Annotated in this window: 52 protein-coding genes (2 of these 52 cut by a window edge); 36 read left to right on the forward strand and 16 right to left on the reverse strand. The window is 72.6% G+C overall.

Annotation, left to right across the window (positions count from 1 at the left end; genetic code table 11):
- A protein-coding gene (locus tag BG482_RS08715) for a GH59 galactosidase (protein WP_256096307.1) crosses the window boundary here: on the reverse strand, positions 1-2,686 show its 5' portion. Its footprint begins 236 nt before the window's first position; the window shows 2,686 of its 2,922 coding nt (coding positions 1-2,686); its start codon is at positions 2,684-2,686; its stop codon lies off the left edge, out of view.
- Positions 2,687-2,908: 222 nt separating this feature from the next.
- On the opposite strand from BG482_RS08715, the gene BG482_RS08720 reads away from it, so the two are divergent.
- Complete coding sequence (locus tag BG482_RS08720) at positions 2,909-3,223, forward strand: prevent-host-death family protein (protein WP_069768328.1); 315 nt, start codon at positions 2,909-2,911, stop codon at positions 3,221-3,223.
- A gap of 323 nt (positions 3,224-3,546) precedes the next feature.
- On the opposite strand, the gene BG482_RS08725 is transcribed toward BG482_RS08720, so the two are convergent.
- The gene (locus BG482_RS08725) at positions 3,547-4,497 is read right to left on the reverse strand and encodes an NADP-dependent oxidoreductase (protein ID WP_069768482.1); all 951 of its coding nucleotides are present in this window, start codon (positions 4,495-4,497) and stop codon (positions 3,547-3,549) included.
- Between the two features lie 127 nt (positions 4,498-4,624).
- Here BG482_RS08725 and BG482_RS08730 point away from each other — a divergent pair, with 127 nt between their 5' ends.
- Positions 4,625-5,497 carry a helix-turn-helix transcriptional regulator gene (locus tag BG482_RS08730; RefSeq protein ID WP_069768329.1) on the forward strand — a complete coding sequence of 291 codons (873 nt, stop codon included), beginning with the start codon at positions 4,625-4,627 and terminating at the stop codon, positions 5,495-5,497.
- 24 nt (positions 5,498-5,521) lie between these two features.
- Here the strand turns inward: BG482_RS08730 and BG482_RS08735 are convergent, their stop codons facing one another.
- Together BG482_RS08735 and BG482_RS08740 are read right to left on the reverse strand one after the other, a co-directional pair.
- Positions 5,522-6,721: a pyridoxal phosphate-dependent aminotransferase gene (locus BG482_RS08735; RefSeq protein ID WP_069768330.1), complete on the reverse strand. Its 1,200-nt coding sequence runs from the start codon at positions 6,719-6,721 to the stop codon at positions 5,522-5,524.
- 281 nt (positions 6,722-7,002) lie between these two features.
- The gene (locus tag BG482_RS08740) at positions 7,003-7,551 is read right to left on the reverse strand and encodes a DUF1062 domain-containing protein (protein WP_069768331.1); all 549 of its coding nucleotides are present in this window, start codon (positions 7,549-7,551) and stop codon (positions 7,003-7,005) included.
- Between the two features lie 371 nt (positions 7,552-7,922).
- Between BG482_RS08740 and BG482_RS43845 the strand changes: the two genes are divergently transcribed.
- The 18 genes from BG482_RS43845 to BG482_RS08830 all read left to right on the forward strand — a co-directional run bounded on the left by BG482_RS43845 (position 7,923) and on the right by BG482_RS08830 (position 27,560).
- Entirely contained in the window at positions 7,923-8,225 is a 303-nt protein-coding gene (locus tag BG482_RS43845) for a hypothetical protein (protein ID WP_069768332.1), read from the forward strand.
- Positions 8,226-8,641: 416 nt separating this feature from the next.
- On the forward strand, positions 8,642-9,181 hold the full coding sequence (locus BG482_RS08750) for a DUF2617 family protein (protein WP_069768333.1): 540 nt from the start codon (positions 8,642-8,644) through the stop codon (positions 9,179-9,181).
- Positions 9,182-9,262: 81 nt separating this feature from the next.
- Complete coding sequence (locus tag BG482_RS08755) at positions 9,263-10,897, forward strand: polyamine aminopropyltransferase (RefSeq protein ID WP_069768334.1); 1,635 nt, start codon at positions 9,263-9,265, stop codon at positions 10,895-10,897.
- Positions 10,898-11,051: 154 nt separating this feature from the next.
- On the forward strand, positions 11,052-12,113 hold the full coding sequence (locus BG482_RS08760; protein ID WP_069768335.1) for an SRPBCC domain-containing protein: 1,062 nt from the start codon (positions 11,052-11,054) through the stop codon (positions 12,111-12,113).
- Positions 12,114-12,325: 212 nt separating this feature from the next.
- Positions 12,326-13,132: an aldose epimerase gene (locus BG482_RS08765; RefSeq protein ID WP_069768336.1), complete on the forward strand. Its 807-nt coding sequence runs from the start codon at positions 12,326-12,328 to the stop codon at positions 13,130-13,132.
- A gap of 22 nt (positions 13,133-13,154) precedes the next feature.
- A complete protein-coding gene (pyrE, locus tag BG482_RS08770; protein WP_069768337.1) occupies positions 13,155-13,703 on the forward strand; it encodes an orotate phosphoribosyltransferase in 549 nt (182 codons plus the stop codon).
- 298 nt (positions 13,704-14,001) lie between these two features.
- Complete coding sequence (gene fbaA, locus BG482_RS08775) at positions 14,002-15,033, forward strand: class II fructose-bisphosphate aldolase (RefSeq protein WP_069768338.1); 1,032 nt, start codon at positions 14,002-14,004, stop codon at positions 15,031-15,033.
- 92 nt (positions 15,034-15,125) lie between these two features.
- Positions 15,126-16,631 (forward strand): MFS transporter, encoded by a 1,506-nt coding sequence (locus BG482_RS08780; RefSeq protein WP_069768339.1) that lies wholly within the window; start codon positions 15,126-15,128, stop codon positions 16,629-16,631.
- A gap of 194 nt (positions 16,632-16,825) precedes the next feature.
- Positions 16,826-17,239 (forward strand): DUF3151 domain-containing protein, encoded by a 414-nt coding sequence (locus BG482_RS08785; protein WP_069768340.1) that lies wholly within the window; start codon positions 16,826-16,828, stop codon positions 17,237-17,239.
- Positions 17,240-17,395: 156 nt separating this feature from the next.
- Positions 17,396-18,241 carry a tryptophan 2,3-dioxygenase family protein gene (locus BG482_RS08790; RefSeq protein WP_069768341.1) on the forward strand — a complete coding sequence of 282 codons (846 nt, stop codon included), beginning with the start codon at positions 17,396-17,398 and terminating at the stop codon, positions 18,239-18,241.
- Entirely contained in the window at positions 18,234-19,421 is a 1,188-nt protein-coding gene (kynU, locus tag BG482_RS08795) for a kynureninase (protein ID WP_069768342.1), read from the forward strand. The genes BG482_RS08790 and kynU overlap by 8 nt, the downstream gene beginning before the upstream one ends.
- 269 nt (positions 19,422-19,690) lie before the next feature.
- The gene (locus BG482_RS08800; RefSeq protein WP_069768343.1) at positions 19,691-20,599 is read left to right on the forward strand and encodes an alpha/beta hydrolase; all 909 of its coding nucleotides are present in this window, start codon (positions 19,691-19,693) and stop codon (positions 20,597-20,599) included.
- Between the two features lie 312 nt (positions 20,600-20,911).
- Positions 20,912-22,030 carry an alpha/beta hydrolase gene (locus BG482_RS08805; protein ID WP_256096308.1) on the forward strand — a complete coding sequence of 373 codons (1,119 nt, stop codon included), beginning with the start codon at positions 20,912-20,914 and terminating at the stop codon, positions 22,028-22,030.
- Entirely contained in the window at positions 22,023-23,264 is a 1,242-nt protein-coding gene (locus BG482_RS08810; protein ID WP_069768344.1) for an acyltransferase, read from the forward strand. Before BG482_RS08805 ends, BG482_RS08810 begins: the two co-directional genes overlap by 8 nt.
- On the forward strand, positions 23,257-24,741 hold the full coding sequence (locus BG482_RS08815) for a sensor histidine kinase (protein WP_079141690.1): 1,485 nt from the start codon (positions 23,257-23,259) through the stop codon (positions 24,739-24,741). Before BG482_RS08810 ends, BG482_RS08815 begins: the two co-directional genes overlap by 8 nt.
- Positions 24,738-25,415, forward strand: coding sequence for a response regulator transcription factor (locus BG482_RS08820; RefSeq protein ID WP_069768345.1), 678 nt, complete (start codon positions 24,738-24,740; stop codon positions 25,413-25,415). Before BG482_RS08815 ends, BG482_RS08820 begins: the two co-directional genes overlap by 4 nt.
- A gap of 112 nt (positions 25,416-25,527) precedes the next feature.
- Positions 25,528-26,898, forward strand: coding sequence for a histidine kinase (locus BG482_RS08825; RefSeq protein WP_176741331.1), 1,371 nt, complete (start codon positions 25,528-25,530; stop codon positions 26,896-26,898).
- Positions 26,895-27,560 (forward strand): response regulator transcription factor, encoded by a 666-nt coding sequence (locus tag BG482_RS08830; protein WP_069768347.1) that lies wholly within the window; start codon positions 26,895-26,897, stop codon positions 27,558-27,560. Before BG482_RS08825 ends, BG482_RS08830 begins: the two co-directional genes overlap by 4 nt.
- A 131-nt stretch (positions 27,561-27,691) precedes the next feature.
- Here the strand turns inward: BG482_RS08830 and BG482_RS08835 are convergent, their stop codons facing one another.
- Positions 27,692-28,213 carry a DinB family protein gene (locus BG482_RS08835; protein ID WP_370745764.1) on the reverse strand — a complete coding sequence of 174 codons (522 nt, stop codon included), beginning with the start codon at positions 28,211-28,213 and terminating at the stop codon, positions 27,692-27,694.
- Positions 28,214-28,388: 175 nt separating this feature from the next.
- On the opposite strand from BG482_RS08835, the gene BG482_RS08840 reads away from it, so the two are divergent.
- On the forward strand, positions 28,389-29,606 hold the full coding sequence (locus BG482_RS08840; RefSeq protein ID WP_069768349.1) for a cytochrome P450: 1,218 nt from the start codon (positions 28,389-28,391) through the stop codon (positions 29,604-29,606).
- 161 nt (positions 29,607-29,767) lie between these two features.
- On the opposite strand, the gene BG482_RS08845 is transcribed toward BG482_RS08840, so the two are convergent.
- Together BG482_RS08845 and BG482_RS08850 are read right to left on the reverse strand one after the other, a co-directional pair.
- Positions 29,768-31,339 (reverse strand): ABC transporter permease, encoded by a 1,572-nt coding sequence (locus BG482_RS08845; protein WP_069768350.1) that lies wholly within the window; start codon positions 31,337-31,339, stop codon positions 29,768-29,770.
- Positions 31,336-32,226, reverse strand: a complete 891-nt coding sequence (locus BG482_RS08850) for an ABC transporter ATP-binding protein (protein WP_069768351.1) — start codon at positions 32,224-32,226, stop codon at positions 31,336-31,338. The genes BG482_RS08845 and BG482_RS08850 overlap by 4 nt, the downstream gene beginning before the upstream one ends.
- A gap of 73 nt (positions 32,227-32,299) precedes the next feature.
- Here BG482_RS08850 and BG482_RS08855 point away from each other — a divergent pair, with 73 nt between their 5' ends.
- Complete coding sequence (locus BG482_RS08855) at positions 32,300-32,821, forward strand: GbsR/MarR family transcriptional regulator (protein ID WP_069768352.1); 522 nt, start codon at positions 32,300-32,302, stop codon at positions 32,819-32,821.
- Positions 32,822-32,843: 22 nt separating this feature from the next.
- Here the strand turns inward: BG482_RS08855 and BG482_RS08860 are convergent, their stop codons facing one another.
- Both BG482_RS08860 and BG482_RS08865 read right to left on the reverse strand, forming a co-directional pair.
- Positions 32,844-33,260 carry a DUF6086 family protein gene (locus BG482_RS08860; RefSeq protein ID WP_069768353.1) on the reverse strand — a complete coding sequence of 139 codons (417 nt, stop codon included), beginning with the start codon at positions 33,258-33,260 and terminating at the stop codon, positions 32,844-32,846.
- A gap of 79 nt (positions 33,261-33,339) precedes the next feature.
- Positions 33,340-34,446 (reverse strand): diacylglycerol kinase, encoded by a 1,107-nt coding sequence (locus tag BG482_RS08865; RefSeq protein WP_370745765.1) that lies wholly within the window; start codon positions 34,444-34,446, stop codon positions 33,340-33,342.
- Positions 34,447-34,652: 206 nt separating this feature from the next.
- On the opposite strand from BG482_RS08865, the gene BG482_RS08870 reads away from it, so the two are divergent.
- Entirely contained in the window at positions 34,653-35,936 is a 1,284-nt protein-coding gene (locus BG482_RS08870) for an adenylosuccinate synthase (protein WP_069768354.1), read from the forward strand.
- A gap of 296 nt (positions 35,937-36,232) precedes the next feature.
- Here the strand turns inward: BG482_RS08870 and BG482_RS08875 are convergent, their stop codons facing one another.
- On the reverse strand, positions 36,233-37,081 hold the full coding sequence (locus BG482_RS08875; protein ID WP_256096309.1) for an SDR family oxidoreductase: 849 nt from the start codon (positions 37,079-37,081) through the stop codon (positions 36,233-36,235).
- Positions 37,082-37,178: 97 nt separating this feature from the next.
- Between BG482_RS08875 and BG482_RS08880 the strand changes: the two genes are divergently transcribed.
- Positions 37,179-37,766: a TetR/AcrR family transcriptional regulator gene (locus BG482_RS08880; RefSeq protein WP_069768355.1), complete on the forward strand. Its 588-nt coding sequence runs from the start codon at positions 37,179-37,181 to the stop codon at positions 37,764-37,766.
- Between the two features lie 94 nt (positions 37,767-37,860).
- Positions 37,861-38,154 carry a DUF3303 family protein gene (locus BG482_RS08885; protein WP_069768356.1) on the forward strand — a complete coding sequence of 98 codons (294 nt, stop codon included), beginning with the start codon at positions 37,861-37,863 and terminating at the stop codon, positions 38,152-38,154.
- A 77-nt stretch (positions 38,155-38,231) separates the two neighbouring features.
- Here the strand turns inward: BG482_RS08885 and BG482_RS08890 are convergent, their stop codons facing one another.
- The 4 genes from BG482_RS08890 to BG482_RS08905 form a co-directional block, all read right to left on the reverse strand.
- Positions 38,232-38,882 (reverse strand): hypothetical protein, encoded by a 651-nt coding sequence (locus BG482_RS08890; RefSeq protein ID WP_069768357.1) that lies wholly within the window; start codon positions 38,880-38,882, stop codon positions 38,232-38,234.
- An 87-nt stretch (positions 38,883-38,969) separates the two neighbouring features.
- Positions 38,970-41,477, reverse strand: a complete 2,508-nt coding sequence (locus BG482_RS08895) for a dolichyl-phosphate beta-glucosyltransferase (RefSeq protein ID WP_079141691.1) — start codon at positions 41,475-41,477, stop codon at positions 38,970-38,972.
- The gene (locus BG482_RS08900) at positions 41,474-42,175 is read right to left on the reverse strand and encodes a GntR family transcriptional regulator (RefSeq protein ID WP_069768358.1); all 702 of its coding nucleotides are present in this window, start codon (positions 42,173-42,175) and stop codon (positions 41,474-41,476) included. The genes BG482_RS08895 and BG482_RS08900 overlap by 4 nt, the downstream gene beginning before the upstream one ends.
- Before the next feature lie 202 nt (positions 42,176-42,377).
- Positions 42,378-43,733 (reverse strand): aspartate aminotransferase family protein, encoded by a 1,356-nt coding sequence (locus tag BG482_RS08905; RefSeq protein ID WP_069768359.1) that lies wholly within the window; start codon positions 43,731-43,733, stop codon positions 42,378-42,380.
- A 185-nt stretch (positions 43,734-43,918) separates the two neighbouring features.
- On the opposite strand from BG482_RS08905, the gene BG482_RS08910 reads away from it, so the two are divergent.
- The 3 genes from BG482_RS08910 to BG482_RS08920 all read left to right on the forward strand — a co-directional run bounded on the left by BG482_RS08910 (position 43,919) and on the right by BG482_RS08920 (position 47,078).
- Entirely contained in the window at positions 43,919-44,572 is a 654-nt protein-coding gene (locus BG482_RS08910; protein ID WP_256096310.1) for a type 1 glutamine amidotransferase family protein, read from the forward strand.
- Positions 44,569-45,027 carry a MarR family winged helix-turn-helix transcriptional regulator gene (locus BG482_RS08915; RefSeq protein WP_069768361.1) on the forward strand — a complete coding sequence of 153 codons (459 nt, stop codon included), beginning with the start codon at positions 44,569-44,571 and terminating at the stop codon, positions 45,025-45,027. Before BG482_RS08910 ends, BG482_RS08915 begins: the two co-directional genes overlap by 4 nt.
- 92 nt (positions 45,028-45,119) lie before the next feature.
- On the forward strand, positions 45,120-47,078 hold the full coding sequence (locus BG482_RS08920; protein WP_069768362.1) for a serine/threonine-protein kinase: 1,959 nt from the start codon (positions 45,120-45,122) through the stop codon (positions 47,076-47,078).
- A 48-nt stretch (positions 47,079-47,126) separates the two neighbouring features.
- Here BG482_RS08920 and BG482_RS08925 read toward each other — a convergent pair whose 3' ends face one another.
- Positions 47,127-47,861 (reverse strand): SLATT domain-containing protein, encoded by a 735-nt coding sequence (locus BG482_RS08925; protein ID WP_069768487.1) that lies wholly within the window; start codon positions 47,859-47,861, stop codon positions 47,127-47,129.
- Positions 47,862-48,197: 336 nt separating this feature from the next.
- Between BG482_RS08925 and BG482_RS08930 the strand changes: the two genes are divergently transcribed.
- From BG482_RS08930 to BG482_RS08960, 7 genes are all read left to right on the forward strand, one after another.
- The gene (locus BG482_RS08930; protein ID WP_079141692.1) at positions 48,198-48,542 is read left to right on the forward strand and encodes a YbaB/EbfC family nucleoid-associated protein; all 345 of its coding nucleotides are present in this window, start codon (positions 48,198-48,200) and stop codon (positions 48,540-48,542) included.
- A gap of 90 nt (positions 48,543-48,632) precedes the next feature.
- Positions 48,633-49,232 (forward strand): recombination mediator RecR, encoded by a 600-nt coding sequence (gene recR, locus BG482_RS08935; protein ID WP_069768364.1) that lies wholly within the window; start codon positions 48,633-48,635, stop codon positions 49,230-49,232.
- Entirely contained in the window at positions 49,225-49,890 is a 666-nt protein-coding gene (locus BG482_RS08940; RefSeq protein ID WP_069768365.1) for a DUF5063 domain-containing protein, read from the forward strand. The genes recR and BG482_RS08940 overlap by 8 nt, the downstream gene beginning before the upstream one ends.
- Positions 49,891-50,193: 303 nt before the next feature.
- Complete coding sequence (locus BG482_RS08945) at positions 50,194-51,471, forward strand: aspartate kinase (protein WP_069768366.1); 1,278 nt, start codon at positions 50,194-50,196, stop codon at positions 51,469-51,471.
- A complete protein-coding gene (locus BG482_RS08950) occupies positions 51,471-52,529 on the forward strand; it encodes an aspartate-semialdehyde dehydrogenase (protein ID WP_079141707.1) in 1,059 nt (352 codons plus the stop codon). Before BG482_RS08945 ends, BG482_RS08950 begins: the two co-directional genes overlap by 1 nt.
- A gap of 352 nt (positions 52,530-52,881) precedes the next feature.
- Positions 52,882-53,592: a SigE family RNA polymerase sigma factor gene (locus BG482_RS08955; protein WP_079141693.1), complete on the forward strand. Its 711-nt coding sequence runs from the start codon at positions 52,882-52,884 to the stop codon at positions 53,590-53,592.
- Between the two features lie 128 nt (positions 53,593-53,720).
- Complete coding sequence (locus BG482_RS08960; protein ID WP_069768367.1) at positions 53,721-54,749, forward strand: hypothetical protein; 1,029 nt, start codon at positions 53,721-53,723, stop codon at positions 54,747-54,749.
- On the opposite strand, the gene BG482_RS08965 is transcribed toward BG482_RS08960, so the two are convergent.
- Positions 54,719-55,576, reverse strand: coding sequence for an SURF1 family protein (locus BG482_RS08965; protein WP_069768368.1), 858 nt, complete (start codon positions 55,574-55,576; stop codon positions 54,719-54,721). The genes BG482_RS08960 and BG482_RS08965 overlap by 31 nt on opposite strands.
- Positions 55,577-55,723: 147 nt before the next feature.
- On the opposite strand from BG482_RS08965, the gene BG482_RS08970 reads away from it, so the two are divergent.
- Positions 55,724-56,963 carry the 5' portion of a prolyl oligopeptidase family serine peptidase gene (locus BG482_RS08970; protein WP_069768369.1) on the forward strand. 578 nt of this gene lie beyond the right edge of the window, so only the first 1,240 of its 1,818 coding nucleotides appear in the window; its start codon is at positions 55,724-55,726; the stop codon falls past the right edge of the window.

The raw sequence follows: 56,963 nt of genomic DNA on the forward strand, positions 1-56,963 counted from the left end.
GAACGCGTCGAGCACGATCTTCCCGGACGTGAGGACGAATTTCGCCGTGTGGGGGGAGTCCCGCAGACCGCAGACCGCGGAGCGCGTACGTCGCCAGGCGCTTGTCGGTGGCGGCGGTCTTCGCGTCCTCGGCGATCAGCCTGCCGTCGACGTACACGTCGAACACGGCGCTGCCGTCGTTGCCGCCGATGACGTCGATGCCCGTACCGGAGAACGGGACGGTGACCGACGAGCCGGGGCGGGTGCTCGTCGACGTCGACCGGTACCAGTCCATCGCGTCGCCGAGCGCGGCCTTCCTGCTCCAGGCGCCGTCGTAGACGACCGAGCCGTCCATGTTGTCGATCTGCGCGCCGGCGTACGGGGTGTACCCGCTGAGCTTTTCGATCTTCAGGTTGTCGAAGGCCGTCCGGTGGAAGTCGGTGCCGAGTTTGACCCGGCCCTCGGTCTCCGGAGTGGGGTCGTCGTACGTGTGGACGGCCCGTCCGTCGACGAGGGCCGTGACCTTTGCGCCCTTCGCCTCGACGGCGAGGCGGTAGGCGCCGGCCGGCGCGACCGTGCCCGTTGCGAGCGCCGTGCCGTACTCGTAGAAGGTCCAGACGCCGTTCGGGCCGATGCGCAGGCTGTAGGCGGCGTCGCCGATGCCCATGCCCTTCTGCTGGCGCACGCCCAGGACGGCGAGTCCGCCGGCGGGGTCGGGGAAGGACACGTCGACCGTGGCCCGGTAGTTCTCCCAGCGGAAGTCGCCGACCGTCGTACTCGGCGTGTTCGGGTTCCAGGCGCCGGTGTCCTTCATGGACTGGTCCATGTACTGGTACAGCACGTTGTCGCCGCTCGCGTCCTTGCCGACCTCCCAGGCGCCCGTCTGGTCGACCATGTAGCGAGGCTGGTTGCCGCGCGACGCCAGGTAGGACCGGGACTCCTTGCGGGAGCCGTTGCGCGTGCCGACCGTGACCCGGCCCTCCTCCCGGTAGCCGAAGTCGTCGGCGTAGAGCACGCCGTCACGGGTGTCGTGCCTCTTGCCGGCCGCGTCGGTGTCCAGCACCGTGCGGTCCCCGGACGCGGGCAGCCGCTGCCCGGTCTCGCGGTCGTGGCTCTTGTCGAGCGTCGTGAGGGTCGTGATGGACCTCGGCGCGACCGTGTACGTGTAGTAGCCGTCGGCGTCCGGCCGGATCCGGTCCACGAGGTGCTTGAAGTTCGCGTCGTAGGCCTGGCCCGCGTCCGCGGCCCGGGTCTCCCAGGCCTCCATGGCCGGATCGGAGCCGAGGCGCATGTGCTCGGCCTTGATCCGGTACGTCCTGGTGCGGTCGCTGTCGTTGACGACGACCGTGGAGAAGTCCTTCTTTCCGGGGTCCGCCAGCGTCATGTAACTCGGCGCCCCGTTGGAGCCGTCGACGTTCTCGGTGCCGCTCACCCCGCTGTAACTGGCCTCCGGCACGGTACGCCAGATGCCCGCGGTGTTCGTGTCGTTCTCCCAGCCGGTCGTCGCGAACTGGGTGAACTGCTGCATCACGTAGAGGGCCGCGTCGTAGTGGAGATAGCCCGACCAGGGATCGCGCGCGCTGACGAGTTCCTTGTGGCTGTACTGCGCGCCTTCGTAGAAGGACCCGATCGCCGGCTGGAAGATGTAGTGCGTCCTCTTGGAGTTCGCGTAACTCTTGACGAGACGGTTGGCGAGGTCGAGGGCGCTCTGCACGCCCCCGATGCCGGTGCTCGCCCCGTTGGGGCCCTCGGTGTTGCCGACGCGGTAGTCGGTGTAGCCGAACGAGGCGGTTCCTTCGCTGTACCAGACCTCTTTGTCGGCGTCGTACTTGTTCCTGCCCGTCGCCAGCTTGGTGTAGGGCTGGTAGGTGGGGCTGTCGGCGGCGCCCTCGCGCCGGTCCTCGGTGGTGTAGTGGTAGCCCACCGCGTCGACGATTCCGAAGAGTTGCTCGTCGGTGAGCATCGACGGCCCGATGTTCAGGGTGTTGTTCTCGTCAGAGGCGATGATCCTGAGGCCGTGGTAGGCCTCCGCGGCCTTCTTCTGCCGCCCGGCCGGGATTCCGTAGCGCGGGTTCGCGAAGTCGGTGTCGTCGACGACCGCGTTCTTGAACCACTTGATGAAGGAGATGTCGGGAGTACGCGTCTCGTTGTTGTCCGGATCGACGTAGTCGACCATGTATCCGTACTTCTCGTACGCGTCGAGAATCGTTTCCTTGTACCACCGGTACATCTCGTCCTCGCCGGTGCCTTTGTTCCACTCCTGCTGGACCCATTGGGGCATGGCCCAGCGCAGGACCGAGACCTTGAGCGCCGGGTCGACCGTCTTGGCGTCGGCGGCCAGCTGGAACCCGGGGGAGCGGGAGACGTCGGCGAGCTCGTCCGCCGTGCGCATGGTCGCCGGATCCGCTCCGGTCGACGTGTTCGTGTCGGTGCCCATCTCGATCTTGACATGGTTGATCAGCGGGTGCCGCCCGCCGAACAGGACCTTGATCAGCTGCCAGTACCGGCCGGGGTGCTCCGCCTTGTAGTCCATCAGCAGGTTGCTCGTGCTGTTGCAGCTGAGCAGGCCGAGGCCCTTGTAGGTCAGGCCGTTCACGTTGTCGGCGTGAACGTCGTCTCCGTCGACGACGACGTTCACGGGATCGTCCGCGGCGTAGGCGGCGGGTGCGCTGACCACTCCTGCCGCCAGTGCCACGGTGGTCGCCATGGCAAGCGAGATCCGTACGAGTCTTCGCTGTGCGCGCATTCCGCCTCGACTCCCTCTGGACGCCAAGCAGTTCGACATGACGGCAGGTGTCCGTGATGCCGGTGGGGAACGTAGGTGGTAACCGCTTTCTACGTCAATCCCCTTGCGGAGGAAGGGAGATGGGGCGGGCCCGGGCGTGCGGCACGTGGGCGCAGGATCGGCGGAGCGAGCTGCTTGGCCCGCATGTCCTCGCGGAAGGCGGCGAAGTGGCTGTCGGGGAGCGCCGGCACCTCGGCGATCTTGCTCGCGCCGCCCGAGGTCTTCCCGTGGGTGCGCCACCTGGAGGCCGAGGAAGTCCGGGAATTCACTGTCGAGCTTCTGGAAGCGCTGTCCGACGCCGCTGAACCGGGTGCCAGGGAGGCTGTGCACCGAGCGATCGTCTCGTGGCGGGCCACCGCCCGCATCGACGCTGCCCCTGAGCCTGACCCTGACCGGCTCAGGGAAGCGCTCCGTCCGCTCGGCGGCGTCGACCTCGGCCCGGCCGAGGCGCAGGAGTGAGCCCGAAGAAAGCGATCGGGTCGGCCTCCCTCCGCTGAGCGGCTGGAACGTCATCCACGGGACGACGCAGGCCGCGACCGCCTGGGAGGAGCTCTGCCGGGTGGCGTCGCCGAACGCCCATCGGTGCCTGGAGGCCCTATGTCAGGAACTGCTTCGCCGAACGTACGGCCGTGACCAGGTCCGGGGTGATGTGACCCAGGCGACGCCGTATTCACACACGTGCCTGCTTGCCGAGGGATTCCACGCTCCGTTGATCGGCCAACCGGCCGACACCGAGGCCCCGACGCTGCTCGACGCCCTGTGCGACTGCGACCGGCGTGGCCTCAGCCGGAGACGGCGACCACATGCTTGCCCATGACACCGCCCCGCTCGAAGGCTCGGTGCGCCGAAGCGATGTCCGCGAGCGGATACACGCCCTCCACCACGGGCCGCAGCGCGCCGGAGGAGACGTGGTCGGCCAGCGCGCGCAGCACGTCGGGTTCGGGGTTGGCACTGAAGGTGCGGATGCGGCGGGCGCCGTGCACGCTGGACGCCGCGATCGCGGCGATGGCGGCGCCCGACAGCGCGACGGTGACCATTCGGCCGCCCTTGGTCAGCCGGCTCCGGAAGCAGTTCAGCTCGGAGCCGACCGTGTCGATGACGACGTCGTACGATCCGGTCTGCTCCGGGGCGGTGTCGACATAGTCGATGACCTTGTCCGCGCCCAGCTGCTCAAGGGCCTTGGCATGACGGTGACGGGCCAGCGCGGTGACGTGGCCGCCCATCGCGTACGCCAGTTGTACGGCGGCCGTGCCGACCCCGCCCGCCGCGCCGCGCACCAGGACCCGTTCGCCCTTCTCCAGCCGCACGGAGTCCCGCAGTGCGATCAGCGCCGTAGCGCCCCCGACGACCAGGGAGGCCGCGTCCACCGACGAGATGCCCCCCGGGGCGGGGGAGATGCGGCCGGCGGGGACCACGACGTACTCGGCCGCCCCGGCCGTCGCGTGCTTCTCACGGGGATGCACCATGCCCCACACCCGGTCCCCGGCCCGGTGGTCCTGTACTTCGGCACCGGTCTCGACGACGACACCGGCGAAGTCCAGCCCCACACCGATGGGGAACCTGCGTCCCGACACCATGCGCAACCCACCGGCGCGGACGATCACATCGTGTCCGTTCACGCTGGACGCCTCGACGGACACCAGCACCTCACCCGGGCCGGGAGCGGGCCTCTCGACGTCGTTGACGCGCAGGACGTCCGGTGCACCGAAGCTGGTGATCTGAGCGGCCTTCATGGGGTGTTCCATGGGGTGTTCCTTCCGCGGCGGACTGTCGGGGAACTGATCCTGGGACCTGTTCGCGACATCTCGGTAGGTCTGCCGGACCCACCCTCGCGGGCAACGCCCGGGTCATACTGCTGCGATGGCAGACGATCCCCGACATGAACTGGCCGACTTCCTGCGGACCCGCCGGACCCGCCTGCTCCCACAGGACGTCGGCCTGGAACCAGGTCCGCGCCGGCGCATAGCCGGACTACGACGCGAGGAACTGGCCCTGCTGGCCGGGGTGAGCACGGACTACTACCAGCGCATGGAGCAGGGGCGCGACGTGCGGCCCTCCGAACAGGTCCTCGACGCCATAGCCCGTGCGCTGAACTTCTCCGCCGAGGAGTCCCGGCACCTGCACAGTCTCGCCGCCGCCGCGCGCACTCCCGCCCGGCCGCCGCGACGGTACGAGCCGGAGGAAGTCCCGGCCGGCACGCTGCGGATGATGCGCGGGATGACTACGCCCGCGATGGTCGTCGGCCGCTTCCTCGACGTACTGGCATGGAACGCGCCGGCAGGGCTTCTGCTGGGCGAGTTCACCGAACTACCCCAGGCCGAGCGGAATTTGCTCGGTCTGCTGCTGCATCCGGAGGCCGACCAGGTGTGCCCGGAACGGGTGGCCACCGTCGCCGAACTGACCGCGATGCTGCGTACCCAGATCGCCGCCGATCCGGGCCACCGGCGCGGCGTCGAACTCGTCGGGGAACTCGCCGTCCGCAGTGACGAGTTCGCGACGCTGTGGGCCCGCCACGACGTCGAGGAAACCACGCGCGGCCGGATGCGGGTCAACCACCCGCTGGTCGGGGAGCTGAACCTGGACTGGGACGCCTACCCGATGCCCGGTGCCCCCGGCCCGGTGCTCATCGCCTGCACCACCGAGGAAGGCGGCCCTGACGCCGAACGGCTCCAACTGCTCCCGGGCCTGCTCACCGCACCCCGCCCGGCATCGGAGGCCGCCCGGCAGCGCTGACGCGCGCTTTCCGTTCGAGTGCCGTCAGTGTGCGAATGCCTTGCGGAGTCGTTCCGCCGCGTCCGCCAGTACCTCGGCGCGTTTGCAGAACGCGAACCGGACGTATGGCGCGCCGGCCTCCTTGTGGTCGTAGAAGACGGCGTTGGGGATGGCGACGACGCCCGCCCGCTCAGGCAGGGCGCGGCAGAAGGCGAGGCCGTCGCTCTCGCCGAGGGGCCGGATGTCGGCGGTGACGAAGTAGGTGCCGGTCGGCCGGAAGACGGTGAAGCCGGCGTCGGTGAGGCCCGCGCTGAGCAGGTCCCGCTTGGCGCGCAGGTCGTCGCGGAAGGCCGTGAAATAGGCGTCGGGCAGGCGCAGGGCCTCGGCGACCGCGTACTGGAAGGGCCCGGAGGCGACGTACGTCAGGAATTGCTTGGCGGAACGCACCGCGCTCACCAGTCCCGCGGTTCCGGTGATCCAGCCGACCTTCCAGCCGGTGAAGGAGAACGTCTTGCCGGCCGAGCCGATCGTGACCGTGCGCTCGCGCATCCCGGGCAGCGTGGCCAGCGGCACGTGCTCGGCGTCGTCGAAGACCAGGTGCTCGTACACCTCGTCGGTCACCACCAGCAGGTCCCGCTCCACCGCCAGCTCGGCGATCGCCGTCAGCTCCTCGCGGGTGAGGACCGTGCCGGTCGGGTTGTGCGGGGTGTTGATCAGCAGCAGCCGGGTGCGGTCCGTGACCGCGTCGCGCAGCTCGTCCAGGTCGAGGCGGAAACGGGCCCGCTCGGGGTCCGGGCGCAGGGTCACCGGCACGCGCGCGGCGCCGGCCATGGCGATGCAGGCGGCGTAGGAGTCGTAGTACGGCTCCAGGGCGATCACCTCGTCGCCGGGCTCCAGCAGGGCGAGGAGCGTGGCGGCGATGGCCTCCGTCGCGCCCGCGGTGACCAGGACCTCCGTGTCCGGGTCGAAGGCCAGGCCGTAGCGGCGGCGCTGGTGGTCGACGATCGCCGCGCGCAGCTCGGGGACGCCCGGACCCGGCGGGTACTGGTTGCCGCGTCCGTCCCGCAGCGCCCGCACGGCCGCCTCGCGGATCTCCTCGGGGCCGTCCGTGTCGGGGAACCCCTGGCCCAGATTGATCGCGCCGGTCGCCGTCGCGAGGGCGGACATCTCGGCGAAGATCGTCGTCCCGAACTCGGCGAGGCGGCGGTTGAGGAAGGGGCGCTCGGTGGAGGTCATGGGCGTCATCCTGCGCCGAAGCCCGGCGGTTCCTCAACCTCACCGGTCCGGCCGGGACGCCGTGTTCCGCCGGGTCCCGTCCGGCACGACCGGCCGGACGGGCCCCGGCGTCCGAGCAGGACTCAGCGCCTGGGGAAGGGCTCAGAGCCCGGGGAAGGGCTCAGCGCCGGGGAAGGGCTCCGGCGCACCGAAGTCTCCGTGCGCACCGAAGGTCTCGGCGCGTACCGAAGAGCTCAGTGCTTGACGAAGAGCTCAGTGCTTGACGACGGGCCCAGTGCTCGACCACGGGCTCAGCGCTTGAGCGTGAAGGTGAAGTCGTCGGAGAGCCTGCCGCTCAACCGGACCGCCGACACGAGACGACCCTCCGCGGTCAGCCTCTCGGCCTCGGCCCGTGACAGAGCGCAGCCCTCGGCGATCAGCCGCACCGGCCGGACCGGTATCCGCGCCGCGAAGCAGACCGAGACCTCGATCGCCTCGCGGTCCAGATCCCCCGGTCCGCCGGTGTCGAGACGCCAGGCGCCGTCCCAGTCGAGGGCGATGCGGTTACGGCGTCGCACGACCGGATCCCGGAGCAACTCGGCGGCGAGAACGGGGTCGTTGTCGTGGAGCCGGTCCAGCAGCTCGGGCCGTACGGAGCGCACGTTCGTCCGCTCCAGGACCGTGAGCTTCGCGGTGTCCCCGCACACCGTGCAGAGCACGAGGAGCCAGGCGTCGATGAGCTTGTGGTGGGCGTTGACGCGGAACTTGCCGTCCGCCCGGAAGCGTTCGGACGCGCAGGCATGGCAACGGCGGAGGACGAGCGGGAGGCAGGTGGGCATGACCACCCAGTTTTCGAGCACAGAAGCACACCGGTTTCAGTGAGAAGTCCGCAGCAAGAAGCAGCGCGGCGCACAGATGCGACGCGCGACGAATCAGCTCTCGGGAGGTCTCACACGGTGTACAACGGCACGTCCTTGCCCCGACGACTTCGGCCGGCAGCACGGTAGCGACGCGCAGCGACGCCGCTCCACTGGTTTTCCCGTCCGCCCACCACCCCTGACCTGCCCCTCTGTGCAGGTCAGGGGCTTTTTATGGAGGGAACCCTCTGAAGTTCCTCAACTCTGCTTTCGGCGGTGAGGCAGGCGGGCATCCCCCGTTCACGTGGCGCTCAGGCACCGCGCGAGGCGCCCACGGGGGGTTGCTTCGGGGGACTCGGAAGGAGGGTGACGCCATGGTCTTCGGCATCATCCTGGCGGTGATCGCGATCGTGCTCGTGGCGGCTCTGCTCGCCAACGCCCGTACGGGCGGCGCCGCGAAGTCGCGCCGCGGCGGCCGCTCGCGTGGCGCGTCCGGCGGCGGGGCCGCGGCCGGCGGCTGGTGGGCCGGCGGGGGAGACGGCGGCTCCGGCGGGGGCCACCACGGGGGGCATCACGGAGGCCACTCCTGCGGCGGAGGCCACTCCTGCGGAGGCGGGTCCTCCTGCGGGGGCGGTTCCTCCTGCGGAGGAGGCGGCGGATGCGGCGGAGGCAGCTGACACGGGGCAGCTGAGCTCCCCGCGGGGGAAGCCGCATCCGGACCGCGGGGCCCGCCACCGACCACGGGCCCCGCGGTCGCCCCGCGCCGAGGACGGCCGAGGCGTGTACCCGGGTCCGGGCCTTTCATGTGGGGCGTGTGGGCGCACGACGCATCGCTCGGCGCACGCCATAGTTGAACAATTGAGCTGTGTAGCCCCCCGAGGGATGGAAACCCGGCGAAGTTGGGTAAAAACGCTGTGGCGGCTCCACAGTTCATGATTCCCTCTAAACCACGACGCAGCCCCTCGGACCCTCTTCGGACGTCCCGAGCAAACGACACTCCCAGACCGGGCTGACCCGGGGCCGTCTCCCGGTGTCGTCCTGGGTGCGCCGGACCCACCTCCTCATCTTTTTTGCTTCTCCGCGGAGCCGACCCATGCTCACGACCCTGAACACCTCCTACACCGACACGCGCGCGGCCGATCTCGCCTGGGCCCTGGGGCGAGAGCCGCTGCCCGCCCTCGCCACCCTCGACCTCGAACTGTCCGCAGCCAAGCTGCAGTTGAGATTGCTCGGCGCCTCGCACCAGGTGCTGCTGGAGGAGGCGCAGGGCTGTTGCTCGGAGACGGTGGCCTGCATCGCCGGCAGCAGCACGCCCCTCCCGCTCGGCGTCGCCAAGCGGGTGGGCGACTGGGAGTACGAGTTCGCGGCGCGCGTCGAGGTGCTCTCGCCGGGCCAGTTCGCGGGCCGCGCGCAGGAACTCCTGGCCCTCGTCTCCGAACACCCGCACGGCCTGGCCGGCGTTTTCCCGGGCAGTCCGCACGCCTTCACCGCGCTGCTCGCCCAACGGCAGGAGGGCCAGGTGCACTGGCGCACCTGGCACGCCTACCCGCAGGACGGCCAGTTGGTGGCGACACGCACCAGAGTCGGCATCCGGGCACGCTCGGGTGACCCAGTGCCGTTGACGGCGACCTAAACGCACAGAGCCGCAAACAGTCCCGAATTCCACACGTGTGGGTGACGAAGGGTGCCCGCACCGTAACGTAACGTCGCAGTCGTGATCGAAGCGCACGCACCAGCCCCACCCGGCGCCCCGCCGTCCTGGCGGGGCCCCGCGCGGCTCCCCGTCCGGCCGGACACCGGGCGGTTCCTGGTCCTCGCGTGCGTCTTCGTCTGCGCCGCCTGCGGTCTCGTCTACGAACTCGAACTCGTCGCGCTCGCCTCCTACCTGATGGGCGATTCCGTCACCCAGGCCTCCGTCGTGCTGTCCGTCATGGTCTTCGCGATGGGCATCGGCTCGCTCGCCGCCAAACGGCTGCGCCGGTTCGCCGCGGCCGGCTTCGGCGCGCTCGAGGCGACGCTCGCGCTGGTCGGCGGCTGCAGCGCCATGGCCCTGTACGCGGTGTTCGCCTGGACGGGGGCCTGGGGCGGCCTGTGGGCCAACGGCCCCCGTGTCCTGCTCGTCGCGTTCTCCCTCGCCATCGGCCTGCTCATCGGCGCCGAGGTGCCCCTGCTCATGGAGCTCATCCAGCGCATCCGTCGCCAGGACGCGGGCGGTGCGGTGGCCGACCTGTTCGCCGCGGACTACGTGGGCGCGCTGGTGGGCGGGCTCGCCTTTCCGTTCCTGTTGCTGCCGTTCCTGGGCCAGTTGACGAGCTCGCTGCTGACCGGCGCCGTCAACGTCGTGGCGGGGGCCGCCCTGGTGCTCGGGCTGTTCCGCCGCGACCTCACCTGCCGGGCCCGCTGCCTCCTGCTCGTCGCCAACGTCACCGTCCTCGGCGTCCTCGCCACCGCCGCCGTCCTCGTCGACGACTTCGAACGGGCGTCGCAGCAGGCGGTCTACGGCGACGACGTACGGGTGGCGGTGCGGACCGGCGTCCAGGAGATCGTTCTCACGGGCGGCGCCGGCGGCCGGCCCCTCGACCTCTATCTCGACGGCCGTCTGCGCGTCGGCGGCCGCGAGGAGCGGCGCTATCACGAGGCGCTGGTGCACCCCGCGATGAACGGCCCCCACGCGCGCGTGCTGATCCTCGGCGGCGGCGACGGCCTGGCCGCCCGTGAGGCCCTCGCCCATCCCGGCGTCCGCCGCGTCGACGTCGTCGACCTCGACCCCGGCCTGGTCCGGCTGGCCCGCACCGACCCGGCGCTGTCCGGCCTCAACGGCCACGCCTACCGCGACCCGCGCGTCCACGTCACCGCCGCGGACGCCTTCCAGTGGCTGCGCGAGGCGTCCGCGGCGACGTACGACGTGGTCGTGGCGGACCTGCCCGACCCGGGCATCACGGCCAGCACCAAGCTGTACTCCCAGGAGTTCTTCGGTCTCGCCCGGCGCGCCCTGACCCCCGGCGGCCGCCTCGTGGTGCACGCGGGCCCGGTCGCGACCCGGCCGCGCGTGTTCTGGACGGTGGAGGCCACCCTGCGCGCGGCCGGCCTGCGCACCGCTCCCTACCGGGTGGACGGCCGGGCCACCGGCTTCACCGCGGGCCCCGACCGCACCACCGACGTCACCCGCGCGCCCCGCGACTGGGGCTTCGTCCTGGCCGCCGCCGCCCGCCCACCGCTGCTCCTCGACCCGCACGCCCGCCCCCTGCGCACCCTGACCCAGGCGGCTCTGACGGCGGACGCGCGGGCGGCGGAGGTCACGCGGGTGACGGGAGAACGGGCCTCCACGCTGGTGCATCCCCGCTACTGACGTGCCGCGACCCGCCGCCCCCGCCCCGTACGGCACGGGGGCGAGGAGACCCGGGCGGGCGGCGGGCGCGTGCCTACCACCGGCCGGAGCGCGGCGCGGCCGAATCCGGTTTCACCGGGTGCTTTCCCGTACATGCTGGGTAGGCTCCGCACTCATGGAGCATGAGGTGTTCGTTCCGGTTCCGGCCGAGCGGCTGACGGCGGCCCTCGCCGATCCCGCGCAGGTGGCCCGGGCGGTCCCCGGCCTTCAGCAGGACGCCGGCACCGAGCCCGTGGCGGGGCGGCTGAAGGTGCGCGTCGGCGGCCACACCATCACCTATCGGGGCGCCGTACGCGTCTCGGCGCGCGAGGACGGCGGCTACGCCGTGGAAGGCGACGCGACCGAGGTCCGGGGCGGCGGTTCCGTGAAACTCGCTCTCACGCTGCGGCTGCGCGACGCCGACGGCGGGGCGACGCTCCGCTTCGAGGGGACGGCCTCCGCGGACGGCCGGGTCACGGAGCTTGCGCCGGAGGCGGTCGACTCGGCGGTCGCCCGCCTGCTGAACCGCTTCGCGGGCAACCTGGGCGCGGGGACGGCGCAGACGGCGCAGACGGCCGAGGACGTGCCGAGCGCCGGGACCACGGCAGCCGACGCCGAAGGCGGGGCCGGGGCGGCGGGCCGCGGCGAGACGGACGAGGCCGTCGCCGACACCCGTGACGCCGATGACGCCGATGACGCCGATGACGCCGATCACGCCGATCACGCCGATGACGCCGGCGACGCGGGCGGCCTGGAGGCGCAGAAGAGTTCCGACGCCCACGACGCCCTCGACGCTGCGGACGACCTGGTCGAACAGGACGGCCCGGACGACGCGGAGAGCACGGACGACTCGGGCGTTCTGGACGAGGCCGGTGCCCTCGACGACGCCGGCGACCTGGACGACGTCGACGAACCCGCCGCTCATGAGGGCGTCTTCGAGGCGGAGGTGCCCCCGTCGGAGCTGGACGGCCTCGCCGGTCCCGGAGAGCCGCCCGCCGAGGCCGCGCACGCGCGCCGCACGATGATCGGCCGCAGTGCGGAGGAGGTGGACCACGCTCCGCCGCGCGGACGCTACGCACCGGTCCCGGCCCCGCAGACCGTCCTGCCGAACAGCACGCTGCGCTGGGCGGCTCCGGCGGCCGCGCTGGTGGTCGCGTCGGTGATCGTGGTCGGCCGCGCCCTGCGCCGGCGAGGCTGACGGCCGGCAGCCGACGGCGACCGGCCGGCGGCCTCCCGCCAACCTTGGCCTCCCGCCCGACCCCGGCCTCCGCCGACGCCCCCCCCCGCCTCCGCCGACGCCCCCCGGCCTCCGCCGATCCCGGCCTCCGCCGCCCCCGGTCCGGCTTCCCGCCGACGCTCCCCGCCCCCCTGCTCCGCGGTGCCTCCGTCCCGCCCCAGTAGGGTCGTCCCGTGAGTGACGAAGACATCACGCTGACCGCGGGTGACGCGGAGGTGACCGTGCAGCCGGGCAACGGCGGCCGGGTCGGTGGGCTGCGGGTCGGCGGGCTCGAACTGCTGCGCCAGGGCGAGCGGTTCGGCTGCTTCCCGATGGTCCCCTGGTGCGGCCGGATCCGCGACGGACGCTTCCGGGACGGCGCGACCGTGCGCCAGATGCCGCTCAACGCCGCCCCGAACGCCATCCACGGGACCGCCCGCGACGGCGCCTGGAAGGTCGCGCGGCACACGGCGGACGAGGTGGTGCTGACGTACGCGCTGGTGGAGCCCTGGCCCTACCCGGGCCTGGTCACCCAGGTGATCACGCTGGCCCAGGACGAGCTGCGGATCGCGATGTCCGTGGAGGCCCACGACTCGTCGTTCCCGGCGCAGATCGGCTGGCACCCGTGGTTCAACCGGACCCTCGCCGGGCGGGACGGCCGCGACGGCCAGGACGTGCTGGTCTCCTTCGAGCCGGCCTGGCAGGAGGAGCGCGGCGACGACCACCTGCCGACCGGCAACCGCGTCGCCCCGAAGCCCGGCCCCTGGGACGACTGCTTCGGCATGCCCGGCGGCATCGACGTCACCCTCACCTGGCCCGGGCAGCTGGAGCTGAAGGTGACCAGCCGCGAGGAGTGGGTCGTCGTCTACGACGAGCAGGAGGCGGCCGTGTGCGTGGAGCCGCAGACCGGGCCGCCGGACGGGCTGAACACGCTTCCGCGCCTGGTCACCCCGCTGGAGCCGCTGGAGGCGGCGACCACCTGGTCGTGGACCCGCCTCTGAGCGCCGCCTCTAAGCTGAGGGCATGACGGACACTCGCGGCGCGCTGCTGCAGCAGATCAAGGACAAGGCCGTGGTGCACGGCAAGGTGACCCTGTCGTCGGGTCTGGAGGCGGACTACTACGTCGACCTCCGCCGCGTCACCCTCGACGGGGAGGCCGCCCCGCTCGTCGGCCAGGTGCTGCTCGACCTGACCGCCGAGCTGGAGTTCGACGCCGTCGGCGGCCTCACGATGGGCGCCGACCCCGTCGCCGGCGCCATGCTGCACGCGGCCGCCGCGCGCGGGCGCAGGCTGGACGCGTTCGTCGTGCGCAAGGCCGCGAAGGCGCACGGGCTGCAGCGACGGGTGGAGGGCCCGGAGATCAAGGGCCGCCGGGTCCTCGTCGTGGAGGACACCTCGACCACCGGCGGATCGCCGCTCACCGCCGTGGAGGCGGTGCGCGAGGCGGGCGCGGAGGTGGTGGCCGTGGCGACCATCGTGGACCGGGCCACCGGCGCCGACCAGAAGATCCGCGAGGGCGCGGGGGTGCCCTACCTGTTCGCCTTCTCCAAGGACGAGCTGGGTCTGGACTGACCGGCCCGTACACCGGCCTGTTCACCCGCCCGTCCACCGGCCTGTTCACCCGCGCGTCCACCGGCCCGTCCACCGGCCCGTCCACCGGCCTGTTCACCCGCGCGTCCACCGGCCCGTCCACCGGCCCGTCCACCGGCCGGTCCTCGCCTCGCCTGGCCGGCTCCGACCAGTACGCGGACCAGGCATGGACCATTCGCGCATCTCTGGAAAGATGGCCCCGACGACGACGTCGAACCCAAGGTCTAGGTCAGGGCCGTAGCACGCATATCGTCAACCCGCACAATCAAGGAGCGGACAGATGCCCATCGCAACCCCCGAGGTCTACAACGAGATGCTCGACCGGGCGAAGGCAGGCAAGTTCGCCTACCCGGCCATCAACGTCACCTCGACGCAGACCCTGCACGCGGCGCTGCGCGGCTTCGCCGAGGCGGAGAGCGACGGCATCATCCAGATCTCCACGGGTGGCGCCGAGTTCCTGGGCGGCCAGTACAGCAAGGACATGGTGACGGGTTCGGTCGCCCTCGCCGAGTTCGCGCACATCGTCGCCGAGAAGTACCCGGTGACCGTCGCGCTGCACACGGACCACTGCCCGAAGGACAAGCTGGACGGGTACGTGCGTCCGCTGCTCGCGGTCTCCGAGGAGCGCGTGAAGGCGGGCCGCAACCCGCTGTTCCAGTCGCACATGTGGGACGGCTCCGCCGAGACCCTCGCCGACAACCTCGCCATCGCGCAGGAGCTGCTCGCCCGCGCCGCCGCCGCGAAGATCATCCTCGAGGTGGAGATCACCCCGACCGGCGGCGAGGAGGACGGCGTCTCGCACGAGATCAACGACTCCCTGTACACGACGGTCGACGACGCGGTGCGCACCGTCGAGGCGCTCGGTCTCGGCGAGAAGGGCCGCTACCTGCTGGCCGCGTCCTTCGGCAACGTCCACGGCGTGTACAAGCCGGGCAACGTGGTGCTCCGCCCCGACCTGCTCAAGGAGCTGAACGAGGGCGTCGCCGCGAAGTACGGCAAGCCGGCCGGCTCGCAGCCGTTCGACTTCGTCTTCCACGGCGGCTCCGGATCCACCGCGGAGGAGATCGCGACCGCGCTGGACAACGGCGTCGTCAAGATGAACCTCGACACGGACACGCAGTACGCCTTCACGCGGCCCGTCGCCGACCACATGTTCCGGAACTACGACGGTGTCCTGAAGGTCGACGGCGAGGTCGGCTCCAAGAAGACGTACGACCCGCGGACCTGGGGCAAGCTGGCCGAGGCGGGCATGGCCGCGCGCGTCGTCGAGGCCACGCAGCACCTGCGTTCGGCGGGCCAGAAGATCAAGTAGGCCGTGCGGGGGCTGTCGGCCCCCAGAGGTATTACGGGTATGAGCGAGCCCGGCGCCTGTCTACGGCGCCGGGCTCGCTGTATACCTGGGGCATGCCCGATGTCCGGCTGGCCTCGTCCCGCGGCAAGTGGATCCTGTTCACCACCGTGCTCGGCTCCAGCATGGCCCTGCTGGACTCGACCGTCGTCAATGTGGCGCTCCCGCGCATCGGCCGCGACCTGGACGCCGACCTCGCCGTCCTGCAGTGGACGGTCAACGCGTACCTGCTGACGCTGGCCGGGCTGATCCTGCTCGGCGGCTCCCTGGGCGACCACTACGGGCGGCGGAAGGTGTTCGTGGTCGGGGTGGTGTGGTTCGCCGTCGCCTCGCTGCTGTGCGGGCTCGCTCCGAACGCCGCCATGCTGGTCGCCGCCCGTGCCCTGCAGGGCGTCGGCGGCGCGCTCCTCACACCGGGCTCGCTGGCGCTCATCCAGGCCTCCTTCCACTCCGAGGACCGGGCGCGCGCGGTGGGCCTGTGGTCCGGGTTCGGCGGCATCGGGGCGGCCGTGGGGCCGTTCCTGGGCGGCTGGCTGGTGGACGGTCCGGGCTGGCGGTGGGTGTTCTGGCTGAACGTGCCGCTGGCGCTGGTGTGCGTGCCGGTGGCGCTGCGGCACGTGCCCGAGTCCTCCCGGGCCGGGATCGTCGGCAGCGGGGGCGCGCCCGGGAAGAGCCGCGCCGGCGGTGGCTTCGATGCGCTGGGCGCGTTTCTGGGCGCGCTGGCGCTCGCCCTCGTCACGTACGCCCTGATCGAGGCCGCGAGCGGGTCCCCGGGGGTGGTGGCGGGGGCGGCGGTCGCGGGTGTGGCGACCGGGGCGGCCTTCGTGGCGGTGGAGCGGCGCCGCCCGGACCCGATGCTGCCGCTCGACATCTTCGCGTCCCGCCAGTTCACGGCCGTCAACCTGGTCACCCTGTGTGTGTACGCGGCCTTCGGCGGCTTCTTCTTCCTGTGCGCGGTCCAGCTCCAGGTCGTGGTCGGCTGGTCCGCCCTCGGCGCGGGCACCGCGCTGCTGCCGACGACCGTCCTGATGCTGCTGCTGTCCGCCCGCTCCGGCGAACTGGCCCAGCGGATCGGGCCGCGGATCCCGCTCACCGTCGGCCCGCTGCTGTGCGCCGCCGGGATGCTGCTCATGCTGCGGGTGGGGCCGGGCGCGTCCTACGCCGCTGACGTCCTGCCCGGCGTCCTGGTGCTGGGCGTCGGCATGGTCGCGCTGGTCGCCCCGCTCACCGCGACCGTCCTGGCCTCGGTGGACGTGACCCGGGCGGGCATCGCCAGCGGCGTCAACAACGCGGCGGCGCGGGCGGCGGGGCTGGTCGCGGTGGCCGCGCTGCCCCTGCTCACCGGCATGGGCCCGGAGGCCTACCGCTCGGCTTCGGCCTTCGACGACGCCTTCCGCAAGGCGATGGTGCTGTGCGCGGGGGTGCTGGCGCTGGGGGCGGTGATCGCCTTCACGACGGTGCGCCGGCCGCCCCCGGACTGCCGCCGGCCCGAGTGCCGAACCCACGGCAGCGTGCTGGCCCCTCCCCTGGAGGGCGAACGGGCGAGCAAACGTCTGACGTAGGCCCGGCGGGCCCGGAGCCGGACCCTGGCCCTGGCCCTGGCCCTGGCCTCGTTCCCGCCCCGTAAGGGCCCCGGCCGGGGCTGCCGGGGGCGCGCCGACGCCCCGTTCGGGAAACAGGGCGTCGGGCGGACGGCCCGTGGCGGGTTTCGTGGGTGGCCGGCGACGGTGGGCGGCGGATGGAGCAGACTGGAGGCATGTCCCTTCACGAAAACCTCCTCGGGGGCCCGCCCCCGACCCACCTCCCCGACGACCCCGAGCCGCGCGAGCTCCTCGCGAGCGGCACGGCGCCCGCCGACGTCGCCGCGAAGTACCCGACGTCCTCGCTGGCCTGGGCCCGGCTCGCCGACGACGCGTTCGAGCGGGGCAGCGTGGTGGAGTCGTACGCGTACGCCCGTACGGGGTACCACCGCGGTCTGGACAGCCTGCGTCGCAGCGGCTGGAAGGGGCACGGCCCGGTGCCCTGGGAGCACGAGCCCAACCGCGGCTTCCTGCGCGCCCTGCACGCCCTGGCCCGCGCCGCGCAGGCGATCGGCGAGCAGGAGGAGTACGAGCGCTGCTCGCAGTTCCTGAAGGACTCCTCCCCGACGGCGGCACAGACCCTGAGCTAGCCCGCAGGCGGTGCGTGTGGTCCGTCCGGTCCCGGTGTGACCGGACGGACCTTGCGTTTTCGGGCCGGTATTGCGCAGGATGCCGGTGGGGACCGGGGCGTCCTGTCGAAAACGGCAGGGGCGGACCGCTACCCGGAGCAACAACAGGAGACAGCGATGTCCCAGCAGGCTCAGCCCGACGAGGCTTCGGAGCCCGAGACCCCGCATCTCGACTTCGCCGGCACGACGCCGTACGAGGACTACGTCAAGGCGGACGTGCTCACCCACCTGCAGCACACCCTCTCCGACGATCCCGGAGAGATGGTGTTCCTGGTCACGACCCAGGTGATGGAGCTGTGGTTCACGGTCATCGTGCACGAGTGGGAGACCGCCGCGCGGGCGTTGCGCGAGGACCGGGTGCCGGTGGCGATCGACGCGCTCAAGCGTTCCGTCCGTGAGCTGGACGCGCTGAACGCGTCCTGGAAGCCGCTCGGCCAGCTCACCCCCGCGCAGTTCAACTCGTACCGTTCCGCGCTCGGCGAGGGCTCCGGCTTCCAGTCGGCGATGTACCGGCGCATGGAGTTCCTGCTCGGCGACAAGTCGGCGTCGATGCTGGTCCCGCACCGCGGCGCGCCCCGGGTGCACGCCGAGCTGGAGAAGGCGCTGCACGAGCCGAGCCTGTACGACGAGGTGCTGAGGCTGCTGGCCCGCCGTGGCCACGCCATCCCCTCCGCCGTCCTGGAACGGGACCTGGCCCGGCGCTACGAGCCCTCGGCGGAGGTCGAGGCGGTGTGGACGGCCGTGTACGCGGGCGACGAGTCCGACGAGGTGGCGCGCCTCGGCGAGGCGCTGACGGACGTCGCCGAGCTGGTGTGGCGCTGGCGCAACGACCACCTGGTCGCCACCCGTCGCGCGATGGGCGCGAAGGCGGGCACGGGCGGCTCGGCCGGGGTGGCCTGGCTGGAGAAGCGCGCGCAGAAGAACGTCTTCCCGGAGCTGTGGACGGCGAGGTCCCATGTCTGACCTCGCCCGCATCGCGCAGCAGCACGACGCCGAGGATCCGCTCGCCGGCCGGCGCGCCCTGTTCGTCCTCGACGACGGTGTCTACCTCGACGGCAACTCGCTGGGCGCGCTCCCGCGCTCCGTCCCCGGCCGCGTCGAGGACGTCGTGCGCCGCCAGTGGGGTGCGCTGAAGATCCGTTCCTGGGACGAGAGCGGCTGGTGGACGGCGCCCGAGCGGATCGGCGACCGGATCGCGCCGCTGGTGGGCGCGGCGGCCGGGCAGATCGTGGTCGGCGACTCGACGAGCGTCAACGTCCTCAAGGCGCTGGTGGGCGCGGTGCGCCTGGTGGACGACGCCCGCGACGAGATCGTCGTCGACGCGACGACGTTCCCCACGGACGGCTATATCGCCGAGTCCGCGGCCCGCCTGACCGGCCGAACGCTGCGCCCGGTGCGGCCGGCCGAGGTGCCGGCGGCGCTGTCCGAGCGCACGGCGGCCGTCCTGCTCAACCACGTCGACTACCGGACCGGCCGGCTGCACGACCTGCCGTCGCTGACCGCCGCCGTGCACGCGGCCGGCGCGATCGCCGTCTGGGACCTGTGCCACAGCGCGGGCGCGCTGCCGGTGGGCCTCGACGAGCACGGGGTGGACCTCGCGGTCGGCTGCACCTACAAATATCTGAACGGCGGCCCGGGTTCACCGGCGTACCTGTATGTGCGCAGCGGGCTGCAGGACCGATTCGACTCCCCGCTGCCCGGCTGGAACTCGCACGCCGAGCCCTTCGGCATGCGGGAGGCCTACGAGCCTGCGGCAGGCGCCCTGCGCGGCCGGGTCGGCACCCCGGACATCCTGTCGATGCTCGCCCTGGAGGCGGCGCTGGAGGTCTGGGACGGGGTGTCGATCGACGCGGTGCGGACGAAGTCGCTGGCCCTGACGGACTTCTTCCTGGAGTGCGTGCGGGCGTACGTCCCCGAGGGGCGTGTCGAGTCGCTGACGCCGGTGCGTCACGAGGAGCGGGGCAGCCAGGTGGCGCTGCGCTGCTCGCCCGACGCCGGCGACGTCATGAAGCGGCTGATCGGGCGCGGGGTCGTCGGTGACTTCCGCCGCCCGGACGTCCTGCGGTTCGGCTTCACCCCGCTGTACGTCGGGTTCGCCGACGCGGAGCGGGCGGCGCGGGTGCTGGCGGAGGAACTGCGCTGATCCGGCAGGCGAGTTGATTGAACCGGCCGACTCTCCTGGGCGTACTTGGGGGTACGTCCAGGAGAGCGCGATCCCGTGCCGGGCGGTCCGGCCGGGGTGACGCGACAGCAGAACCGTTTACCTCTCACCGTGCGTGACATCCCCGTGTCCGCGCACGTCACGGGCCTGATACCGTCCCGGCCAACGGCCGAATCTCCCCTGGTCCGCCAAATCCTCCCCCAGAGCCGCAAGCCTGGGAGGTACCCCCATCGCCGCTGAGAGGTTGGAGCATGCCGGACGACGTTGTCGCAGCCCGGGCCGTCGCCGAGGAGGAGTCGGCGTTCGCGCATCCGCCCGTCGACCCCGATGTCACCCTGGCGTACGGCGACCACCCCGACCAGGTGATCGACTTCTACGTCCCGCGCGTGGAGGCGGGCCCGGGCGGCTCCGTTCCGCTCGTCGTCGTGCTGCACGGCGGGGCCTGGCGGGCGCCGTACGACCGGCGGCACATCACGCCGTTCGCGGACTTCCTGGCCCGGCGGGGGTTCGCGGTGGCCAACGTGGAGTACCGGCGCGGCTCCGGCGGCCCGGTTGCGGACGCGGACGCCGCCCCGGACCCGGAAGGGGCGTCCCCGATCGCGGGCCGCTGGCCCGACACCTTCGACGACGTCGCCGCGGCCCTCGACGCGCTGCCGGACCTGGCCCGAGAGGCCGTGCCGCAGGCGGACTCGCGCCGCACGGTGCTCACCGGTCACTCGGCGGGCGGCCACCTCGCGCTGTGGGCGGCGGCCCGGCACGTCCTGCCCGCCGACGCGCCCTGGCGCACCGCCCGCCCCGTGCCGCTGCGGGGTGTCGTGGCGCTCGCCCCGATCGCCGACTTCGCAGTCGCCGGGAAACTGGACGTGTGCGGCGGCGCGTCCCGCCAACTCCTCGGCGGCGACGACCGGTTCGAGGAACGCCGGCCGTACGCCGACCCCGCGCTGCTGCTGCCGACCGGCATCGCCACGACCCTGGTCCAGGGCCGCGCCGACCTCGTCGTCCCGGAGGCGGTCGCGGAGGCGTACGCGGACGCGGCGGCGAAGGCTGGTGAGGTCGTGGGCGTGACTCTTCTGGAGGACGTCGGCCACTTCCCGCTCATCGATCCGGCGGTGGACGCGTGCGCGGTGGTGGCGGAGGAGATCGCACAACTGGCGTGGTGAGGAAGCAGATCGGTCCCCTCGGCGCGGCCGGGTCGCGGCGGCTTCCCGTCGGTCGGACGCGGTTCTCCCGTCCGGGTGGACGCGGATCTCCCGGGCGGACGGACGCGGATCTCGCGGGCGGTGTGATGCGCGTCAGGGGGCTCGAGCCCGCCCCGGATCCGGGCCCCGGTATCCCGTAGGTGTCGTACCCGTAGTACTTGAGAGCTACAGCGCAGAACAGCTCCCCGGCGGGACGCGGACGACGCGCTCCGATCCGTAACTTCCAAGCCAGACGGGCCCGATGGCCGGGCGGACTGGTGGGGGAGGGGCGGGATGGCGCAGTTTCGAATGCGCGGGCGGCGGCACGTCGGAGACCTGCATGACCGGCTGAACCGGCAGGACGGGCTGAACCTGCAGGACAGGGAAGACCGGCACGACGGGGGAGACCGGCACGACGGGGGAGTCCGGCAGGAGCGGTGGGAGGGCGGGGCCGGGGTGCGGCGTCGGCTGCGCACCCTGCTCGCTCTCCTCGTCACCGCCGCCGTGGTCGTCCCCCTCACCGCGGCCGCGGCCCGGCCGCGCATACCGGCCCCGGCGCCCGCAGCCCTCGCCCCTTTGACGGCGGCGACGCTCGAGCAGGCGTACGCCGCGAACCGGGCCGACGCCGCTCTGGCGTCCCGGATGGCCGCCGCGCACGGGGACCGCCACCGCGCGTCCGCCGTCCGTGCCCTCGCCGCGTCCTCCCGCCGCCTGCTTTCCTTCGACGGCCGCGGTTCCGGCCGGGCGGTCGAGGTGCTCGGCGACCTGGCGCACGCCGATCGCGTCGCCGTCCTCGTACCGGGCTCCGACACCTCGCTGGACACCTACGAGCGCTTCCATGCCGGAGCGGCCGCGCTGCGGCAGCGGCTCGCCCGGCAACCCGGCGCCGGCTCGCGTACGGCGGTGGTGGCCTGGCTCGGCTACTCCACGCCGGGCACGGTCAGTACGACGGCCATCACGCCGACCCGTGCCGAGGAAGCGGCCCCCGATCTGCGGGACTTCCTGCGCGAGTTGCGCACGGTGACCGGCGCGCGCGCCCGCGTCGCCCTTCTGTGCCACTCCTACGGCACGGTCGTGTGCGCGCGGGCGGCCTCCCGGGTGGACGCGAGCGACCTCGTCCTCCTCGGCAGTCCGGGCACGGGCGTGGCGTCGGCGGCGGACCTGCACACCCGCGCGCGGGTCTGGGCGGCTCGTGGCGACGACGACTGGGTGGCGGACGTCCCCCACGTCAGCGCCGGCCTGTTCGGCACGACGGTCGGTTTCGGCGTCGACCCGATGTCCCCGGCGTTCGGCGCCCGGGTCTTCGCGGCGGGCTCCGGCGGGCACAGCGACTACTTCCGGCCCGGCTCGGTCGCACTGGCCAACATCGCCCGGATCGTCCTCGGCGAGACCTCGGAGGTCCCCGGTGCCTGAGTCACGGGAGAACCGGCGCGGGCGGCAGCACCGGCCGACTGTTCTGCTCCGGCTGCGGGAGGCGGCGGCCCGGGTCGACGCGGCCACGCCGCCGCGGCGCGACCGGGCCGTGGACGCGCTGCGCGCCCTGGCCATCCTCGGTGTCGTGCTCGGCCACTGGCTGGTGACGGCGCTGGTCGCCGACGGCGGCGCCCTGCGCGCCGCGAGCCCGTTGGGGTCCATGTCCTGGCTGGCGCCCGTGTCGTGGATGTTCCAGACGCTGGCGGTGTTCTTCATGGTCGGCGGCCACGTGGCGACCAAGAGCCTCGCGTCGGTGCGGGCGCGGGGCGGGACCTACGGCACGTGGCTGAGCGCCAGGATGTCTCGGCTCTTCGTCCCCGTGGCGGCGGTGCTGACGGTGTGGGCGGTGGCGGCGGCCGGACTGCTGCTGGGCGGCGCGTCCTTCGTCACCGTGCACACGGTGGTCAAACTGGCGCTGTCCCCCCTGTGGTTCCTGCTGGTGTTCGCCGTGCTGACGGCGGCGACCCCGTGGCTGGTCCGGCTCAACCCCGTGTGGCCGCTGGCCGTCGTCCTGCATGTGGACCTGGTGCGCTTCGGCCTGGGCGGTCCGTCCTGGCTGGGCTGGGTGAACCTGGCGGCCGGCTGGCTGGTGCCGTACACGGTGGGCGCGGCGTGGACCCGGGGGGAGCTGGAAAGCCCCCGCGCGGGGTGGACGCTGCTCCTCGGCGGGGCGGCGGTGACGGCGGCACTCGTCGGGTGGGCCGGTTACCCGGCGTCGATGGTGGGCGTGCCCGGCGCGGCGGTGTCCAACCTCGACCCGCCGACGCTGGCGGCCGTCGCCTTCGGCCTGGCCCAGTGCGGCCTGGCCCTGCTGCTGCGCGAGCGTCTGCGCAGGGCCATGAGGCGTCCGCCGCTCTGGGCGGCGGTGGCCGCGCTCAACCTCTCCGCGATGACGGTCTTCCTCTGGCACCAGACGGCCATGATGGCGACCACCGCGACCGGCCTCTTCGCGGGCCGCCTGCCCGGCCTGCACACGCTTCCCGACGGTCTCGACTGGGTGGCCTGGCGGCTGTTGTGGGTGCCGGTCTTCGCCGCGGTGCTCGGGGTGTGCTGGGCGGCGTTCCACTCCTACGAACGGGGGCCGCGCCAGAGGGGCGGCCGTGCGTCGCGGGTGGTCCGCGTCCACCGCGGACGCACCGGTCCAGCGGACGTGAAGGCGGCCCGCAATGCCTAGGGTTGAGGCCGTGAACGGCGAGGAGAGCAGCAGGCCGCCCGAGCGCGCCGCCCGTGCCCGCGCGGGCGGGCTCCGGCTTCACCGGCTGCGCTGGCTGCGGCTGCCGGGATACGTGGTGGTGTGCTGGGCCGGCCTCGGCATCGCGCTGGCCGCCGACGAACAGCTGGGCCGCTACGCCCTGGGCGCGGAACTGGCGGTGCTGGTCGGCTTCGCGCAGGGCGCGGCCGTCGTTCTCGCCCTGTGGCGGCCGATGCCGGCGTGGGCGCTGTCCCTGGCCGGGGCCGTCGTCGCGGCACTGACCGCCCGGCCGGTTCTGGAGGGCCACCCGCTGCCGGGGCCGTCCTGGCCGTGGACCAGCGCCGAAGTCCTGGCCCAGTCCCTCGTGCTGCTGTTGCTGGCGCTCCGGGTCCGTCCCCGGGTGTCCTTCTCGGCGCTGGGGGCCACCGCGCTGATGACATGGCTGGTGCAGGGCCTCATCGGCGGAGCCAACTACACCCCCACCGGTTTGACGGCGGTCGTGGTGTTCGGCGCGGTCGTCCTCGTCGGCACCGCCCTCCGCGGTCTCGGCGAGGCCCGCACCCAGCTCGTCGAGCAGGAGACGATCACCGCCGAGGAACGGGCCCGCCGCACCGTCCTGGAGGAACGCAACCGGATCGCACGAGAGCTGCACGACGTGGTCGCCCACCACATGTCGGTGATCTCCATCCAGGCTCAGGTCGCCCCCCACCTGGTGAAGGATCCGTCCGAGGAGCTGAAGGAGAACCTCGCCGGCATCCGGCAGAACGCCCTGGAGGCCTTGGGCGAGCTGCGCCGTGTGCTCGGGGTGCTGCGTTCGGAGAACCCGGAGGACCCCTACGGTCTGGGCGCGGCCGGAGCCGGAGCCGCCCCGGACACCCCCCAGCCCACGCTCGACCGGCTGGACGCCCTGCTGGAGAACACCCGCGCGGCCGGCCTCGACGTGACCGCCGTCATCAAGGGCGACGCGCCGGCCTACCCGCCGGGCGTGCAGCTGTCGGCGTACCGGATCGTCCAGGAGGCGCTGAGCAACGCCCTGCGGCACGCGCCGGGTTCCCAGGTGCGGGTGATGCTCGGCCACCACGCCCGGGGTCTGTACCTGGAGATCGCCAATTCCCGTCCGCGGCACCCGGTGCGGCCTTCTCCCGGAGCGGGGCACGGTCTGCTCGGCATGCGCGAGCGGGCGACCATGCTGGGCGGCCACGTCAGCGCGTATCCGACCCTGCACGGCGGTTTCGCGGTGTCGGCGTTCCTGCCGAGGGACGGTGTGGCGTGCGACCGCGACGACTCGGAGGGCCCCGGCGCCCCGGAGGGCCTCGAACTCGCCTTCCCGGACGATCCGCACGGCGGCCCCCACGACCCGCACGGCGGCCCCCATGGGCCGTCCGGCGACCCGCACGAGCCGCTTGCCGACCCGGGTGACCGGGAGCAGCGGCCCTCGACGCGAGAAGGAAAACGATGACGACCGGCGGCACCATCCGCGTACTGATCGCCGACGACCAGCAGATGGTCCGGCAGGGCTTCACCGTGCTGTTGAACGCGCACCCGGGTATCGAGGTGATCGGGCAGGCGGTGGACGGCTTCGACGCCGTGGCGAAGGTCGCCGAACTGGCCCCCGACGTGGTGCTGATGGACATCCGGATGCCCGACCTCGGGGGCATCGACGCCACACACCGCATCACCCTCGACCACCCTCACATCAAGGTGCTGGTGCTCACCACCTTCGACCTCGACGAGTACGTGTACGAGGCGCTGCGGGCCGGTGCGTCCGGCTTCCTGCTCAAGGACGCCTCGGCGGACCAGCTGGCCGAGGCGGTCCGGGTGGTGGCCGCCGGGGACGCCCTGCTGGCCCCGGGCATCACCCGCAAGCTGATCGCCGAGTTCTCCCGTCTGGACGGCAAGCCCAGGGCTCCGCTGAAGGAGCGGGTCGGTGCTCTCACCGAACGCGAGACGGAGGTGCTCGCCCTCATCGCGCAGGGCCTGTCCAACGCGGAGATCGCGAACCACCTCGTCGTCGCCGAGCAGACCGTGAAGACGCATGTGGGTCGCATCCTGGTGAAACTGGGCCTGCGGGACCGCACCCAGGCCGCGGTGTTCGCCTACGAGTCGGGGCTGGTGAGACCGGCGGGATACTGAGCGGCGGCGGGCCGGCGGCTCTCTGTGGGACCCGTAGTACTTGAGGGGGATCCACAGGAACCCCTCTCACTGGTGACGACCGCTACCCCCGGCTGCGCATACCGTTTTGAACGTGACCGAGACTACGCAGACGCACCCTGTGCACCCGGACGGACCGGACGGGCCGGACGACTCCTACGAGCCCCTCCGGCCGCGCAGCCCGGAGTTCCGGGCGGCCGCGGAAGCCCTGCGCGGCCTGCGACAGGACCTGTTCCACGACGCCTTCGCCTACCGCCCGCTGCCCCGCAAGGAGCCCGCGGGACGCCTCCTGCGCAGGCTGAAGGGCCGCAAGCGGGAGTACGCGGCCTGGTCCCGGCAGGCGATGGTCGGGGCGGCCGGCGCCCTGGCGATGCTGATCGCCTGGGTCGACGACCAGGGGGGCGGCGTGGGGCTCCTGACCGGCCTGCTCGCTCTGATCCCGGTGCTGCTCACGCTGGTGCGGCCGGTGGGCGCGTTCTGGCTGTCGCTCGCGGCGACCACGATCACCGCGGTCGTCGGCACCACGTACAGCGAGTGGCCCTGGCTGCCGAGCAGCTTCGTCACCCACCTGATCGTCCTGACGGTGGTCGCGATACGGACCCGCCCGCGCACGGCGGCGTGGATGTGGTTGCTGACGGCGGCGTACGGCTTCGTCGCCGAGACCGTGTTCAGTTGGGACCACGACTACACGAACACCGCCCCGATGCTGGTCTTCTCCGCGATCCTCCTCCTCGCCGTCACGGTCTGGCACATCCGCCGGCAGGCGGAGGAGGAGGTCACGGCCCAGCAGACGGTGACCGCGCACGAGCGTTCGCGGCGCACCCTGCTGGAGGAGCGGACCACGATCGCGCGCGAGCTGCACGACGTGGTCGCGCACCACATGTCGGTGGTCGCGATCCAGGCGGAGGCCGCCCCCTACCGGGTGGAGAACCCTCCGCCCGAGCTGGAGAAGGCCTTCGTCACGATCCGGGAGAACGCGGTGGCGGCCCTCACGGAGCTTCGCCGGGTCCTGGGCGTGGTCCGCGCCGAGGACTACGAGGTCCCCGACGCCCCGCAGCCCACGCTCGCCGAACTGGACGGGCTCCTCGCCAATGTGCGGGAGACGGGCCTGGACGTGGAGAAGACGGTCACGGGAGCCGTGCGCGAGCTGCCCCAGGGCGTGGAGCTGTCGGCGTACCGGATCGTCCAGGAGGCGCTGAGCAACACCCTGCGCCATGCGCCCGGTGCGAGCGCCCGCGTGGAGATCGGCTATGTGCTGGGTGGTCTGGGGCTGCGGATAGTCAACGGCGCCCCGCCGAACCCGACGCTGATCAAGCCCTCGCCGGGGGCCGGTCACGGCGTCACGGGGATGCGGGAGCGGGTCACGATGCTGAACGGTGGGATGACGGCGGAGCCGACGCCGGACGGCGGTTACGAGGTGACGGTGTTCCTGCCGGTGCCCGCCCCGAGCGAGAGTGGAACATGACGATCCGAGTACTGGTCGCCGACGACCAGATGATGGTGCGCGAGGGCTTCTCGGTCCTGCTGAACGCGATGCCTGGCATCGAGGTGGTGGGCGAGGCGGTCAACGGCCGGGAGGCGGTGGACCGCGTCCGTGAGCTGTCTCCCGACGTGGTCCTGATGGACATCCGCATGCCGGAGCTGAACGGCATCGAGGCGACGAGGGAGATCGTGGCGGCGGACGGATCGGCGAAGGTCCTGGTCCTGACCACCTTCGATCTGGACGAGTACGTCTACCAGGCGCTTCGCGCGGGAGCCTCGGGCTTCCTGCTGAAGGACGCGTCGGCTCGCCAACTGGCCGACGGGGTGAGGGTGGTGGCTTCGGGGGAGGCGTTGCTGGCCCCGTCCGTCACCAGGCGGCTGATCACGGAGTTCTCGAAGCTCTCCGAGGCGCCGCGGCTGTCGGCGACGGCCCAGGCGGCGTACGGAGACCTCACCGAACGGGAGACGGAGGTGCTGGTCCTGATCGCGCAGGGGCTGTCCAACGCGGAGATAGCCGAGCGGCTGGTGGTGGCGGAGTCGACCATCAAGACGCATGTGAGCAGGATCCTGGTGAAACTGGGCCTGCGTGACCGCACCCAGGCCGCGGTGTTCGCGTACGAGGCGCGGCTCGTGACGCCGGGCTAGGGCCGGCACGCCACGGCTCGCGGCCGCCGTGCCACCGACGTCCGTGCGCACGACGCTCGCTGGGCGCGTCGTGGCCGGGTGAGGTCCGCGGGCGGCTCGGACACCGAGGAGCGTGACGCCGGACCGGGACGTCAGGTCAGGACCAGCCAGCGGCGGCCGTCGATCAGCTCGCGTGCCGCGTCGAGGTGGCCGGCGTGACACGCGGTCTCGGTGATGACATGCAGCAGGACGCCGCGCAGGGTGTGCAGATGCGGTTCCCCGAACAGGTCGTGGGGCCACCAGGCCGGAGCGGCGTCGGCCGGGGTGGAGGTGATGACGGAATCGGCGAGTTCCGCCTCCCGCCGGTACAGGTCGAGCACGTCGACGGCCGGCACGTCAGGGGCCACCTTCCAGGCTTCGTCGCCGCTCGTCAGGCCGCTGATGACCTCCTCGTCCCCGGCGACGACGGCGCGGAACCAGAAGCGCTCCACATCCAGAGCGAGGTGCTGGACCATGCCCAGGCAGTGCCATCCGGACGGCAGGACGGGCCGTCGCAGATCCTTCGGGTCGAGCCCGTCGAGGATGCCGAGAACGTGGCGCCGCTGTCCGTGCAGAACCCGGAGAAGCTCCCCGACCTCGCTGTCCGACGTTGTTCCGTTCGAATTATCGGTCACGGCCACCCAGGATGCCCGAATCCTCGCGGCCACGCAGGGAGTCACCCGATGTCCGTGAACATGCGGCCGACCGACGGCCGGTGGAACCGTGAGGCGGCCGGCCACCGGAGGTACGCGGGCCGGTGCCGAGCAGTACCCCCTGGTCAGCAGGCCGTCCAGCGGTTAGCGTCCGCTCATGGCAGCAGTCGACGACCTCTCCTTCGATCCCTGGGACCCGGCATTCGTGTCGGACCCGTATCCGGCGTACGCCGAGCTGCGGGAGCGGGGGCGGGTGATCTACTTCGAGCCGACCCGCCAGTGGCTGGTGCCGCGACATGCGGACGTCTCGGCGCTGCTGCGGGACCGGCGGCTGGGGCGGACATATCAACACCGCTTCACGCACGAGGACTTCGGGCGGACGGAGCCGCCGCCCGAGCAGGAGCCGTTCCACACGCTCAACGATCACGGGATGCTCGATCTGGAGCCGCCGGACCACACACGGATCCGCCGGCTCGTGTCCAAGGCGTTCACCCCGCGCACGGTGGAGCGGCTGAAGCCGTACGTCCGGCGGCTGGCCGGAGAGCTGGTGGACCGGCTGGTGCGGGAGGGCGGGGGCGATCTGCTGCACGACGTCGCCGAGCCGCTGCCCGTCGCCGTGATCGCGGAGATGCTCGGGATCCCGGAGGCGGACCGGGCGCCGCTCAGGCCCTGGTCGGCGGACATCTGCGGGATGTACGAGCTGAACCCGTCGGAACAGACCGCGGCGAAGGCCGTGCGGGCCTCCGTCGAGTTCTCCGACTACCTGCGGGAGCTGATCGCCGAGCGGCGCAAGGAGCCGGGGGAGGACCTGATGTCGGGCCTGATCGCCGCGCACGACGAGGGCGACCGGCTGACCGAGCAGGAGCTGATCTCGACGGCCGTGCTGCTGCTGAACGCCGGTCACGAGGCGACCGTCAACGCCACGGTCAACGGCTGGTGGACGCTCTTCCGGCACCCGGAGCAGCTGGCGGCGCTGCGGGCGGACCACTCGCTCGTCCCCTCCGCGGTCGAGGAGCTGATGCGGTACGACACCCCGCTGCAGCTCTTCGAGCGGTGGGTGCTCGACGACATCGAGATCGACGGGACCGTCGTGCCCCGGGGGGCCGAGATCGCGATGCTCTTCGGCTCGGCGAACCACGATCCCGCCGTCTTCGCCGAGCCGGACCGGCTCGACCTCGCCCGCGCCGACAACCCGCACATCTCGTTCAGCGCGGGCATCCACTACTGCATCGGCGCGCCTCTGGCCCGGATCGAGCTCGCGGCCTCCATGACGGCCCTGCTGGAGCGGGCCCCGACCCTCTCCCTCGCCGCCGAGCCGCGGCGCAAGCCGGCCTTCGTGATCCGGGGGCTGGAGGGCCTCAGCGTGACCGTCTGAAGCGCGCTCGGCCGACACCGTGAGGCCGACACCACCAGGCCCGCGCCTCGGCCCAGCGCCGCAGTCCCCGCGCGGGCCCGCCGCAGTCCCCGCGCGGGCCTGTCGCGGGCCCCCGCGTGGCCGCGGTTCCCGCGGCGGCTGTCCCGGCCTCGTTCCGGGGGCTAGGACGAGGTCATGTCCCGGCGTCGCAGTCCCGCCAGCCCGGCGGCCACCAGCAGCGCCGCTGCGCACAGGAGCGTCAGCACCGGCGTCCACCGCATCTCCGCGCCCGGCAGCTTGGGCAGGTGGCCGAACGGGGACAGGTCCAGGACCGTCTGCGGGGCGTCGAGGGCGGGGCCGATCCAGCCGATGAGCAGGAACGCGCCCGCCACTCCCCAGGCGGCCGGGGCCAGACGCGGGACGGTTCCGTAGAGCAGGACCGTCAGGCCGCCGACCAGCCACACCGCCGGCAGCTGCACCAGACAGGCGGCCAGGATCGGCCCGCCGTCCCTGCCGTAGCCCGCCGCGAAGCCGAGGCCTGCCAGGAGCATGATCAGCGCCGCGCCGCCGAAGGCGATCGTCAGATGCCCGGCGGCCCAGCGCAGCCGGCCGACCGTGTTCGCCAGCACCGGTTCCGCGCGCCCGGAGGTCTCCTCGCCGTGCAGGCGCAGGACGGACGCGACGACGTACAGGGCCGCGATCATGCCCAGCATGCCGATCATCGAGGCGAGGAAGGCGTCCGTCAGCCCCGACCGGCCGCCCATCCGCTCGAAGATCTCGCGGGCCCTGTCGTTGTCGCCGACCAGGTCCGCCGCGCCCTCCGTCAGGCCGCCGTACACCACCCCCGCGAGGAAGAAGCCGGCGCTCCAGCCCAGCACGGCGCCCCGTTGCAGCCGCCAGGACAGGGCGGCGGCCGTGCCCAGGCGTCCGGCCGCCGGGCCCGGCCGGGTCGGCAGGAAGCTCATGCCCACGTCCCGGCGGCCGGCGAGCCCGTACGCCAGCGCGCCCTGCGCCGCGATCGCGGCCGCGAGCAGCGACAGCACCCACCACCGTTCGTCCGCGAACGCCCGCAGGTTCTCCAGCCAGCCGAGCGGGGACAGCCAGGTCAGCGGCGACGAGCCGTCGTCCGCCGACGAGTCGCCCGCGGCCCGCAGCACGAAGGCCGCGCCCAGCACCGCCGACGTCAGGCCACGGGCCAGCCGCGCGCTCTCCGTGAGCTGTGCCGCCAGGGCGGCCGTCGTGGCGAACAGCATGCCCACCCCGGCGAGACCGAGGCCGAACGCCGCCGCTCCCGCCGCTCCCCGGCCGGCCAGGCCCGCCGTGACCAGCAGGGCGAGCACGGTGTTCGCGACCCCGGCGGCCAGCAGCGCCGCCGTCAGCGAGGCCCGCCGGCCGACCATGCCGGACGCGATCAGGTCCTGACGGCCGCTCTCCTCCTCGTCACGGGTGTGCCGTACGACGATCAGCAGGCTGGTCACGGCGGCCAGCGCGGCCGCGTAGACGCCCACGCGCCAGGCGCTGAGCGCGCCGAGCGAGTCGCCGAAGACCGGGCCGATCAGGGCCCGCAGGGAGGAGTTGGTCTCCACCTGCCGCAGCAGGTCGGCGCGGTCGGCCGGGGTGTCGTAGAGGCCCTCGAGGGTGGTCGGCATGGACAGCACCATCAGGGTGTTGACGGCCACCCAGACGGGGATCAGCACACGGTCGCGGCGCAGCGCGAAGCGCAGGAGCGGGCCGGTGCCCGCGAGGGCGGTCATGCCGGCGTCTCCTGGTAGTGGCGCAGGAAGAGTTCCTCCAGGGTCGGCGGCGTCGACGTCAGCGAGCGCACCCCCGACTCGGTCAACGAGCGCAGCACGCCGTCGAGTCGGTCGGCGTCGACCTGCAACCGCACCCGGTTTCCCCGGACGTCGAGACCGTGCACGCCGGGGAGGCCGGCCAGTCCGTCGGGTGGGCCCGCGAGTTCGGCCGAGACGCTGGTCCTCGTCAGATGGCGCAGGTCGGCCAGCGAGCCCGTCTCGACGGTGCGGCCCTTGCGGACGATGCTGACGCGGTCGCACAACTCCTCGACCTCGCTGAGGATGTGGGAGGACAGCAGGACCGTTCGGCCCCTGTCGCGCTCCTCCTCCACGCAGCGCTGGAAGACCGCCTCCATCAGCGGGTCCAGGCCCGAGGTCGGTTCGTCGAGGATGAGGAGGTCGACGTCCGAGGCGAACGCGGCGACCAGGGCGACCTTCTGGCGGTTGCCCTTGGAGTAGGTGCGGCCCTTCTTGGTGGGGTCGAGTTCGTAGCGGTCGATCAGGTCGGCCCGGCGGGCCGCGTCCAGGCCGCCGCGCAGCCGGCCGTACAGGTCGATGACCTCGCCGCCGGAGAGGTTGCGCCAGAGGGTCACGTCGCCCGGCACGTACGCGATGCGGCGGTGCGCCTCGACCGCGTCGGCCCACGGGTCGAGGCCGAGGACCCGGGCCGTGCCCGCGTCGGCGCGCAGCAGGCCGAGCAGGACCCGGATGGCGGTGGACTTGCCGGCTCCGTTGGGGCCGAGGAAGCCGTGCACCTCACCGGTCTCGACCTGCAGGTCGAGACCGGTGAGGGCGTGGGTGCGCCCGAAGGACTTGTGCAGTCCGGACACGGAGATGGCCTTCGTCATGCTCCAGAACGTACGCTTCTTTCAGAAAGTTGTGAAGATACGGAAGCCAGTGAAGCATCGATAGGATGGCCCCATGACGGATTCAGCGGGTGAGGGACCGGACACGCGGGACGCCGAGGCCGTGTCCCGGTTCGTGGAGTCCTTCGCGGCGCAGCTCGTCGAGGCCGGGATGCAGCGCATGCCGGCCCGGGTCTTCACCGCGCTCCTCGCCTCGGACCAAGGCGCCATGTCCTCCGCCGAGCTGGGCGAGCAGCTGCGGATCAGTCCCGCCGCGGTGTCCGGTGCGGTGCGCTACCTGTCCCAGCAGCACATGGTCTCGCGGGAGCGCGAGCCCGGCTCCCGGCGCGAGCGCTACCGGGTGCACAGCGACCAGTGGTACGAGGCCCTCACCAACCGCGAGGCCGTCCTCAAGCGGTGGGGGGCTGCGCTGCGCGAGGGCGTCGCCGGTCTCGGCGACGACACCCCGGCCGGACGCCGTCTGGCCGAGACGCTCGCGTTCTTCGAGTTCGTCGACGGTGAGATCGCGGCCATGATGGAACGCTGGCGGGTCCACCGTGAGCAGCTCTTCGGAGACCGCTCCTCCCGGCGCCCCTAGCGCGGGCCGGAGGGCCGGCCCGTCAGCGGGGCATCGCGCGCTGGAGCGCCAGGACCCGGGCGCGCAGTCGGGCGGGCCGGTCCGGGTCGGCCGGCAGCAGCGCCTGCACCGCCATGAACCCGTCGAGCGTGGGCGGCGGGCCGGGCACGCGCACGTCGAGACCGATCCGCTCGGCGAGCGCCAGCACCGTGGCGAGGAACCCCTCGGACAGGGCGTCGACGATCGCGTGGGCGGTCCGGCCGTGTCGCTCCAGCAGGCCGTGCACGAACGCCTCGAAGACGGACACGTCGATCGCGCACTCGTCGTTGCACATCGGGCCGAATCCCGACGGCAGTCCCAGCCACCCCTCGTACACCCGCACATGCGCCAGGAACAGCTCGGACGCCCGCGTCGCCGGATTCCACACCGACTCCCCGTCCACCTCGTAGTACTGGCTCATCGTGGCCCCGCTCCTTCGTGCTCGCCGAACGCGCAGCGTAGCCGGAGCCGCCCGGTCGGCGCCCCCGGATCACGCGCCGTCACCGGCCCGGCAGCATCAGGCCCAGCGCGCCCTCCCGCACCGTCCACGTCCGCCGCCGCACCGGACCGGCGATCGCCGCGTCCGCCCGGTAGCGGAAGTCCGCGCCCGAGACCGTCACCGTGCGCCCCCGGGCCAGCAGCGGTGTCGCCTCCGCGCCCAGGGACAGCGGCCGCACCTCCACCGTCACCATGCCGGAGGCGCCCGTTCCCGGGATCACCGACACCGCCTCGACGGGCTGGTCGAGGTCGATCAGCGTCACCCCGTCGACCTCGATCCGCAGCCGGGCCGGTCCCGGCGGCGCGGGGACGGCGGAGAGCCGGGACGGCCGGGAGGGCACCAGGGTCCGGACGAGGGACTGGCACGTGCGCAGCCACGGCCGGCCGGAATCCGCCCCGCCCCCGCCGTCCCCCCGCAGGCCTCCTGCGCCCCGTGAATCCTCCGCCTCCGGCGAATTCCTCGAGCCGCGCGGCCCGCCCGACCCCCACGTGCCGTGCAGCCCCCATCCTCCGTGCAGCCCCCACGCACCGTGCAGCCGCTGGTCGTTCCGCGCTGCTCGGGGGGACTCGGAGTCGCGCGCGTCATGTGCGTCGCGGGAGTCATGTGCGTCGCGGGGGTCCCGGGGGTCCAGGGGGTCCCGGGAACTCTCGGGGGCCTGTGGAGCGAGCGGGAGGGGCGGTATGCGCAGCGCCCCCAGCACGATGCCGTCGCTGTCGTCCACCAGCAGGTCCAGCCGCCGCTCGGCTCCGTCCAGGACGGCCCGGGCCGCCGCCACCGCCCCGGTGGGCACCCCCAGGGCGTGCGCGACGCCCAGCGAGCCGCCCACCGGCACCACCGACAGCACACAGGCGGCCAGCGCCCGCTGCCGGTGCAGCAGGGCCACCGCCCGGGTCAGCGCACGGTCGTCCCCGATCACCACCGGCCGCCGGGAGCCCCGTCGCGCCAGCGCCCGGGCGAATTCCTCCGGACCGTCCGGCAGACACACCTTGGTGCCCGCCGCACCCGCGCTGAGCACGTCTTTCGCGATCCGAACGGACTCCCCGTCCATACGCCGGGCGACCGGATCGATGATCACCAGCAGCTGTTCGGACGTCGGAGAAGTCGCCACCTCGGTCCTGCCTCGCTTCCTCGGGTAGCATCTTTGTGCAAGAGCCCCTTGCGCTATTGCGCCAGGGGCTTCGTCTATTCCGGGGCATCCGGGTCCGACGAGCGGCGGCCGACCACGGTCGCGGTGCGTGCGGTGCACGCGGTGGAACGATCCATCGCGTACACCTCTGGCCTTGGACATGCCCCACCCGGAAGGGGTGTACGCGCGTGCCCGCACTTGTGCTGCTCGGTGCTCAGTGGGGTGACGAAGGCAAGGGAAAGGCCACCGACCTTCTCGGTGGCTCGGTGGACTACGTAGTGCGTTACCAGGGCGGCAACAACGCCGGCCACACGGTCGTCGTCGGCGATCAGAAGTACGCACTCCACCTGCTCCCTTCCGGAATCCTGTCTCCCGGCTGCACGCCGGTCATCGGTAACGGTGTCGTCGTCGACCCGTCGGTCCTGCTCTCCGAGCTGAGCGGTCTGAACGAGCGCGGCGTCGACACGTCGAAGCTGCTGATCAGCGGCAACGCGCACATCATCACGCCCTACAACGTGACTGTCGACAAGGTGACGGAACGCTTCCTCGGAAAGCGCAAGATCGGCACCACCGGCCGCGGGATCGGTCCGACTTATGCCGACAAGATCAACCGGGTCGGCATCCGGGTCCAGGACCTCTACGACGAGTCGATCCTCACCCAGAAGGTCGAGGCTGCCCTCGACGGCAAGAACCAGCTGCTGACCAAGCTGTACAACCGCCGCGCCATCGCCGTCGACCAGGTCGTCGAGGAACTGCTCGGGTACGCGGAGAAGCTCGCTCCGTACGTCACCGACACGGTCCTGGTCCTCAACCAGGCGCTGGAGCAGGACAAGGTCGTCCTCTTCGAGGGCGGACAGGGCACGCTCCTCGACATCGACCACGGCACGTACCCCTTCGTGACCTCGTCGAACCCGACCGCGGGCGGCGCCTGCACGGGCTCGGGCGTGGGTCCGACGAAGATCAGCCGGGTCATCGGCATCCTGAAGGCCTACACGACCCGCGTCGGCTCGGGCCCCTTCCCGACGGAGCTCTTCGACGCGGACGGCGAGGCGCTGCGCCGGATCGGCGGCGAGCGGGGCGTCACCACCGGCCGTGACCGCCGCTGCGGCTGGTTCGACGCCGTCATCGCCCGTTACGCGACCCGCGTCAACGGCCTGACGGACTTCTTCCTGACCAAGCTCGACGTCCTCACCGGCTGGGAGGAGATCCCGGTCTGCGTGGCGTACGAGATCGACGGCCGGCGCGTCGAGGAACTCCCGTACTCGCAGAGCGACTTCCACCACGCGAAGCCGGTCTACGAGACCCTGCCCGGCTGGTCCGAGGACATCACCAAGGCGAAGTCGTTCTCCGACCTGCCGAAGAACGCCCAGGCGTACGTGAAGGCGCTGGAGGAGATGTCCGGCGCCCCGATCTCCGCGATCGGCGTGGGCCCGGGCCGGGACGAGACGATCGAGGTCAACTCGTTCCTGTAGTCAGCCCCGGTGGCGGTACGTCGGCTCGGGCCGGTCTCGGACACCCTTGACCGGCCCGTGGCCCGTCCACGGACCGGTCACCCCTCGCCCCCCCCCCCCGCCCTCGGGCCCTCAGGGCGCTCCGGCTCCGGGGTCCCTCCGGCTCTGCGGCCTCGTCGGTCGGCGCGGCCCCGGCACGGCATCCGGCGACGGACCGCCGGCGGTGCGAAGGCGGCCGGGGCGCCGGGGGCGCATCCTTCGGCCGGGTCTCGTCCGGCGGGTCTCGTCCCGTCGTCCCGTGCGGCCGCGGGCGGCGTTCAGCGGAAGGCGGGCGCGTTGCGCGCGGCCCAGTCGGCGAAGCTGCCCGGGGCCCGTTCCAGGACGCGTTCGACGTCGGGGCTCGGGCGTTGCTCCTCCTCGGTCGGTCGGCCCAGGATCGCGAGGGTGCCCTCGACCGCGGGCAGCGGCATGAACCTCGACATCAGCGCGTGGGCCTCCTCCTCGGTCTGCTCGGTGAAGCGCACCGGTTCGCCCAGCGCGGCGGCGATGGTCGCGGCCCGCTCGCGCGGGCTGGTCGGCGCGGGGCCGGTCAGGGTGTAGATGGCGCTCAGGTGGCCGTCGCCGAGCAGGGCCGCGGCGGCGACCGCGGCCACGTCGTCGGGGTCGACGAAGGGAAGGCCGACGTCGCCGAACGGCGCCGCCGCCTCCCGCCGGGCGCTGATCGACTCGGCCCAGGCGAGCGCGTTGGTGGCCATGCCGCCCGACCGCAGGATCGTCCAGTCGAGCCCCGACTCCTTCACGGCCTCCTCGAACAGGCGCGGATGCCGGTACGCCTCGGGGCGGGTTCCCGCGCCCTGTGAGGACAGCAGGACGACTCTGCGGATCCCGGCGGACTTCGCCTCCGCCAGGACGCCGTGCGGATCCTCGCCCGCCACCAGCAGGAACAGCGCCTGCGCTCCGGCGAACGCGGCCCGCAGACCGGCGGGTTCGGCCAGATCGGCGGGTGCGGCCCGCACCCCGGCCGGCACGTCGGCGACGGTGACGGAGCGGGCGACGGCCGTCACGGGTGATCCGGCCTCGCTGAGCATCCGCACCAGGGCGCGGCCGACGTTCCCGGTCGCGCCGGTCACCACGATCGCGCCGGTGATGTCTTCCATGAGTGCCATGTCCCGTTCCTGCCCCTCGTTATTAGTCAGTCAACTAACTGACTTCGTGGACGTGAAGCTAGCACGGGTGTCCCGGTGTCTGTCTATAGTCAGTCGGGTGACTGACTCAATCGAGAAGCGCACCGCCAAGAAGGGCGACAAGCGCCGACGGCTCGTTGCGGCCGCCGCCTCGGTGCTGCACGAGCGGGGCGTGGAGCGGACGACCATCGCCGACATCGCCCGCGCCGCGGACGTCCCGGTCGGCAACGTGTACTACTACTTCAAGACCAAGGACGAGCTGGTCGAGGCGGCCCTCGACCGGCACGCCGAGTATCTCGACGCGCTCACCGCCCGGCTCGACGAGCTCGCCGAACCGCGTGAGCGCCTGAAGGGCCTCGTCGCCGGCTGGGTCGAGGCACGGCATGTCGCGGCCCGCTACGGCTGCCCGACGGGCACCCTCGCCGTGGAGCTCGACAAGCGCGAGGAGGGCGGTCTCGACCTCGCGGCCGGGCTCGTCATCCGGCGGCTGCTGGACTGGGTGGAGCGGCAGTACCGCGAGATGGGCGTCGACGAGCCCGACGGCCGCGCGCTCGCGCTGGTCGGCGCCTATCAAGGCATGTCGCTGCTCTCCAGCGCTCTGCGCGACCCCGAGGTCATGACCCGCGAAGGGGCCCGTCTCGTCCGGGAGATCGACGCTTCTGCGTGATCCCGGCTCCTGATACAGCAGAGGTCATATGCGACAAAAGGGAATATTCTAAGACCACGTGACCGCGTGTGTCTGTCCGGAGAAGGTGAGTGCGATGCGCGTATTGCTCAAGGCTTCCATGGACACGGACAAGGCCAACGAGGCCATCCACAACGGCACTCTGACGAAACTGATCCAGGAGTCGATGGAGCAGATCAAGCCGGAAGCCGCGTACTTCACCACCGACCACGGCCGGCGCACCGCCTACATCGTCTTCGACATGCAGGAGAGCTCGCAGATGCCCGTGCTCAGCGAGCCCTGGTTCCAGCACGTCGGAGCCGAGATCACCTACACCCCGGTGATGAACATGGAGGACGTGCAGGTGGGCCTCTCGCAGCTCGGCCGCTGACCGTCCCCGCGGGCGAACGCCCGCCGGACGGAGGCCGCATGAGACACCGGGCGGGTACGCCGGGCGGGGACGTCGGCTCAGCTGAACACGATCATCGACCCCTGGGCGAGGCTGCGGGTGGCCGCCGCGTGCAGCCCCAGCCAGACGTGCCGCTCACGGGCGAAGGGGCTGGGATCGTACGGCGCCGGAACGGCGGGCTCCTCCAACTCCGTCGGACCGGCCGGCGGTTGGGGCGCCGCCGGAGGATTGGCCGGATCGATGCCGAGCGACGGCGCCACGAACTCCAGTTCCCGCAGCAGCGACTGCGCGGAGCCAAGGGGGCCGCCGCCCGCGAGGAGTTCGTCGTTCGACAGCGGTTGCAGGAAGTCGACGGGGACGTACGCGCCCGCGTGGTCGTAGTGCCAGACCAGGTGCGACTGCTTGGCCGTCGCCTCGAACATCTCCAGGAGCTGCTCGTAGTCGCCGCCCAGCTCGTCCACCGGCGTCACCGGCAGTCCGCACACCTGCAGCAGGTAGGCGCGGCGCAGGAAGTGCAGGGCGTCGTAGTCGAAGCCGGCCACCGGGGCGACCTCGCCGGTCAGACCGGGCATGTACTGGTACACCGGCACCGGCGGGAGACCCGCCTCGGCCAGCACCTTGTTGTACTGGGCGAGTTCGTCGGCGAAGGGGTTGTCGGGGGTGTGGCACAACACGTCGACGAGCGGCACCAGCCACAGGTCACAGGCCAAAGAGAGCTCCTCACTCAGCGCGTTGCACGGTCGTGCACGGACAATGCGGCAATGCCGGTCAGGGAAGGGTAGTCGGTACGGCTCACGTCAGCTCCCGTTCTGCGTTCCCTGGTGCAGGTCCCATACCCACACTCCGGCCACCCTCCTCCCCGGGCGGCCCACCAGCTTGTCCACCGTCTCACGCAGCAGGGCCTCGTGCCGCTGAGGGGCCAGCACCAGCGCGCCCGCCCGCCAGTAGGCGAAATCCTCGCGGGCCGCGGCCCGGGCGCGGGCGTCGACCACCGGGACCACCCCGGTGTACCGCACGTCCCGCAGCAGGCTCGCGGTGAAGCGCAGCGGGACGCCGTAGACGCCGGTGCGGTCGCCGTCGCCGTAGGGGCCGTTGAAGTAGCCGCCGGGCATCCGGAAGCCGAGGCCGGCCGCCGTCTGCCAGTGCAGGGCCTCGGCCGCCTCGGGCTCGGCGAGCGGCACCGGGACCAGCGTCTCGTCGCCCCGGACGTACGCCTTCCAGGCGCCGTCGGTGAAGAAGGCGGGCGCCGGGGGGCGCGGCCCGGACTTCAGCGGGGCCGGGATCAGGGGCAGCAGGGCGAGGCAGACGGCGAGCAGCCCGGCGTACTGCGTGCCCAGGCGGCGGGCCCGCGCCAGCCGGTCGACCGCCAGGGCGAGCAGCATGCCCAGCGCCGGAGCGCAGACCAGCGCGACCCGGCTCTCGATCACCGACTCGAAGAGGGGGAGACCGGCGAGCGCGGCCCAGGGACCGGGGACGGTGACGCCGGTGAGGGGGAGGGTGATGCGCGGGCCGAGCGACAGCACGGCCGCGGCCGCCGCGGTGCAGGCCAGCGCCCTGACGACCGGCCGACGCCACAGCGCCACCGTGACGGCGAACGCCAGCAGGACCAGCGGCCAGCCGTAGAAGGCGTTCTGTTCGGTCGGGTTGAGGGAGAGGGCGTCGGCGCGCCCGGCGTCGCCCGCGACGAGGGAGCGTTCGGCGAACGAGAGCAGCGCGCGCACCGAGTTGCCGACGCCGATCGCGCTGCCGTGGTCGATGCCGCTGTAACTCTGCGGGCCGGAGAACTGCCATGCCAACGGGTAGACGACCAGCGGCAGACAGACGGCGGCGGCGATCGCCAGGCCGTTCAGCAGGGGGCGTACGGCCGCACGGGCCGCGGCGGGGCGCGCGGCGCCGTGGGCGACGGCGAACACGAGCATCCCCAGGGCGGCCAGCAGCAGGGGTTCCTCGCCGAGGAAGACCTGGTAGGCCGCCATCAGGCCGAGGACGACCCCGTCGCGCACGACCCGCTCACCGGTGGTGAGCCGCAGCGCCCGGTCGATGATCAGCGGGATCATGAACAGCACGACGAAGTTCGGGTGGGCGTTGGCGTGGCTGACCATCGGCGGCGCGAACGCGGCCAGGGCGGCCCCGGCGAAGGCGGCGGCCCGCTGCCGCACGAGCCGTCGCACGATCAGCCGGTACCAGGCGAGCGCGGTGGCGGCCAGGCCCAGCGTCATCACCAGGCTGAGGGTGACGGCCGGGCCCAGCAGCAGGGTGAGGGGTGTGAGCGGGACGGACAGGCCCGGCATCGTCGTGTTGGCCATCAGGTTCACGCCGCCGGGAAAGCCCTGGAGGTCGGTGAAGAGCGGATTGCGCAGCCGGGCGACGTTGTCGGCGGTCACCGCGAAGAACCACTCCCACTGGTTCTGGTCCTGGAGGGAGTCGGTGAGGTAGCGGTGGGCCGGGTCGAGGACGCGGCCGGAGTAGAGGACCGCCGCCATCACCAGGAACAGGGCGGCCGCGAGGACGTCCGCCGGTCTGGGCGCCGGGACCCGCAGCCGGACCAGGTCGCGCAGCACCCGCGGGTAGTCCGCCGGGCGGATCTTCGAGCCGGGCCGGTGCGACCAGTGCACGGGCACCTCGGCGACCGGCCAGCCGGCGCGCTGGAAGTGCCGCAGCACCTCCACGTCGATGGCGTAGCCGTTCAGGCGGGACGCGGCGAACGCGGCGCGGGCCTTGTCGCCGTCGAACAGCTTGAAACCGCACTGGGTGTCGCGTATCCCGCGCAGGGTCGTCCGGCGGATGAGCAGGTTGCCCGCGGCGCCGAGGAGTTCGCGCATCCGGTGCTGCCGGTCGCCGAGGGTCGCGCCGGGCACGGCCCGCGACCCGATCGCCGCCGTGTGTCCGTCGTGGAGCGCCGTCTCCAGGCGCTCCAACTCCTCGACGGGGGTGGCGAGATCGGCGTCCATGACCAGGACGCGGCGGCCCCGGCTGGCGGCGACGCCCAGGCGCAGGGCGTGCCCCTTGCCCCGGTTGCCGGAGCCGGTGACGAGGTGCACGCGGGGGTCGCGGCGGACGGTGACGAGCTCGCGGGTGGCGTCGGTGGAGCCGTCGTCGGCGACCAGGATCTCCCAGCTGCCCCAGTGGCTCCCGGTCGCGTCGAGATGGCGGCCGACCGCGTCCAGGGTGGGGCCGAGCCGTCGCTCCTCGTTGTAGGCGGGGATGACGACGGACAGGTCCACGACGCCGGTCGCGGGGCGCCGGGCGGGGCGGGGCGCGGGGCGCGGCACGGGGCGGGTGCCGGGGGCGTCCGCACGGCTCATTCCGCCGCCAGCCGCTCGATCAGGCCGATGGACTCGTCGTTGTACGCGGCGAGCATCACGCGGGCGGCGCCGGTGTCGCGGGCGTACAGGGCGTCGACGAGTTCGGTGTGGCCGGACCACAGGCAGCCGCGCAGGTCTGACAGCCGTCGCAGGTGCTGCACCGTGCACACCCAGGACTGCACCCGCAGCCGGTGCAGGAAGTCGGCGAGATAGGGGTTGCCGAACAGGGCGCTCAACTCGCGCCAGAACCGCAGGTCGTAGCCGATGAGGACGGTGAGGTCGCCGGCGGACGCGGCCCGCTGCGCCTCCTCGCCACGTCGGCGCACCCCCGCTATGGCGGCCGCGATCCGTGGCTCCTCGAAGTTCTGGTGGCCCTGGCGGCCCTCGTCGAAGGCGACGAACATCCCCTCGATGATCAGGCTGCGGGCCTCGATCATGCCCCGGTAGTCCTCGACCGAGTACTCGGGGACCCGGAAGCCCCGGTGCTGGTCGGCCTCCAGGAGGCCTTGCGCGGAGAGATCGACGAGGGCCTCGCGCACGGGGGTCGCGGAGACGCCGTACTGCTCGGCGATCTCCTTCACCGTGAATTCCTGTCCCGGCTGCAGCCGGCCCCCCAGCACCTCGTCGCGGAGCGCGTCGGCGATCTGCTGGCGCAGGGTGCTGCGCGTCACGGCGCCGTTGCCGGTGCTGCCGGGCATGGTCGAGGCGTCTCCCTCGTCGGGGGCGGAAAAAATGGCGTGCTCGTCGTTATGTACGAGCACGCCACCTTACGCGTTCGACGAAATCAAGCCCCTCCGTGCACAACGGTCCCGCGACGGCTCCCGGGTCCGCGCACGACCGCTTTCTGACGGGGACCGCGACGGCTTCCTCCGGCGTGCGGATCCGCCGCCGCCCCCTGCTCTACACGGTGTACTCGTCGGCCGCCGAGAGGGCCGCGTCCAGGGCGGCGAGGCCCTCCTTGACCTCGGCCTCGGAGACGTTGAGCGGCGGCACGAAGTGGGTGCGGTTCATGTTCACGAACGGCCACACCCCGGCCTTCTTGGCGGCGGCGCCGAAGGCCGCCATGGGCGCGTTGGCCTCGCCGGTCGCGTTGTACGGCACCAGCGGCTCGCGCGTCTCGCGGTTCTTCACCAGCTCGACCGCCCAGAACATGCCGACGCCGCGCACCTCGCCGACGCTCGGGTGCCGTTCGGCCAGCTCCGCCAGCCCGGGTCCGACCAGGGAGGCGCCCAGCCGCTTGGCGTTCTCGACGACTCCCTCCTCCGCCATGACGTTGATCGTCGCGACGGCGGCCGCGCAGGCCAGCGGGTGCCCGGAGTACGTCAGGCCGCCCGGGTAGGGCCGGCGGGCGAAGGTCTCCGCGATCGCACCGGAGATGGCGACGCCGCCCAGCGGCACGTATCCGCTGTTCACGCCCTTGGCGAAGGTCATCAGGTCGGGCGTCACGCCGTACAGGTCGGCCGCGAACCACTCGCCGGTGCGGCCGAACCCGGCCATGACTTCGTCCAGGACGAAGACGATCCCGTGCCGGTCGCAGATCTCGCGCACCCCTGCCAGGTAACCGGGCGGCGGCAGCATGATCCCCGCCGTTCCCGGGACGGTCTCCAGGATGATCGCGGCGATCGTCCCCGGCCCCTCGAAGGCGATGGTCGTCTCCAGGTGCTCCAGCGCCCGCGCGGTCTCCTGCTCCTCCGTCTCCGCGTAGAAGCGGGAGCGGTAGAGGAACGGCGCCCAGAAGTGCACGACTCCGGCGGTGGCGCTGTCGGAGGCCCAGCGGCGCGGATCGCCGGTGAGGTTCACGGCCTGCTGGGTGCCGCCGTGGTACGAGCGGTACGCGGAGAGCACCTTGGGCCGGCCGGTGTGCAGCCGCGCCATGCGCACGGCGTGCTCGACGGCGTCCGCCCCGCCGTTGGTGAAGAAGATCTTGTCCAGGTCGCCCGGGGTGCGCTCGGCGATCAGCCGGGCCGCCTCCGAGCGGGCCTCGATCGCGAAGGCGGGCGCGAAGGTGGTCAGGTGTGCGGCCTGCTCCTGGATCGCGGCGACGACCTTCGGGTGCTGGTAGCCGATGTTGGTGTAGACGAGCCCGCTGGTGAGGTCGAGGTAGCGCTTGCCGTCGTAGTCCCAGAAGTAGGACCCCTCTGCGCCGGCCACGGCGAGCGGGTCGATGAGCTCCTGGGCGGACCAGGAGTGGAAGACGTGCGCGCGGTCCGCGGCCTTCACGGCGGCGCCGGCCCGGGGATCGATCTGAGGGGTCATGTCGGCGAGCGTAAATGTCCGCGATGCGGAAGCGGTATCGGCGTCCTGTTCCGTGGACGGCGGGATTCCGCGACAGGTTGTCGGGCGTGAGGCAGGGCGGGTCCGCCGAGCCCGGGGCTCCATTGACAGCATACTGTCTAAGTAGCAGCATGTTGTCATATGCCTCACCGTCCCGAGGAGGGGACATGACCCGAGAAGCCATGAGCGGCGGACGCGGCGACGGCGACGGTGGCGGTCGCAAGCCCGTGCACCTCGCCGTCTACGACTCGCTGGCCGACTGGGAGACGGGCCACGCCACGGCGTACCTCGCGCGCGCCGGGTACGAGATCCGGACCGTGGGCCCCACCCCCGAACCCGTCGTCAGCATCGGCGGCCTGCGCGTACAGCCCGACCTGGCCCTGACCGACGTCCGCCCGCAGGACAGCGCGCTGCTGATCCTGCCGGGTGCGGACCTGTGGGACACCACCGACGACCTGGCCCCCTTCGCCCGCGCCGCGCGCCGGTTCCTCGACGCCGGCGTGCCGGTCGCCGCGATCTGCGGGGCCACCGCCGGGCTCGCCCGCGAAGGCGTGCTCGACGAGCGCGACCACACCGGCGCGGTCTCCTTCTACCTGGCCGCCACGGGCTACGGCGGCGGCGGGCGGTACGTCGATGCGGACGCGGTGACGGACGGCGGGCTGGTCACCGCCGGTCCCACCGAACCCGTCGCCTTCGCGCGCGAGATCCTCCGGCTGCTGGGCGTGTACGAGGGCGAGACCCTGGACGCCTGGTACCGCCTGTTCCACGACTCCGACCCGCAGGCCTACGCCGTGCTGGAGAAGGCGACGGCCGGCCGGTGAGCCGGCCGCGCCAGGAGCTGCTCAGCCGCAGCGCCCTCGGAGTGTTCCGGCTGAACGGCCGGTTCCTCGCCGTGGCCGAGGAACTGGCACGGCCCTCCGGGCTCACGGCAGCCCGCTGGCAGGTGCTCGGAGCCGTGCTGGGCGAGCCGCTCCCCGTCTCCGGTATCGCCCGCGCCATGGGCATCACCCGGCAGAGCGTGCAGCGCATCGCCGATCTGCTGGTGGAGGGCGGCCTCGCCGAGTACCGGCCCAACCCGGCCCACCGGCGGGCCAAGCTGCTCGCGCCCACCGCGCAGGGGCGGGCCGCGATCGCCCGGATCGCCCCCGGGCACGCGGCCTTCGCCGACCGGCTGGCGCGGGAGTTCGGCGAGGCGGAGCTCGCCGAGGCCGTCCACGTCCTGGAACGCCTGTCCACGGTGCTGGACGGGCTGGAGCCGCCTGTTACGGAACCGTAGACACCGCGCCGCCCTATCCCCCGAACGGCCGGATTATTCTCGCCTCCACACACATGTCTCGATCACACATGTGGCGGAAAGGCGGCGCTGCGATGGAGAAGCTGGGCCCCGGGGACCCGCAGCGCATCGGCGGCTACCGGCTGCTCGCGCGGCTGGGGGCCGGCGGGATGGGACGGGTGTACCTCGCCCGCTCGGACCGGGGGCGCACGGTCGCCGTGAAGCTGGTCCGGCGCGAACTGGCCGCGCGCGAGGAGTTCCGGGCGCGCTTCCGCCAGGAGGTGCGCAACGCCCAGCGGGTCGGCGGCTTCTGGACGGCCCCCGTCCTCGACGCCGACACCGAGGCCGCCGTGCCCTGGGTGGCCACCGGCTACGTCGCCGGGCCGAGCCTGCAGCAGGTCGTGAGCCACGACCACGGCCCGTTGCCCGAGCGGTCGGTGCGCATCCTCGCCGCCGGGCTCGCCCACGCGCTCACCAACATCCACGCGGCCGGCATCGTCCACCGCGACCTGAAGCCGTCCAACGTGATGGTCACCATCGAGGGGCCCCGGGTCATCGACTTCGGCGTCGCGCGGGCGCTGGAGAGCGTGACCGACGACGGCGGGCTGACCCAGACCGGCGCGGTCGTCGGCTCGCCCGGCTTCATGGCCCCCGAGCAGGTGCGCGGCGACGGGGTCACCCCGGCCAGCGACGTCTTCTGCCTCGGCTCGGTCATCGCATACGCCGCCACCGGCGTCCTGCCCTTCGGCGCCCCCGACGACGGGGCGCACGCGCTGATGTTCCGCATCGCCGAGGACGAGCCCGATCTCGCGGGCGTCCCCGAGGGCGTCGCCGACCTGGTCCGCGCCTGTCTGCGCAAGGACCCGGCCGCCCGTCCCTCCCTCGCCCGCGTCCTGGAGCTCACCGGCGTCGACGACACCGTCTCCGACGGCCGCTCCCGCGACCCGTGGCTGCCCAGCGCGCTGGTGGCCCAGCTCGGCCGGCACGCCGTGCGGCTCCTCGAGGTGGAGGACCCCGAGAACCCCGAGAACCCCGAGAGCACGGACGGCACGGAGCGGTCGAGGAACACCGCGACCCCGGGGTATCCGTCGAACCCGGGGAACGCCGACGGCCCGACGGCCGGACTCCCGGCCGGCCGGTTCGGACACCGGACGGGGGGCGCGGCGGCCGAGGAGCACTCCGGGCCGCGCGGCGACACGCTCGCGCCGGACCACCGCCGCACGCTGATCGCGGGCCCCGACGGAATCCCGCCGCAGACGCCCCCGCCCGGCTCGGACGCCGCCGCGCATCCGGCGTACGGGCACGCCCAGCAGCATCCGCACCCGGCTCCCGGCCACGGACACGTGCCCGGGCCGTCGGACGGCTGGTCCGCGGCGCCCGGCATACCGGCGCCGTACAACCCCTACGCAGACGGCGGCCCGGGCGCGGCCACGCCGCCGTACGGCCCGTACGGACCGGCCGAGCCCGCCGGCGCGCAGGAGCCGCAGCGGCGCAGCGGCCGGACCACGCTGCTGCTCGTCCTGGTCGCGCTGGTGGTCGCGGTCGCCGCGGGCGGCTCGGTGTACGCGTTCATGAACGGCGACGGCGACTCCGGGGCGGACCCGACGGCCGGCGCCTCCACCTCCACGACCCGCTCCGCCGAGACCTCGACGCCGCCCTCGTCGTCCGCGTCCGGGGAGCCGTCCGCCTCCCCCTCCCCGTCCTCCTCGGCCGGTGGCGTCCCGGCGGCCTTCCTCGGCTCCTGGACGACCACGATCGAGAACGACAGCGGCACGAACACCCGACGGCTGACCATCACGCAGGGTGAGGTCGGCGACGCCGTGCTCGCTCTGGTCGCCGACGGGGAGGCGTACCACTGCGAGTTCAGCGCCACCCTCACCCGGGCGCCGGGTGCCGGCGGCCCGCTGCGGATCGGCCCCTCCAAGGTCACCACGGGCCGCCCGCTCTCCTCGTGCAGCCCCGGCGCCGCCTCCGAGATCACCCTGCTCGCCGACGGCAGGCTCCAGCGCGTCAACACCGGAACGGGCGAGAAACTCATCTACACCAAGAGCTGAGCGGCCCTTCCGGCCTGCGATCCGCCTGCCCGGTCCCGGTCCCGGCCCTCACCGAGGCTCCGGCGGCCGCTGGCGGGGCATGTTGGGGCGGGCGTTCACCCCGGGCGGGGAGGGGAAGCGGCCGGCGCCCCCGCCGACGTCCGGCCGGCCGCCGGAGGCGATCGCCGCCTGGATGCCCAGGGGCGCCGGACCGGTCCGGAACTCGACCATCCAGTCGGCCGTCTCCGTGCGCACCAGGTCGGTGACGTCCTCCGAGAACCGCCGCAGCACCCCCAGGCACCGCTCGGCGGCCTCGCTCGCCGTGCCCTCGGCCGGGCCCAGCACCTCCCGGACGCTCTCCGACGCCCAGTCGAACTGCAGCACCTGCAGCCGGCGCTGCACGGCCTGCGCGGTGGCCACGTCCCGCATCCAGCCGGACGTCACGCCGAAGAACCGGTCCACCGCCACACAGGCCACCGCCAGCAACAGGGCCAGATAGCCCCACGGAGCCACTCCGCCCATCACGCGCGTGAGGTCCAGCAACGGCAGCGCGGCCCCGCACACCGCCCCGGCCGCCGCGCCGGTGCGCAGCACCCGGGCGCCGCGCCGCTTCCAGACCCGGTCGCCGAGGTACCAGGCGGCGGTCTCCAGCGCGCCGCGCTCCACCCAGCGGTACAGCTCGTCCAGCCGTTCCGCGGGCTCGCCCCAGTCCCCGAGCGGCAGCGCCCGCCCGGTCAGGTCGCCCGGCCGCAGCCCGGCCGCGCCCTCACCCCGCCCGTCCTGGGGCGGACCCTCGGGCTGCATCTCCGGCTGCTGAACCACCCGGCACTCCCTACTGATCCCGACCGGTGGACTCCGACCGATCCGATGACGCCGACCGATCCCGACCGATCACGTTGCGTGACACCCGCGACGCTGATGCCGCTGCGCCGGACCTTTCCTACCTCCCAATGGGTGGCTAAGAGGAAGGTTTTATCGCTTTTACGCCTGGAAGTGGGCCTTGATCAGGTATAGACCGCACCGGTAACTCACTCGAAAGAGTGCTGGGGCGACACCCGCACAGACCACGTAGGCTCGTGCCGAGCGGGGTGAAACCCGCTCGTGAGGCACGCCCGACAGTCGTAGACACAGGAGCTGATCGTGATTTCCGGTGGTGGCCAGCCCAACATGCAGCAGCTGCTCCAGCAGGCCCAGAAGATGCAGCAGGACCTGGCCCGCGCTCAGGAGGAGCTGGCGAACACGGAGGTCGACGGGCAGGCGGGCGGCGGTCTGGTGAGGGCGACGGTGACCGGCTCGGGCGAGCTGCGGGCCCTGCGCATCGACCCGAAGGCGGTCGACCCGGAGGACACCGAGACCCTCGCCGACCTGGTCGTCGCGGCCGTCCAGGCGGCCAACGAGAACGCGCAGACGCTGCAGCAGCAGAAGCTCGGCCCGCTGACCCAGGGGCTGGGCGGCGGCAGCGGCATCCCGGGTCTGCCCTTCTAGCCCGGTCGCAGGCCGGTCCGCCCTTACGCGGACCGGCCCCGGCCGACTACCGTACGTACGGCAAGGAACCCCAGGAAGGACGGCAGTCCGTTGTACGAAGGCGTGGTCCAGGACCTCATCGACGAGCTGGGTCGGTTGCCCGGCGTCGGTCCCAAGAGCGCGCAGCGGATCGCCTTTCACATCCTGCAGGCGGAGCCGACGGACGTACGGCGTCTCGCTCACGCCCTCCTGGAGGTCAAGGCGAAGGTCCGCTTCTGCGCGACCTGCGGCAACGTGGCGCAGGAGGAGCTGTGCGGCATCTGCCGCGACAGCCGCCGCGACCTTTCGGTCATCTGCGTGGTGGAGGAGCCGAAGGACGTCGTCGCGATCGAGCGCACGCGTGAGTTCCGCGGCAAGTACCACGTCCTGGGCGGCGCGATCAGCCCCATCGAGGGGGTCGGTCCCGATGACCTGCGGATAAGGGAACTCCTCGCGCGGCTGGCCGACGGCACGGTCACGGAGCTGATCCTGGCCACGGATCCGAACCTGGAGGGCGAGGCCACGGCCACGTACCTCGCCCGCATGATCAAGCCCATGGGCCTGAAGGTCACCCGCCTGGCCAGCGGCCTCCCTGTGGGCGGCGACCTGGAATACGCGGACGAGGTGACCCTCGGCCGCGCCTTCGAGGGGAGACGACTCCTAGATGTCTGACGCCACGCTGCACGCGACCGAGCAGAACCCGGACGACTTCGCGGTCCAGATCGCGGACCAGATCGAGAGCTTCCTGGTGGCCGTCACCGAGGTGGCGAAGGGCGACGAGCCGGGCTCGGCGGTTCCCTTCCTGCTGCTGGAGGTCTCCCAGTTGCTGCTGGCCGGCGGCCGTCTCGGCGCCCATGAGGACATCCTCCCCGACGAGCGCTACGAGCCCGACCCGGGTTTCGAGCCGGACGCGGACGAACTGCGGGAGAACCTGGCCCGCCTCCTGGAGCCGGTCGACGTCTACTCCGAGGTCTTCGACCCCTATGAGCCCCGCAAGGCGCCCGTGCCGGCCCGGATCTCCGACGACCTGGCGGACGTCGTCGCCGACCTGCGCCACGGCATGGTCCACTACCGGGCCGGCCGCACCGCCGAGGCCCTGTGGTGGTGGCAGTTCTCCTACTTCTCCAACTGGGGCTCCACCGCCTCGGCGACCCTGCGCGCCCTGCACTCGGTGCTCGCGCACATCCGTCTGGACCAGCCCCTGGAGGAGCTGGACGGTCTCGACACCGACCAGTCGCCCCTGGGTGACGAGACGCTGGAGTTCGAGGCGGGCCGTGTGATGGCGGAGGAGATCGGCGGACAGCTGGGCCTGGGCCCGGTCAACCACTGAGACCACTGAGACCACTGACGGCCGGGCGCGGGCCCGCGCCGGTGGCGCGTGCCTGCGGGTCCGGGGAACATGTGCGCGGGCGGTGCGGGGTGTGCCGATAGTGCTTGAAACTTAATTCACAGCTATCACTTCGGCGTCAGTGGGCAGGGAAGTCCCGACGACGGGCGCCCCGCACGTCCTCCGCGGGCCGCGAGTCTCACCATGCGGTACCCGGGAGGCGGATTTCGGGCGCTCGTTAGACTGAGCCGACCGCAGTACAAGGGCGTATGTGCGGGAAAGAGACAAACTGAGCGAGGAGCGCACGTGGGCCTTGTCGTGCAGAAGTACGGAGGCTCCTCCGTAGCCGATGCCGAGGGCATCAAGCGCGTCGCCAAGCGGATCGTGGAAGCGAAGAAGAACGGCCACCAGGTGGTCGTCGTCGTTTCCGCGATGGGCGACACGACGGACGAGCTGATCGATCTCGCCGAGCAGGTGTCACCGATGCCCAGCGGCCGGGAATTCGACATGCTGCTGACCGCCGGAGAGCGGATCTCCATGGCGCTGCTGGCGATGGCGATCAAAAACCTGGGCCACAGCGCCCAGTCGTTCACCGGCAGCCAGGCAGGCGTCATCACCGACTCGGTCCACAACAAAGCCCGGATCATCGACGTCACGCCGGGCCGCATCCGGACCGCGCTGGACGAGGGCAACATCGCCATCGTCGCCGGGTTCCAGGGTGTCAGCCAGGACAAGAAGGACATCACCACGCTGGGGCGCGGCGGGTCCGACACCACGGCCGTGGCCCTGGCCGCCGCGCTCGACGCCGAGGTCTGCGAGATCTACACCGACGTGGACGGCGTGTTCACCGCCGACCCGCGCGTGGTGAAGAAGGCGCGCAAGATCGACTGGATCGCCTTCGAGGACATGCTGGAGCTCGCGGCCTCCGGCTCCAAGGTGCTGCTCCACCGCTGTGTGGAGTACGCCCGCCGCTACAACATCCCGATCCACGTCCGGTCGTCCTTCAGCGGACACGAGGGCACGTGGGTCAGCAGTGCACCGATCGAGCAAGGGGACAAGCCGGTGGAGCAGGCCATCATCTCCGGTGTCGCGCACGACACCTCCGAGGCCAAGGTCACGGTCGTCGGCGTGCCGGACAAGCCGGGCGAGGCCGCCGCGATCTTCCGGACGATCTCCGACGCCGAGATCAACATCGACATGATCGTGCAGAACGTGTCCGCGGCCTCCACCGGCCTGACGGACATCTCCTTCACCCTTCCCAAGGCCGAGGGCCGCAAGGCCATCGACGCCCTGGAGAAGAACCGGGCCGGCATCGGCTTCGAGTCGCTGCGCTACGACGACCAGATCGGAAAGATCTCCCTGGTCGGCGCAGGGATGAAGACCAACCCGGGCGTCACGGCCGACTTCTTCAAGGCCCTGGCCGACGCGGGCGTCAACATCGAGCTCATCTCGACCTCCGAGATCCGCATCTCGGTCGTGACCCGCGCCGACGACGTCAACGAGGCGGTGCGCGCCGTGCACAGCGCCTTCGGGCTCGACTCCGACAGCGACGAGGCCGTCGTCTACGGGGGCACCGGGCGTTGATCTCGGCAACGCGCCGACCGACGCTCGCGGTCGTGGGGGCGACCGGGGCGGTCGGCACGGTCATGCTGCGGATCCTGTCCCAGCGTGCAGACGTCTGGGGCGAGATCAGACTCGTCGCCTCGCCGCGATCGGCCGGCCGCAAGCTGGCCGTGCGCGGCGAGGAGGTCGAGGTGCTGGCCCTGTCGGAGGAGGTCTTCGACGGGGTCGACGTCGCGATGTTCGACGTCCCCGACGAGGTCGCCGCGCACTGGGCGCCGGTCGCCGCCGCCCGGGGCGTGGTCGTGGTCGACAACTCCGGCGCCTTCCGGATGGATCCGGACGTGCCGCTGGTGGTCCCCGAGGTCAACGGGCACACGGTGCGCAACCGGCCGCGCGGGATCGTCGCCAACCCCAACTGCACCACACTGTCGATGATCGTCGCCCTGGGCGCGCTGCACGCCGAGTACGGGCTGCGCGAGCTGGTGGTGTCCTCGTACCAGGCGGTCAGCGGGGCCGGGCGGGCCGGGGTCGAGACGCTGCGGCAGCAGATCGCGCTGGTCGCCGGCACCGAGCTGGGCACGCACCCGGGCGACGTGCGGCGGGCCGTCGGCGACAACACGGGGCCGTTCCCGGAGCCGGTCGCGCTGAACGTCGTCCCGTGGGCGGGGTCGCTGCGCGAGGACGGTTGGTCCTCGGAGGAGATGAAGGTGCGGGACGAGTCCCGCAAGATCCTCGGGCTGCCGAAGCTGCCGGTGGCCGTGACCTGCGTGCGCGTCCCCGTCGTCACCACGCACTCGCTCACCGTCCACGCCCGCTTCCAGGACGAGGTCACCGTCGGCGGGGCCCGCGAGATCATCGCGACGGCTCCCGGCGTCGTCCTCTTCGACAACCCGGCGGCGGGGGAGTTCCCCACGCCCGCCGACGTGGTCGGCACCGACCCGACCTGGGTGGGCCGGGTGCGGCGGGCCCTGGACGACCCGACGGCGCTGGAGCTGTTCGTGTGCGGGGACAACCTGCGCAAGGGGGCCGCACTGAACACGGCGCAGATCGCGGAACTGCTGGCGGCGGAGCTGTCCTGACGCGAGGGCGCTGACCAGGGCTTCGTCGGATTGTAAGATCTTTCAAGCAATGTGAGCCGGTCGATGGTCCGAACCACTTGTAACGGACACCTTTGGCATCCGAAGATTTTCCTCCCCGCCCTCCGCAACCGTGCGCAGGGCGGGGAGCGTCTTTGCGGTCACCCTTCGGTGTGCGCAGGCGTGTGAACGATCACAGCGTATGGGGACGCCGTGGTCCGGGCGTGGGGACGCCCGTTCCTATGGGACACAGGGGAAGAGCGGGACACATGAGACGGGTGCGCGGGGCCTTGGCCGACGCAAAAGAGACGCCGGACGCGTACAACCCCCATGGGGGGAAGTGTGTCCAACAGGCGTGGCAGAGGTACTCGAACTCCCGGTGGCGCCCCTCGGCGCGGCCCTACGGCCGCCGCGCGGCGCCGTGCGGCCCCGCACGTCCGGCGTGCCCGGCGGCATGCCGGTGATCGCGCCCATGCCCGCAGCGCGGCCCGCCCGCGTCCCCAGTCAGCGTGACGGCGCCGAAGCCGCCGGAGCCGCAGAGACCCCCGGAGCCGCGGAGAACGCCGTGGCGGCCGGCACCACCGTCGACCACCTCACCGAGACCTACCGGGCGCACTACCGCTCCCTGCTGGGGCTCGCCGCCCTCCTCCTCGACGACACCGCCTCCTGCGAGGACGTCGTCCAGGAGGCCTTCATCCGCGTCCACTCCGCGCGCAAGCGCGTCCGCGACCCGCAGAAGACCCTCGCCTACCTGCGCCAGACGGTCGTCAACCTCTCCCGCTCCGCCCTGCGCCGCCGCATCCTCGGCCTGAAGCTGCTCTCCAAGCCGATGCCGGACATGGCCAGCGCGGAGGAGGGCGCCTACGACCAGCTGGAGCGCGACTCGCTCATCAAGGCGATGAAGGGCCTGCAGCGCCGTCAGCGCGAGGTCCTCGTGCTGCGCTACTTCGCGGACATGACCGAGGCCCAGGTCGCCGAGACCCTCGGGATCTCCCTCGGCTCGGTCAAGGCGTACGGCTCGCGCGGGATCGCCGCCCTGCGCATAGCCATGGAGGAGCCGGCGTGAGCGGAGCAGCCGGAGAGCGGGGCCCTCATGGCAGCCCCGACGGTCCCGAGCGCGACGAGCCTCTCGCGCGGCAGGAGCCGCCGTCGCCCACCCAAGAGCCGAAGCAATCGCACGCTGGGAACTCAACCGTGAACCACCGCCTCGACGACCAGGGCCCCGACGGGCTCGACTCGGACGAGCTCGCACTGCGCCGGATGCTGCACGACGTCGTCCAGGAGATGGAGCCCCGTGACGGCGCCCTGGACCACCTGCGGCGGGCCGTCCCCGTCCGGCGGGCCCGAAAGCGGCAGGCGGCCGTCGGCATGGCCGCCGCCGCCCTCTTCCTCGGTACCGCCGTCCCCGCCCTCGTGCACGTCTCGAACGCCGGCGGCTCCGACGCCAACCCTTCGATCGCCGGCCAGGCCTCCCAGGCGCAAGGAGGCGTGGATCAGGGCAAGAACCCCGACGGCGGCTCCTCGGGCAGGGCCGGCGACTCCTCCGGCAAGGCCGGTGAACCGGGCAGGAGCGGCGCCACCGGCTCCGGCCCGAGCAAGAACTCCGCGGGCAGCACGGCGTCCACCGGCCCCACCGCCTCCTCCGCGGCGAGCGCGCCCGCCTGTGTGCCGGCCCAGCTGACGGCCACCGACCCCGGCGTCGCCGTCCCCGACGCGGCCGGCATCGTCTACGGCGTCTTCCGTGTGCAGAACTCCTCCTCCGCCGCCTGCACCGTCGGCGGCGCCGTCTCCCTGACGTACGAGGCCCAGGGCGCCGCCGACGCCGCGAAGATCACCGTCGCGGAGCACGTCTCCGGGGACGTGGCGGCCGGCCTGCCCGACCCGTCCCTGGACGTCGCCCGGCTCACCCTCGCCCCCGGCTCCGCCTACGAGGTGAAGTTCGCCTGGGTGCCCTCCGAGACCTGCCCCACCCCGGGCGGCGCCGGTGGCGGCGACGGCGGCGGCACGGCCTCCCCCTCGCCGACGCCGAGCGACCAGACCGGCACGACCGCCGGTGAGACCACCTCCGGCGCCACGGCTCAGCTGTACACCGAGGACGGCACGGCCGACGGAAGCGTCGTGGTGTCGTACAAGGGCGAGGACGGTTCGGCGACGGCCAGGGCGACGGTGCCGAACGCGTGCGCGGGGACGATCTACCGGACGGGCGTGCTCGCCTCGTCCTGAGCCCGGTCCGACGCCCCGGCGACGGTGACCGGGCCGGTGACGGCTGCCGGGCCGGTGAGCGCCGGCTCCTCCGGGAGGATCCCGAGCCGGGCGTCCCGCGCGGACTCCGCCTCGCGGCGCAGCAGCCGGAACCACATGAACACCACGAACCCGGCGAAGACGAACCACTCGCCGGTGTAGCCGAGGTTCTGGAACGCCTTCAGGTCGAGCCCCGTGTCGGCCGCCGCCTTCGCGGGCACCGCCGTCATCCCCGGACCGGCGGTGTCGAGGGTGATCCACGCGTCGTAGAGGTCGTAGGGCACCAGGTTGACCAGCGACGCGGCACTGATCGCCGCGGTCTGCCCGGCAGGCAGGCCGCCCCGGGCGCTCACCCCGTCGTCGCCGGGCTGCTCGGAGGCCTGGAGCGCGCCGGTGACGGTCACCTCGCCCGCGGGCGCCGCCGGGACCTTCGCCGCGTCGGCCCGGCCCGGCAGCCAGCCCCGCACGACCGGCAGCGCCCTGCCGCCGTCGACGCGCAGCAGGGTCAGCACGTAGAAGCCGTTCCTCCCGTCCAGCTCGCGGTCGGGCACCAGCAACTGACTGCCGTAGCGCCCGGTGGCGGTGGCCTGCTTGCCGGAGGTCGCCTTGTCCACGGGGAGCAGCTCGGCCAGCGGGCGGGCGGGATCCGTACGGGCGGACTCGGCATGCGCCTTCGCGTCACGGTGGTCGTCCACCCGCGCCTCGAACCGGCTCAGCTGCCAGGACCCCATGAAGACGCAGAAGGGGATGGCCAGCAGCACGAAGACGTTGATCCCCCACCAGCGGGGCGTCAGCAGAAACCGGTACACGCCCCCCACGGTACGGGGCCCGGACGGGCCCGCGGCCCGCGGGGTGAGCCTTCTTCGGTGGGAAGCAGGTGCGAAGACGGTGGGAAGTTGTCCACAGGCTGGGGACCTCGGCGTCTCTTTGCGGGCGCGGGCGGGCAGTATGGGGCCATGACTGAGAGCAACGGGTCCGCCGCACCCGAACGGTACGAGGACATGCCTGACTGGGAGAAGCGCTTCCGGGCGCCCCGGGTGTCACTGCCCGACTGGGCGCAGGACGCCCCCGACCACTCCCTCTTCGTGTCGAACGCGACCGGGACGTACGAGCTGTACGCCTGGGACCGTGCCACCGGCGAACAGCGGCAGGTCACCAACCGGGCCAACGGCACGACGACCGGCGTGCTCTCCCCCGACGGCGTCTGGATCTGGTGGTTCGACGACAAGGACGGGGACGAGTTCGGAGTCTGGCGCCGCCAGTCCTTCGCCGGCGGCGAGGACGAGCTGGCCACGCCCGGCCTGGACGCCTCCTACCCGGCGGGCCTCGCCCTCGGCCGCGACGGCCGCACGGCGGTGGTCGGCCGCTCCACCGACGAGGACGGCACGACGATCCACGTGGCCAGGACCGGCGAGCCGCCCTTCGAGCTCTACCGCCACCGGGAGTCCGCGGGCGTCGGCGACCTCTCCCACGACGGCAGCCTGATCGCCATCGAGCACACCGAGCACGGCGACGCGATGCACTCCGCGCTGCGCGTCCTGCGCCCGGACGGCACGAAGGTCGCCGAACTGGACGACACCCGCGGCGGCACCGTCGAGCTGGGCCTGGAGGTGCTGGGCTTCGCCCCGGTCGACGGCGACCCCCGCCTGCTCATCGGCCACCAGCGCCGCGGCCGCTGGGAGCCCCTGGTCTGGGACGTGACGACGGGCTCCGAGACGGACCTGGACCTGAACCTGCCCGGCGACGTCAGCGCCGAGTGGTACCCGGACGGCTCGGGCCTGCTCATCGTGCACGGCTTCGAGGCCCGCAGCGAGATGTTCCGCTACGACCTGGCGAGCGCCGCACTGGAGCGGATCCCGACCCCGCCGGGCACCGTCTCCGGGGCGACGGCCCGCCCCGACGGAAGCGTCGAGTACCTGTGGTCCTCCTCGGCCCTGCCGCCCGCGGTCCGCTCCACGACCGGCGAGGTGGTCCTCGATCCGCCCGGCCTGAAGTCCCCGGGCTCGGTGCCGGTGCAGGACGTGTGGGTGGAGGGCCCCGGCGGCCGCATCCACGCGCTGGTGCAGAAGCCCGCGGACGCCACCGGCCCGCTGCCCACCGTCTTCGACATCCACGGCGGCCCCACCTGGCACGACAGCGACGCCTTCGCGGCCGCACCGGCGGCCTGGGTGGACCACGGCTACGCGGTGGTCCGCG

Origin of the sequence: Streptomyces sp. LUP30, assembly GCF_001746365.1 — a bacterium.
Taxonomy (GTDB): Bacteria; Actinomycetota; Actinomycetes; order Streptomycetales; family Streptomycetaceae; genus Streptomyces.

Excerpts from the sequence above, each read along its gene's own strand:
- BG482_RS08720 (WP_069768328.1), top strand. The coding sequence starts at position 2,909 with ATGTCCTCGCGGAAGGCGGCGAAGTGGCTGTCGGGGAGCGCCGGCACC.
- BG482_RS08725 (WP_069768482.1), bottom strand. The coding sequence starts at position 4,497 with ATGAAGGCCGCTCAGATCACCAGCTTCGGTGCACCGGACGTCCTGCGC.
- BG482_RS08730 (WP_069768329.1), top strand. The coding sequence starts at position 4,625 with ATGGCAGACGATCCCCGACATGAACTGGCCGACTTCCTGCGGACCCGC.
- BG482_RS08735 (WP_069768330.1), bottom strand. The coding sequence starts at position 6,721 with ATGACGCCCATGACCTCCACCGAGCGCCCCTTCCTCAACCGCCGCCTC.
- BG482_RS43845 (WP_069768332.1), top strand. The coding sequence starts at position 7,923 with ATGGTCTTCGGCATCATCCTGGCGGTGATCGCGATCGTGCTCGTGGCG.
- BG482_RS08750 (WP_069768333.1), top strand. The coding sequence starts at position 8,642 with ATGCTCACGACCCTGAACACCTCCTACACCGACACGCGCGCGGCCGAT.
- BG482_RS08760 (WP_069768335.1), top strand. The coding sequence starts at position 11,052 with ATGGAGCATGAGGTGTTCGTTCCGGTTCCGGCCGAGCGGCTGACGGCG.
- pyrE (WP_069768337.1), top strand. The coding sequence starts at position 13,155 with ATGACGGACACTCGCGGCGCGCTGCTGCAGCAGATCAAGGACAAGGCC.
- fbaA (WP_069768338.1), top strand. The coding sequence starts at position 14,002 with ATGCCCATCGCAACCCCCGAGGTCTACAACGAGATGCTCGACCGGGCG.
- BG482_RS08780 (WP_069768339.1), top strand. The coding sequence starts at position 15,126 with ATGCCCGATGTCCGGCTGGCCTCGTCCCGCGGCAAGTGGATCCTGTTC.
- BG482_RS08785 (WP_069768340.1), top strand. The coding sequence starts at position 16,826 with ATGTCCCTTCACGAAAACCTCCTCGGGGGCCCGCCCCCGACCCACCTC.
- BG482_RS08790 (WP_069768341.1), top strand. The coding sequence starts at position 17,396 with ATGTCCCAGCAGGCTCAGCCCGACGAGGCTTCGGAGCCCGAGACCCCG.
- kynU (WP_069768342.1), top strand. The coding sequence starts at position 18,234 with ATGTCTGACCTCGCCCGCATCGCGCAGCAGCACGACGCCGAGGATCCG.
- BG482_RS08800 (WP_069768343.1), top strand. The coding sequence starts at position 19,691 with ATGCCGGACGACGTTGTCGCAGCCCGGGCCGTCGCCGAGGAGGAGTCG.
- BG482_RS08805 (WP_256096308.1), top strand. The coding sequence starts at position 20,912 with ATGGCGCAGTTTCGAATGCGCGGGCGGCGGCACGTCGGAGACCTGCAT.
- BG482_RS08815 (WP_079141690.1), top strand. The coding sequence starts at position 23,257 with ATGCCTAGGGTTGAGGCCGTGAACGGCGAGGAGAGCAGCAGGCCGCCC.
- BG482_RS08820 (WP_069768345.1), top strand. The coding sequence starts at position 24,738 with ATGACGACCGGCGGCACCATCCGCGTACTGATCGCCGACGACCAGCAG.
- BG482_RS08830 (WP_069768347.1), top strand. The coding sequence starts at position 26,895 with ATGACGATCCGAGTACTGGTCGCCGACGACCAGATGATGGTGCGCGAG.
- BG482_RS08840 (WP_069768349.1), top strand. The coding sequence starts at position 28,389 with ATGGCAGCAGTCGACGACCTCTCCTTCGATCCCTGGGACCCGGCATTC.
- BG482_RS08845 (WP_069768350.1), bottom strand. The coding sequence starts at position 31,339 with ATGACCGCCCTCGCGGGCACCGGCCCGCTCCTGCGCTTCGCGCTGCGC.
- BG482_RS08850 (WP_069768351.1), bottom strand. The coding sequence starts at position 32,226 with ATGACGAAGGCCATCTCCGTGTCCGGACTGCACAAGTCCTTCGGGCGC.
- BG482_RS08855 (WP_069768352.1), top strand. The coding sequence starts at position 32,300 with ATGACGGATTCAGCGGGTGAGGGACCGGACACGCGGGACGCCGAGGCC.
- BG482_RS08860 (WP_069768353.1), bottom strand. The coding sequence starts at position 33,260 with ATGAGCCAGTACTACGAGGTGGACGGGGAGTCGGTGTGGAATCCGGCG.
- BG482_RS08875 (WP_256096309.1), bottom strand. The coding sequence starts at position 37,081 with ATGGCACTCATGGAAGACATCACCGGCGCGATCGTGGTGACCGGCGCG.
- BG482_RS08885 (WP_069768356.1), top strand. The coding sequence starts at position 37,861 with ATGCGCGTATTGCTCAAGGCTTCCATGGACACGGACAAGGCCAACGAG.
- BG482_RS08895 (WP_079141691.1), bottom strand. The coding sequence starts at position 41,477 with ATGAGCCGTGCGGACGCCCCCGGCACCCGCCCCGTGCCGCGCCCCGCG.
- BG482_RS08900 (WP_069768358.1), bottom strand. The coding sequence starts at position 42,175 with ATGCCCGGCAGCACCGGCAACGGCGCCGTGACGCGCAGCACCCTGCGC.
- BG482_RS08905 (WP_069768359.1), bottom strand. The coding sequence starts at position 43,733 with ATGACCCCTCAGATCGATCCCCGGGCCGGCGCCGCCGTGAAGGCCGCG.
- BG482_RS08910 (WP_256096310.1), top strand. The coding sequence starts at position 43,919 with ATGACCCGAGAAGCCATGAGCGGCGGACGCGGCGACGGCGACGGTGGC.
- BG482_RS08920 (WP_069768362.1), top strand. The coding sequence starts at position 45,120 with ATGGAGAAGCTGGGCCCCGGGGACCCGCAGCGCATCGGCGGCTACCGG.
- BG482_RS08925 (WP_069768487.1), bottom strand. The coding sequence starts at position 47,861 with ATGCAGCCCGAGGGTCCGCCCCAGGACGGGCGGGGTGAGGGCGCGGCC.
- BG482_RS08940 (WP_069768365.1), top strand. The coding sequence starts at position 49,225 with ATGTCTGACGCCACGCTGCACGCGACCGAGCAGAACCCGGACGACTTC.